The 57671-nt window shown below is 31.0% G+C and carries 52 protein-coding genes and 1 CRISPR repeat array (1 of these 53 running past the window's edge); of the genes, 12 read left to right on the top strand and 40 right to left on the bottom strand.

The annotated features are described in order from the left end of the window. The 5 genes from plsX to XO08_RS03075 all read left to right on the top strand — a co-directional run. Positions 1 to 74, top strand: the end of a protein-coding gene (gene plsX / locus XO08_RS03095; RefSeq protein WP_075665597.1) for a phosphate acyltransferase PlsX. 928 nt of this gene lie to the left of the window's left edge; 74 of the gene's 1002 nt are visible here — the last part of the coding sequence; its start codon lies beyond the left edge, outside the window; the stop codon is at positions 72 to 74. Further along, a complete protein-coding gene (gene glmS, locus XO08_RS03090; protein WP_075665596.1) occupies positions 43 to 1848 on the top strand; it encodes a glutamine--fructose-6-phosphate transaminase (isomerizing) in 1806 nt (601 codons plus the stop codon). The genes plsX and glmS overlap by 32 nt, the downstream gene beginning before the upstream one ends. A gap of 113 nt (positions 1849 to 1961) precedes the next feature. Beyond that, complete coding sequence (locus tag XO08_RS03085) at positions 1962 to 2699, top strand: basic amino acid ABC transporter substrate-binding protein (RefSeq protein WP_075665595.1); 738 nt, start codon at positions 1962 to 1964, stop codon at positions 2697 to 2699. 9 nt (positions 2700 to 2708) lie between these two features. After that, complete coding sequence (locus tag XO08_RS03080; protein ID WP_075665594.1) at positions 2709 to 3362, top strand: amino acid ABC transporter permease; 654 nt, start codon at positions 2709 to 2711, stop codon at positions 3360 to 3362. Beyond that, positions 3359 to 4084 (top strand): amino acid ABC transporter ATP-binding protein, encoded by a 726-nt coding sequence (locus XO08_RS03075; RefSeq protein ID WP_077198020.1) that lies wholly within the window; start codon positions 3359 to 3361, stop codon positions 4082 to 4084. The genes XO08_RS03080 and XO08_RS03075 overlap by 4 nt, the downstream gene beginning before the upstream one ends. Before the next feature lie 172 nt (positions 4085 to 4256). Beyond that, positions 4257 to 5099: a CRISPR direct-repeat array (repeat unit 30 nt; unit sequence GTTTCCATTCCTCATAGGTATGTTCTAAAC). A gap of 629 nt (positions 5100 to 5728) precedes the next feature. On the opposite strand, the gene flgG is transcribed toward XO08_RS03075, so the two are convergent. The 13 genes from flgG to XO08_RS03010 all read right to left on the bottom strand — a co-directional run bounded on the left by flgG (position 5729) and on the right by XO08_RS03010 (position 20508). After that, the gene (flgG, locus tag XO08_RS03070) at positions 5729 to 6514 is read right to left on the bottom strand and encodes a flagellar basal-body rod protein FlgG (RefSeq protein ID WP_075665592.1); all 786 of its coding nucleotides are present in this window, start codon (positions 6512 to 6514) and stop codon (positions 5729 to 5731) included. Between the two features lie 14 nt (positions 6515 to 6528). Beyond that, positions 6529 to 7230, bottom strand: coding sequence for a flagellar hook-basal body protein (locus XO08_RS03065; RefSeq protein WP_075665591.1), 702 nt, complete (start codon positions 7228 to 7230; stop codon positions 6529 to 6531). Between the two features lie 9 nt (positions 7231 to 7239). Further along, complete coding sequence (locus XO08_RS03060; protein WP_075665590.1) at positions 7240 to 8247, bottom strand: rod shape-determining protein; 1008 nt, start codon at positions 8245 to 8247, stop codon at positions 7240 to 7242. After that, positions 8234 to 9103, bottom strand: a complete 870-nt coding sequence (locus XO08_RS03055; RefSeq protein WP_075665589.1) for a DMT family transporter — start codon at positions 9101 to 9103, stop codon at positions 8234 to 8236. The genes XO08_RS03060 and XO08_RS03055 overlap by 14 nt, the downstream gene beginning before the upstream one ends. Then, positions 9100 to 9600 (bottom strand): TIGR00725 family protein, encoded by a 501-nt coding sequence (locus XO08_RS03050; RefSeq protein WP_075665588.1) that lies wholly within the window; start codon positions 9598 to 9600, stop codon positions 9100 to 9102. Before XO08_RS03050 ends, XO08_RS03055 begins: the two co-directional genes overlap by 4 nt. Positions 9601 to 9637: 37 nt before the next feature. Then, positions 9638 to 12364: an isoleucine--tRNA ligase gene (gene ileS / locus XO08_RS03045; RefSeq protein ID WP_075665587.1), complete on the bottom strand. Its 2727-nt coding sequence runs from the start codon at positions 12362 to 12364 to the stop codon at positions 9638 to 9640. An 84-nt stretch (positions 12365 to 12448) separates the two neighbouring features. Beyond that, complete coding sequence (locus tag XO08_RS03040) at positions 12449 to 12808, bottom strand: response regulator (protein ID WP_075665586.1); 360 nt, start codon at positions 12806 to 12808, stop codon at positions 12449 to 12451. A gap of 43 nt (positions 12809 to 12851) precedes the next feature. After that, positions 12852 to 15383 carry a type I pullulanase gene (pulA, locus tag XO08_RS03035; protein WP_075665585.1) on the bottom strand — a complete coding sequence of 844 codons (2532 nt, stop codon included), beginning with the start codon at positions 15381 to 15383 and terminating at the stop codon, positions 12852 to 12854. Between the two features lie 15 nt (positions 15384 to 15398). Then, positions 15399 to 17393, bottom strand: coding sequence for an alpha-amylase family glycosyl hydrolase (locus XO08_RS03030; protein WP_075665584.1), 1995 nt, complete (start codon positions 17391 to 17393; stop codon positions 15399 to 15401). A 57-nt stretch (positions 17394 to 17450) separates the two neighbouring features. Continuing rightward, positions 17451 to 18023 (bottom strand): TetR/AcrR family transcriptional regulator, encoded by a 573-nt coding sequence (locus XO08_RS03025; RefSeq protein ID WP_077287205.1) that lies wholly within the window; start codon positions 18021 to 18023, stop codon positions 17451 to 17453. Positions 18024 to 18034: 11 nt separating this feature from the next. Continuing rightward, a complete protein-coding gene (locus tag XO08_RS03020) occupies positions 18035 to 18829 on the bottom strand; it encodes an ABC transporter permease (protein ID WP_075665582.1) in 795 nt (264 codons plus the stop codon). Between the two features lie 11 nt (positions 18830 to 18840). Continuing rightward, positions 18841 to 19638 (bottom strand): ABC transporter permease subunit, encoded by a 798-nt coding sequence (locus XO08_RS03015; RefSeq protein ID WP_077287203.1) that lies wholly within the window; start codon positions 19636 to 19638, stop codon positions 18841 to 18843. 12 nt (positions 19639 to 19650) lie between these two features. Beyond that, positions 19651 to 20508 carry an ABC transporter ATP-binding protein gene (locus tag XO08_RS03010; protein ID WP_077287201.1) on the bottom strand — a complete coding sequence of 286 codons (858 nt, stop codon included), beginning with the start codon at positions 20506 to 20508 and terminating at the stop codon, positions 19651 to 19653. A 549-nt stretch (positions 20509 to 21057) separates the two neighbouring features. On the opposite strand from XO08_RS03010, the gene XO08_RS03005 reads away from it, so the two are divergent. Further along, positions 21058 to 22044 (top strand): LVIVD repeat-containing protein, encoded by a 987-nt coding sequence (locus tag XO08_RS03005; RefSeq protein WP_077287199.1) that lies wholly within the window; start codon positions 21058 to 21060, stop codon positions 22042 to 22044. 157 nt (positions 22045 to 22201) lie between these two features. Here the strand turns inward: XO08_RS03005 and XO08_RS03000 are convergent, their stop codons facing one another. Genes XO08_RS03000 through XO08_RS02985 form a run of 4 tightly spaced genes read right to left on the bottom strand, consistent with a single transcriptional unit; the run spans position 22202 to position 28401 of the window. Further along, complete coding sequence (locus XO08_RS03000) at positions 22202 to 24223, bottom strand: LPP20 family lipoprotein (protein ID WP_075665579.1); 2022 nt, start codon at positions 24221 to 24223, stop codon at positions 22202 to 22204. An 11-nt stretch (positions 24224 to 24234) separates the two neighbouring features. Beyond that, on the bottom strand, positions 24235 to 25419 hold the full coding sequence (locus tag XO08_RS02995) for a CsgG/HfaB family protein (protein WP_077287197.1): 1185 nt from the start codon (positions 25417 to 25419) through the stop codon (positions 24235 to 24237). A 34-nt stretch (positions 25420 to 25453) separates the two neighbouring features. Beyond that, the gene (locus tag XO08_RS02990; protein WP_075665577.1) at positions 25454 to 27217 is read right to left on the bottom strand and encodes a hypothetical protein; all 1764 of its coding nucleotides are present in this window, start codon (positions 27215 to 27217) and stop codon (positions 25454 to 25456) included. Beyond that, complete coding sequence (locus XO08_RS02985) at positions 27211 to 28401, bottom strand: hypothetical protein (protein WP_075665576.1); 1191 nt, start codon at positions 28399 to 28401, stop codon at positions 27211 to 27213. The genes XO08_RS02990 and XO08_RS02985 overlap by 7 nt, the downstream gene beginning before the upstream one ends. Positions 28402 to 28487: 86 nt before the next feature. Here XO08_RS02985 and XO08_RS02980 point away from each other — a divergent pair, with 86 nt between their 5' ends. Next, on the top strand, positions 28488 to 31706 hold the full coding sequence (locus XO08_RS02980; protein WP_075665575.1) for an O-antigen ligase family protein: 3219 nt from the start codon (positions 28488 to 28490) through the stop codon (positions 31704 to 31706). A gap of 198 nt (positions 31707 to 31904) precedes the next feature. Here the strand turns inward: XO08_RS02980 and XO08_RS02975 are convergent, their stop codons facing one another. The 17 genes from XO08_RS02975 to XO08_RS02895 form a co-directional block, all read right to left on the bottom strand. Then, positions 31905 to 32675 (bottom strand): DUF368 domain-containing protein, encoded by a 771-nt coding sequence (locus XO08_RS02975; RefSeq protein WP_075665574.1) that lies wholly within the window; start codon positions 32673 to 32675, stop codon positions 31905 to 31907. Between the two features lie 56 nt (positions 32676 to 32731). Beyond that, positions 32732 to 33184, bottom strand: a complete 453-nt coding sequence (locus XO08_RS02970) for a hypothetical protein (RefSeq protein ID WP_075665573.1) — start codon at positions 33182 to 33184, stop codon at positions 32732 to 32734. 13 nt (positions 33185 to 33197) lie between these two features. Further along, positions 33198 to 33587, bottom strand: a complete 390-nt coding sequence (locus tag XO08_RS02965; RefSeq protein ID WP_075665572.1) for a prepilin-type N-terminal cleavage/methylation domain-containing protein — start codon at positions 33585 to 33587, stop codon at positions 33198 to 33200. A gap of 12 nt (positions 33588 to 33599) precedes the next feature. Beyond that, entirely contained in the window at positions 33600 to 34340 is a 741-nt protein-coding gene (locus tag XO08_RS02960) for a hypothetical protein (RefSeq protein ID WP_077287196.1), read from the bottom strand. Beyond that, positions 34306 to 35070: an IS21-like element helper ATPase IstB gene (istB, locus tag XO08_RS02955; RefSeq protein WP_077287194.1), complete on the bottom strand. Its 765-nt coding sequence runs from the start codon at positions 35068 to 35070 to the stop codon at positions 34306 to 34308. The genes XO08_RS02960 and istB overlap by 35 nt, the downstream gene beginning before the upstream one ends. Further along, on the bottom strand, positions 35067 to 36281 hold the full coding sequence (istA, locus tag XO08_RS02950) for an IS21 family transposase (protein WP_077287225.1): 1215 nt from the start codon (positions 36279 to 36281) through the stop codon (positions 35067 to 35069). Before istA ends, istB begins: the two co-directional genes overlap by 4 nt. Before the next feature lie 86 nt (positions 36282 to 36367). Next, a complete protein-coding gene (locus tag XO08_RS02945; protein WP_077287192.1) occupies positions 36368 to 37408 on the bottom strand; it encodes a hypothetical protein in 1041 nt (346 codons plus the stop codon). 191 nt (positions 37409 to 37599) lie between these two features. Next, positions 37600 to 38940 carry an NCS2 family permease gene (locus XO08_RS02940; protein ID WP_075665570.1) on the bottom strand — a complete coding sequence of 447 codons (1341 nt, stop codon included), beginning with the start codon at positions 38938 to 38940 and terminating at the stop codon, positions 37600 to 37602. Positions 38941 to 38969: 29 nt separating this feature from the next. Further along, entirely contained in the window at positions 38970 to 39164 is a 195-nt protein-coding gene (locus XO08_RS02935) for a hypothetical protein (RefSeq protein ID WP_075665569.1), read from the bottom strand. A 3-nt stretch (positions 39165 to 39167) separates the two neighbouring features. Then, positions 39168 to 40301, bottom strand: coding sequence for a DegT/DnrJ/EryC1/StrS aminotransferase family protein (locus tag XO08_RS02930; protein WP_075665568.1), 1134 nt, complete (start codon positions 40299 to 40301; stop codon positions 39168 to 39170). Beyond that, positions 40298 to 40909, bottom strand: coding sequence for an endonuclease III (gene nth, locus XO08_RS02925; RefSeq protein ID WP_075665567.1), 612 nt, complete (start codon positions 40907 to 40909; stop codon positions 40298 to 40300). The genes XO08_RS02930 and nth overlap by 4 nt, the downstream gene beginning before the upstream one ends. Then, positions 40899 to 41777 carry a bifunctional riboflavin kinase/FAD synthetase gene (locus XO08_RS02920; RefSeq protein ID WP_232218214.1) on the bottom strand — a complete coding sequence of 293 codons (879 nt, stop codon included), beginning with the start codon at positions 41775 to 41777 and terminating at the stop codon, positions 40899 to 40901. The genes nth and XO08_RS02920 overlap by 11 nt, the downstream gene beginning before the upstream one ends. Before the next feature lie 45 nt (positions 41778 to 41822). Then, positions 41823 to 42317 carry a hypothetical protein gene (locus tag XO08_RS02915; RefSeq protein ID WP_075665565.1) on the bottom strand — a complete coding sequence of 165 codons (495 nt, stop codon included), beginning with the start codon at positions 42315 to 42317 and terminating at the stop codon, positions 41823 to 41825. Between the two features lie 168 nt (positions 42318 to 42485). Next, the gene (locus tag XO08_RS02910) at positions 42486 to 43274 is read right to left on the bottom strand and encodes a metal ABC transporter permease (protein WP_077287190.1); all 789 of its coding nucleotides are present in this window, start codon (positions 43272 to 43274) and stop codon (positions 42486 to 42488) included. Next, positions 43261 to 43983: a metal ABC transporter ATP-binding protein gene (locus XO08_RS02905; protein ID WP_075665563.1), complete on the bottom strand. Its 723-nt coding sequence runs from the start codon at positions 43981 to 43983 to the stop codon at positions 43261 to 43263. Before XO08_RS02905 ends, XO08_RS02910 begins: the two co-directional genes overlap by 14 nt. Further along, entirely contained in the window at positions 43976 to 44755 is a 780-nt protein-coding gene (locus tag XO08_RS02900; RefSeq protein WP_369799919.1) for a metal ABC transporter substrate-binding protein, read from the bottom strand. The genes XO08_RS02905 and XO08_RS02900 overlap by 8 nt, the downstream gene beginning before the upstream one ends. Positions 44756 to 44757: 2 nt before the next feature. Then, on the bottom strand, positions 44758 to 45123 hold the full coding sequence (locus XO08_RS02895) for a Fur family transcriptional regulator (RefSeq protein WP_075665561.1): 366 nt from the start codon (positions 45121 to 45123) through the stop codon (positions 44758 to 44760). Positions 45124 to 45257: 134 nt separating this feature from the next. On the opposite strand from XO08_RS02895, the gene XO08_RS02890 reads away from it, so the two are divergent. The 3 genes from XO08_RS02890 to XO08_RS02880 all read left to right on the top strand — a co-directional run bounded on the left by XO08_RS02890 (position 45258) and on the right by XO08_RS02880 (position 46491). Then, positions 45258 to 45656 carry a secondary thiamine-phosphate synthase enzyme YjbQ gene (locus XO08_RS02890; RefSeq protein WP_075665560.1) on the top strand — a complete coding sequence of 133 codons (399 nt, stop codon included), beginning with the start codon at positions 45258 to 45260 and terminating at the stop codon, positions 45654 to 45656. Positions 45657 to 45666: 10 nt separating this feature from the next. Further along, positions 45667 to 46140, top strand: coding sequence for a shikimate kinase (locus XO08_RS02885; RefSeq protein WP_075665559.1), 474 nt, complete (start codon positions 45667 to 45669; stop codon positions 46138 to 46140). A gap of 72 nt (positions 46141 to 46212) precedes the next feature. Beyond that, positions 46213 to 46491: an HU family DNA-binding protein gene (locus XO08_RS02880; protein WP_075665558.1), complete on the top strand. Its 279-nt coding sequence runs from the start codon at positions 46213 to 46215 to the stop codon at positions 46489 to 46491. Between the two features lie 32 nt (positions 46492 to 46523). Here the strand turns inward: XO08_RS02880 and XO08_RS02875 are convergent, their stop codons facing one another. The 5 genes from XO08_RS02875 to XO08_RS02855 all read right to left on the bottom strand — a co-directional run bounded on the left by XO08_RS02875 (position 46524) and on the right by XO08_RS02855 (position 54750). Continuing rightward, the gene (locus XO08_RS02875; protein ID WP_075665557.1) at positions 46524 to 47075 is read right to left on the bottom strand and encodes a hypothetical protein; all 552 of its coding nucleotides are present in this window, start codon (positions 47073 to 47075) and stop codon (positions 46524 to 46526) included. A 128-nt stretch (positions 47076 to 47203) separates the two neighbouring features. Further along, positions 47204 to 50071 (bottom strand): PD-(D/E)XK nuclease family protein, encoded by a 2868-nt coding sequence (locus tag XO08_RS02870; protein WP_075665556.1) that lies wholly within the window; start codon positions 50069 to 50071, stop codon positions 47204 to 47206. Next, a complete protein-coding gene (locus tag XO08_RS02865) occupies positions 50068 to 53082 on the bottom strand; it encodes an exodeoxyribonuclease V subunit beta (RefSeq protein ID WP_075665555.1) in 3015 nt (1004 codons plus the stop codon). Before XO08_RS02865 ends, XO08_RS02870 begins: the two co-directional genes overlap by 4 nt. After that, on the bottom strand, positions 53066 to 54049 hold the full coding sequence (galE, locus tag XO08_RS02860) for a UDP-glucose 4-epimerase GalE (protein ID WP_075665554.1): 984 nt from the start codon (positions 54047 to 54049) through the stop codon (positions 53066 to 53068). The genes XO08_RS02865 and galE overlap by 17 nt, the downstream gene beginning before the upstream one ends. Continuing rightward, positions 54046 to 54750 (bottom strand): pseudouridine synthase, encoded by a 705-nt coding sequence (locus XO08_RS02855; RefSeq protein WP_232218213.1) that lies wholly within the window; start codon positions 54748 to 54750, stop codon positions 54046 to 54048. Before XO08_RS02855 ends, galE begins: the two co-directional genes overlap by 4 nt. Positions 54751 to 54803: 53 nt before the next feature. On the opposite strand from XO08_RS02855, the gene XO08_RS02850 reads away from it, so the two are divergent. Together XO08_RS02850 and XO08_RS02845 are read left to right on the top strand one after the other, a co-directional pair. Next, positions 54804 to 55520, top strand: a complete 717-nt coding sequence (locus XO08_RS02850; RefSeq protein ID WP_075665552.1) for a DUF445 domain-containing protein — start codon at positions 54804 to 54806, stop codon at positions 55518 to 55520. Between the two features lie 21 nt (positions 55521 to 55541). Further along, positions 55542 to 57335, top strand: a complete 1794-nt coding sequence (locus XO08_RS02845; RefSeq protein ID WP_075665551.1) for a heme NO-binding domain-containing protein — start codon at positions 55542 to 55544, stop codon at positions 57333 to 57335. A gap of 26 nt (positions 57336 to 57361) precedes the next feature. Here XO08_RS02845 and XO08_RS02840 read toward each other — a convergent pair whose 3' ends face one another. Beyond that, positions 57362 to 57631 (bottom strand): hypothetical protein, encoded by a 270-nt coding sequence (locus XO08_RS02840; protein ID WP_088368848.1) that lies wholly within the window; start codon positions 57629 to 57631, stop codon positions 57362 to 57364. Positions 57632 to 57671: the final 40 nt, after the last annotated feature.

Raw genomic sequence — 57671 nt, 5'->3', positions numbered from 1 at the left:
TAGAAATTTCGTTGACCTCGAAAATTGAGGAGGCAATAAAAGATGTGTGGAATAGTAGGGATAGTGGGAACTGAATTTAATTTAAAAGAGCTTGTCGAAGATTTGCAAAAACTTGAATACAGAGGATATGACTCAGCAGGAGTTGCATTTTACGATAACGGAAAGATATCAATACAGAAATCCATAGGTAAAATTAAAAATTTAAAATCAAAGATACCTCAAAAGAAGACGTCAATTGGAATAGCACACACAAGATGGGCAACGCATGGGATTCCAAATGATATAAATGCACACCCGCATACGGATTGTACTGGTAAAATCGCCATAGTACATAATGGAATAATTGAAAATTACTATGAATTAAGAGAAATGTTAAAGTCAAAGGGTCATGTTTTTAAATCGGATACAGATACAGAGGTTATAGCACACTTAATTGAAGAACACTTTAAAGGAGATTTATATATAGCGGTTTTAGATGCTATAAAGCTTTTAAAGGGTGCATACGCGATTGTGGTTATGCATTCTGATTTTAGTAATATGCTTGTAGCTGCACGCAAAGGAAGTCCGCTTGTTTTGGGAAGAGGAAAAGATAAAGTTGTGCTTGCATCGGATGTTACACCTATTTTGCGGTATACAAAAGATGTAGTCTTTTTGGAAGATGGAGATGTGGTGCTTTTAAAGGATGGAGAATATAAAATAACTGATTTAGGTGGGAATGTAGTTTTGAGAAAAGTATACCATATAGATTGGGATGAAGCATCTGCTGAAAAAAGCGGGTACAAACATTTTATGTTAAAAGAAATAATGGAGGAACCAGAAGCAATAGAAAGTGCACTTGTGGGTAGGGTAACACTTGAAGGACCTGTTTTAAATGAATTAAAGGAATTCAACGTTGAAAGGGTTGAAAAAATAAAACTTGTGGCGTGTGGCACTAGTTATCATGCAGGTCTTGTATTTAAATATTTTTTTGAAAAGCATTCAAATATAGATGTAGAAGTGGATGTTGCGTCTGAATTTAGGTATAGGAATATACATGTAGATGATAATACATTTGTTATTGCTATATCCCAATCCGGAGAGACTGCAGACACGCTTGAATCGGTAAGGCTTGTTAAGAGAAAAGGTGCAAAAGTTATTTCAATTTCAAATGTAGTTGGCTCTACTATTACAAGGGAAAGTGATGTTACTGTATTTATGAATGCAGGTCCTGAAATCGGTGTGGCTGCTACGAAAACTTACGTTAATCAACTTATAGTGCTCTATATTTTAGGTATGCACCTGTTAAGAATAAAAGGAATTTGGAATGAAGAACTTCAAAGAGATTTTGAGTTTTTAAAGCAGGCACCTGAGATTTTTAGAAAAATTCTAAACAATATAGATCTTGAAGAAATTTCATCGTATTACAAAAATTATCATCACTTTATGTATATTGGACGCGGGATAAATTATCCAACAGCACTTGAAGGAGCGCTAAAGTTAAAAGAAATAAGTTATATAAATGCAACGGCGTATCCTGCCGGGGAGTTAAAACACGGACCAATAGCGTTGCTTGATCCAACTTTCCCGGTGTTTGCAATAGCACCAAAAGATAATTTGTTTGAAAAAACAAAGAGTAATATAGAAGAATCAAAGGCAAGAAATTCTAGAATAATTGCGATTACAAACGAGAGCAACAAAGAACTGGAAAAGATAGTAGATGATATTATATACGTTCCTGATAGTCCTGATGATATGTATCCACTCACGATTTCGCCGGTGATTCAATTGTTTGCATATTTAATTGCGGATATGAGGGGATATGATCCGGACAAACCTAGGAATTTAGCAAAAAGTGTTACAGTTGAGTAAGATAATAAATACGGAGTGAGTTATCACTCCGTATTTTTTTATCATATCATGTTATTTTTAGGTTAAATGTGTTAAAATTAAATTACCAAGTATTACAAAAAGGAGGGGGTAGTATGAGAAAGTTGGTCGCTGTTTTATTTATTGTTTTTATAGTTTCAGTGTTTTTTACAGCAAGTTTATCGAAGATAAAAGAAAGGGGAATTTTAATTGTTGGTACGGAACCTACCTTTCCACCATTTGAATTTGTGGATCAAAATAACAATATTGTAGGTTTTGATATTGACATTGCAAAAAAGATAGCAAGTGAGCTTGGAGTTAAACTTAAAATATTAAATCTTCCTTTTGATTCACTTATTCCTGCGATTATGTCTGATAAGATTGATTTAATAATTGCGGGTATGACGATAACAAATAAAAGGGCGAAAGTGATTGACTTTTCTATTCCATATTTTAACGCAAACCAATCGATAGTTGTAAGAAAAGGTGAGAATTTCTCTCCAAAATCACTTGAGGATTTGAAAGGAAAAAAGGTTGCTGTTCAATTGGGAACAACAGGTGATTTGGTGGTTTCCAAGATTAAAGGAATAAAAGTTACAAGATTTCAAAAATTTACAGATGCGTTTCTTGAACTTCAAAACAAACGTGTTGATGCAGTAGTTTTAGATGAGGCAGTGGCTAATGCGTATGTAAAGAAATTCCAAAAATTCTTGATTTCTTCTGTAATAGATACAGGAGAAAAATACGGTATTGGAGTAAAAAAAGGAAACAAAGAATTGTTAGATTTTGTCAACAGTGTTATTTCAAATATGTTTAAAAGTCCATATGATATTTTAGTTGAAAAGTGGTTCTAAAGGGGGAAAATAATGGAAGCAATAGAGGTTGTTTTAGAAAATTTACCATTTTTGCTTTTGGGAGCTTGGGATACCTTAAAACTCACTTTTTTTTCAGTTTTAATTGGATTGATTCTTGGAACATTTATTGGTATGGGTAGATTATCCAAATTGAAGGTAATTAATATACCATCAACTGTTTATGTTGAATTTTTAAGAGGGACACCTCTTTTAGTTCAAATATCTATAGTTTATTTTGGACTACCGCAACTTGGAATACAACTTGAAGCATATCCAGCAGCAATTGTAGCTTTGGGTTTAAACAGTGGCGCATACATTGCAGAGATAGTTAGAGCTGGTATACAATCTATACCAAAGGGGCAGTATGAAGCTGCAAGATCCCTTGGAATGTCCCATTTTCAAACTATGAGGTATATTATACTTCCTCAAGCTTTTAAAAACATTTTACCAGCCCTTGGGAATGAATTTATCACACTAACAAAAGATAGTTCGCTTGCATCTATAATTGGAGTTACCGAACTTATGAGGCGTGGTCAATTTGTGATAACACGAACCTTTCAAACATTTTCCATATACTTTGGTATAGCAATAATCTATTTTGTGATGACGTTTACAATATCTAGAATTGTAAGGGTTATAGAAAAAAGGATGGAGATAGCATGATTTTGGAAGTTAGAGATTTGCATAAAAGTTTTGGAGAGTTAAAGGTATTAAAGGGTGTGAATCTAAGGGTTGAAAAAGGAGAGACTATAGTAATAATTGGTCCAAGTGGCGGTGGAAAGAGTACTTTTTTGAGGTGTATAAATCATTTGGAAGATTATCAAAAGGGTGAGATAATTTTTCTTGGAAAAAAAATAGAAAAAGATAAGAGTATCAACGAAATAAGAACAAAAATTGGTATGGTTTTTCAGCACTTTAATTTATTTCCACATATGACTGTTTTGGAAAACTTGATCCTTGCACCTACAAAGGTTTTAAAGATGCCAAAAGAAAAGGCAGTAGAAAAGGCAAAGAGTTTGCTAGATAGGGTGGGTTTGAGTGAAAAGATAGAATATTATCCAGATAATTTGTCAGGTGGTCAAAAACAAAGGGTTGCCATTGCAAGGGCATTAATGATGGATCCCGTGCTTATGTTATTTGACGAGCCTACATCTGCTCTTGATCCAGAACTTGTAGGTGAAGTTTTAGAGGTAATGAAGGATCTTGCAAAATCTGGTATGACAATGATAGTGGTAACACACGAAATAGGATTTGCAAGAGAAGTAGCAGATAGGATAATCTTCATGGACAAAGGAGTTATAGCAGAGGAAGGAAAACCAGAAGAAATTTTTAAAGAACCAAAAAATCAGAGGACAAAAGAATTTTTAAGACATATATTAAAATAATTCGCAATTTTAGATTTACTTTTAAACAGCATGGCTTTGATATTCTACCAAAGTCATGCTGTTTTGTTTCTGTGCATTTTTTTAGAAAAAAATCGAAACATCATGGAATTTTGCTGTTTTTTGTGTATATTCTTTTCAAATTATGTGAAATGATATCTATCATTTCCCTTTGAATTCCATTCCTCATAGGTATGTTCTAAACAATTATAAGGGGCCATTTGTTGGTTTAAATACTTTTTGTTTCCATTCCTCATAGGTATGTTCTAAACGACATGTTAGTCGAAGATTATCTCACAAAAATCATAAATGGTTTCCATTCCTCATAGGTATGTTCTAAACGAATAACACACGAATACCCTATAACAACCGATATTTTAGAGTTTCCATTCCTCATAGGTATGTTCTAAACAAGAAGTTAGGGAGGGCAAAGAGGATGTTGAAAATACGTTTCCATTCCTCATAGGTATGTTCTAAACTCATTTGGATACGAGTATTTTGCGTGAAGCTGTTTTGTTTCCATTCCTCATAGGTATGTTCTAAACTGTGATTGAAATAGTTGACATCATAAAAGTTTTCCCCTTGTTTCCATTCCTCATAGGTATGTTCTAAACTGAAACAATTCAAGAAATGGTAAAAGATATAAGTTTCCATTCCTCATAGGTATGTTCTAAACTTTAATTCCAAAATCAAAAACAATGCTTGCGTTCTATTCTGGTTTCCATTCCTCATAGGTATGTTCTAAACTTTTAATGGTGTTATGTTGATTATTGATTTAAAGTTTCCATTCCTCATAGGTATGTTCTAAACGTTATAGTTCCCCGTCTTTTTTTTTAACTTAAAACCATTAAATGTTTCCATTCCTCATAGGTATGTTCTAAACCGGAAATATTGAAACGATATACAGAAGACGGGGAGTTATAGGTTTCCATTCCTCATAGGTATGTTCTAAACGAAATAGTTGATGTAGTAAAGATTTTCCCCTTCGGTTTCCATTCCTCATAGGTATGTTCTAAACCAATTAAAAAACCTCATAAATTATTATAAACCAAGATATTTTCATTTTGATTAACTGGAAGTTACCTAAAAGCAAACATGTTATTTTAAGCCACATACAAGCTTTTTGTTAACGGAAAAGGTCGTTGAAAATCTTATATATTTTTTATCTTAACCTAAACGTTACAATTGGTTACAATTAATATATTATTAAATAAGGTATTTTTGATGAGTTTGTGTAAATGGAAAACCTATTAGTTAATTTATTTTTATTTATTTATAATTAACAAATTAGATTAATTTTTATTTTGTTTTACATTACGTAATTTTATTTTTATTGTTTATAATAAACGATATTCTTTTTGTTTAAAAGCGATGTATATGTTATTAGATATTAAGTAATATAATCATAATATTATAATAATTAAATAATTTCTTGTTAAAATAAATAAAATATATAATTAACTATAGAAAATAAAATTTAATATCATTAAAAACAAAGAAAAATAACTTATGTTAAAAGATAAAAGTAAATAAGACGGTAAGATTTTCATCCTTTTTTGCAAAAAAATACCCCCTTATCGGTTTTATCACCGTGGGGGTACTTTTTATTGTTTCATTTTTTTAGTTTTATAGTTTTAGAAGTTATTTTTACCTCTTCATATTGCTTGCGGTTCTTAACATTTCATCTGCAGTTTGAACGGTTCTTGAATTTAATTCGTATGCCCTCATTGCACTTATCATATCTACCATTTCTTTTACTATATCAACATTTGATTTTTCCACATATCCTTGGAGAATTGTTCCAAATCCATCTTGTCCTGCTGTGCCCTCTACAGGTGCGCCACTTGCAGGAGTTTCAAGGTATAAATTATCACCTATAGCTTTTAGACCTGAAGGATTTATAAACCTTACTAATGTAATTGTTCCCAAATTTTGTAGAGTTCCGTCCTGAAGTTCAGCAGTAACAATACCATCTGGTGATATACTTAGTGCTACCGCATTTTGTGGGACAACAATATTAGGTGAGAGTAGATTACCATTGCTTGTAATTATTCTTCCATTACCATCTACTTTGAATTGTCCATCTCTTGTGTATGCTATTCTACCATCTTGGAGTTGTACTTGGAAAAAACCATCACCAGAAACTGCCAAGTCTAATGAGTTTCCTGTTCTCTCAAGATTTCCTTGTGTAAAGATTCGTGTTGTTGCGGATAATTTTGTTCCATGTCCTACATATATGCCGGTAGGATGTAACGAATTTTGAGCAGTTGCAGCGCCGGCGTTTTTAGAGTAATCATACAAGAGGTCTTGAAATTCTGTCTTTACCTTTTTGTAACCTGCAGTATCCACATTGGCGATATTATTTGAAAGAGTATCCAATTTAAATTGTTGAGCCCACATTCCCGTTGCTGCTGTGTAAAGACCATTAATCATTTCTTAAACACCTCCTATTTTAAACTTCCCGCAGAGTTAATAGATTTATTAAGCAGTTCATCGTGAACTGTAACGGCCTTTGATAGAGTTTCATAATGTCTTGTTGCTTCGATCATCTTAACCATTTCACGTACTATGTTTACATTTGATTTTTCTATATAACCTTGTAAAATCCTAAAATTCTTCTTTGCTTTTTCTTGTCCTTCGAAGAACGTATAACCTATCTTTTTAGGATTTTCCAAATCAACCACCAATATTTTTTCAATTAAATTATCATCTGCCTTAAGTTTTTGGCCATCTTTTCCTAAAACATAGGCTCCATCAGAGTTTACTAAAAAGCCTTCATCATTTACTTTAAAGTTTCCAGCACGCGTGTATAACCTTTTTCCATTATTTTCCAATACGAAGAAACCTTCGCCATCAATTGCAAAATCTAATGCATTTCCCGTATGCTCTATTACGCCTTGTGAAAGATTGGTTTTCACCTGATCCAGAATGAGTGCTTGTTCAAAATTACCTATTTTTTTTATTTCCACTTTCTTTTCTTGTGGCATAGGGTTGAAAGAGTACAAATTTTTATCAAAATATGCTTTAAATGCCAAAGAATCAGATTTATACCCAGCTGTTTCAGCGTTTGATATGTTGTTTGAAAGGGTATCAAGTTTTGTAATATCTGCTAGCATTCCCATGGATGCAAGATAAATTCCTTTGTACATATTTTCACCTCATTCGTATGTTACTGCCACCTCATTTAATAATTCTTCATCCTCTAGTAAAATTCCTGTACCTCTTGCAACACATGTTAATGGATCTTCTGCGATTTTACATGGTACACCTATTTCATCGTAAATGGCCTTATCAATACCCCTTAACAATGCCCCGCCGCCTGTTATAACAATACCTTTTTCCATTATATCTGCAGAAAGTTCTGGAGGTGTTTTTTCAAGTACCACTTTTATTCTGGATATTAAATTTTCAATTATTGGTTTTAAAATTTTATAAACGTCATTGGAGTTAAGTTTGTCTGTTCGAGGAAGTCCTGTTACCGCATCTCTTCCCTTAACATCCATTTCAAAATCTTCTACTTCTGGATGTGCTTTTCCTATTCTTTTTTTGATTTCTTCAGCTGTTGATTCACCGATTATTAGGCCAAGAATTTTTCTTACACTCTTTACGATTGAGTCATCCATGGAATCTCCTGCAAGTTTTACCGAATCACCCACAACGACTCCACCCAAGCTTATCACCGCAATATCCGTTGTTCCACCACCTATATCGACGATGATATTTCCTTCTGGTTTTGTAACGTCAATTCCCGCCCCAATTGCAGCTGCAAGTGGTTCAGATACAACATATACTTTTTTAGCACCAGCACTCATAGCTGCATCAAATACCGCTCTTTTTTCCACTGTTGTAGTTTTTGCTGGTATTCCAATAACCATATTTGGTTTTAGGAAAAATCCCTTTGTTACTTTCTTTATAAACATCTTAAGTACTTCTGAAATAATAGTATAGTCGGCTATAACCCCGTCTTTCATTGGCCTAATAGCAACGATACTTTCTTCAGGGGTTTTACCTATCATTTCTTTTGCCTCATCACCTATTGCAATGATTTTACCCGTTTTTTTGGAAATTGCCACCACAGAGGGTTGGTAAAGTACAATTCCCTTTCCTTTTTGATACACCAAAAAGTTTGCAGTTCCAAGGTCTATTCCTAAATCATTCTTTCCCATATTTTTCTCTCCTTTCTTCGAACTTTTCAAAAATATATACTCCTGTAACAACTAATATTATACCTGAAACTAGCAAAAATGTTGGCCATCTTTTAAAAAGAATATTTTCAAATATGGCAGTTACAATCGGAATGATATATACGGCATTTGTTGTTGTTCTATCTCCTAGTATTTCAATTGATTTGTTCCAGAGAATGTATCCCACAGCAGAGCAAAGTATACCAAGGTAAAGTAATCCAAAAACAACATTAATTGAAAAAATAATCTTTGGAGTAAAATATGCATATTCAACAAAGGTAAATGGTATTAAAGTAACTACACCCCAAAAAGTAATTTCAAAGACGGCAGTTATCGATGAATGATCGGAAAGTTTTACAATGTGGTGTGTATAAAATACCCAAGAAAGTGCAGCTCCAAATGCAAGCAAATCACCTATAGGGTTAACGTTAAGGTACAATCTACCATTTAAAATAACAAGTCCTACTCCAACGATTGCAATGGTGGAGCCAATATATTGAAATATATGTGTTTTTTTCTTGTGTACAATTTGGGTAAAAAGTATATACCAAATCGGTGCTGTAGAAACTATCATTGCGGCATTTGTGGGGGTGGTAAATTTTAGAGAAAAATTTTCTGCGACAAAATACATTGTAATTCCCCAAAATCCCGCAAGTATTTTATGAATGTTGAATAAATCTATTTTTCTCTTTTTAGGTACTATAAATAAAACCAGCAATGCTATTAAAAACCGCATAAATGCAGCAAAAAGTGGGCTTATTTCCTTTACCACCACACTTGTTGAAATAAAAGAAAGCCCCCAAAAGAGGACTACTAAGGTTAATGGAAGATATCTCACATTAAATCCTCCAATATTTTTAGTATTTCTTCTATACTACTTGCGATTTTGATTTCAACGATCTTTCTATTATCTAAATATTTACCTTCTATTAGTACTTTTTGGATTCTATCAGTCCATCCTCCGGTTTCATTAAACAAAATTAGTGGTTTTCCATATGCATATGCCCCTAGTATTTCTATTGCTGTACCTATTTCACCGCCAACGGAAATTACCGCGTCTGCATTTTTTAATAGTATAAAGGATCTCATTTGAAAATCAAGACCTGTTGTAATATCCAAAAAGTTATAGGCATTGCCCTTTTCTTCAAACGGTAAAATGCCTATACATGTTCCATTTTCACTTTTCACTCCCTTTGAAACTGCTTCCATTACTCCATCTCTTCCGCCAGTTAGGACGATGTATTTTTTTGAAAGGGCTTTTCCAAGCAAAAAACATATTTTTTCAAGTTTTTGGTCTATTTCTCCAGAGTAACCTATTACAGCGACTTTTTTCATATGCTCCTCCTTTCGAAAAAAGCGGGGAATTCCCCGCTTATTTTCTTTCACCTTTTAAAACAGCTGCACACCTTGGGCAGACATCTTTGTAAACTTCATCTTTTCCTACATCTTTGCTATATTTCCAACATCTTTGACATTTTTCACCTTGTGCCTTTTCAACTTTAACACTTGAAAATTCACCTTTGATATTTCCACTTCCCACTTTCACATCTGAAACGATAAAGAATTCTGCTAGATATTCTTCGTACTTTTCTATTATATTTTGTACATGTTCGTTTGCCCCTTCAAGTGTTACATTTGCATCTAGTGAGTGACCAATTATATTATTTTTTCTTGCTTCTTCTAATGCCTTTAAAACATCATCACGTACGAGTAATAACATTTTAAAGTCTTCCATAATTTCTTTGTCAATGAATTCTTCTTTTACTTCAGGCCAGAGTTCCAAGTGTACTGTTTCGTATTTTTTGAATGGACTTAATTGATACGCTTCTTCTGCGGTGAATACCAAAATAGGTGCGAGCATTTTAACCAATGCCTGTAGTATATAATACATTACAGTTTGTGCTGAGCGTCTGTATATAGAATCTTTTGCTTCAACGTATAACCTATCTTTTATAATATCAAGATAAGTTGCACTAAGTTCTACTGTACAATATTTATTTAACAAGCTATATACTTTTGAATATTCGAACTTTTCAAAGTGATCTGTTACTTGTGAAATTACTTCTTGTAATCTGCCAAGTGCCCATTTATCAAGTGGTAATAGCTTTTCAAATGGGAGTATGTGTTTTTCTTCAAAATCACTGAGATTACCAAGTAAGTATCTTATTGTGTTTCTTATTTTTTTGTACACTTCAACTTGTTGTTGAATGATATTTTTTCCAACTCTGATATTGTCAAAGAAGTCAATGCTTGATACCCATAGTCTTAGGATATCAGCACCATATTTGTCCACAATTTCTTTTGGATCTATAACGTTTCCCAGAGATTTACTCATTTTTCTTCCGTGTTCGTCTTTAATAAATCCATGGGTGACGACGGTCTTGTATGGAGCCATGTTTGTATGGGCTACAGACATGAAGATAGAGCTTTGAAACCATCCTCTATGTTGATCGTCCCCCTCAAGGTATAAGTCCACTGGGAATTTTTCACCATTTGACCGTATAACCGCTTCAAAAGAACAACCAGAATCTATCCATACATCTAATGTGTCGTAGGTCTTTTCAAAAGAAGTACTATTACATTTTGGACATTTTACATCTTTGGGTATTAGTTCTTCTTCTGAAAGTTCAAACCAAGCATCTGTGCCTTTTTCTTGTACTATTTTTATGAAGTTATCTATAACCTTTTCGTCTAAAAAGACTTCTCCGCAATTTTTACACTTTATTGCAGGTATTGGAGTTCCCCATACTCTTTGCCTTGAGATGGTCCAATCTGGTCTTTCTTTTACCATTGCCGTGATTCTATTTTCGCCCCATTTTGGATGCCACTCTACTTTTTTAATTTCGTCCAAGACCTTTTCCCTTAATCCGTTTTTATCAACTGAAATGAACCATTGTGGAGTTGCCCTGAAAATAACGGGATTTTTACATCTCCAACAATGTGGATAACTGTGTTCTATTTTGTGTGTCTTTATTAATGCACCACTTTTTTCGAGGTCTTCAATTATTACTTTATTAGCATCCCATATTTTTAAACCAGCGTATTTTCCAGCTTCTTTTGTAAATACTCCTTCTTCATTTACTGGTGAAAGTACGGGTAAGTTATATTTTAACCCTGTTAAATAGTCTTCTGCACCGTGCCCTGGTGCTGTGTGTACACATCCCGTACCATCTTCCAGTGTAACGTAATCTGCAAGCACTACAAGAGAGTCTCTATCGATAAAAGGATGTTTTGCCTTTTTGTATTCCAAGTCTTTTCCTTTGAATTTTTCTACAATTGTGTATTCTATTTCCGTTTCAGCGGCAAATTTGTTCAATAAACCTTCGGCAACTATCCAGTATTCGTTGTTTACTTTTATTTTTACATAATCATAATCTGGGTGTACTGCAATTGCAACATTCGCTGGAAGAGTCCATGGAGTTGTTGTCCATATGACTATATATGTGTCTTTTTCAAGTTCGAATTTTACGTATATAGATGGTGATGAATGATCATGGTATTCAACTTCTGCTTCTGCAAGTGCGGTTTTACAAGTTGGACACCAGTATACGGGTTTGTTTCCCCTATAAACATTTCCATTTTTTACAAGTGTTTTGAAAATGTTCAAAATGTGTACTTCGTATTTGGGATCAAGTGTAAGGTATGGATTATCCCAATCACCACGTACTCCCAACCTTTTAAATTGTTCCCTTTGGATATCTACAAAGTTTAGTGCAAATTCTTTACATTTTTTTCTGATTTCAACTGGTGACATTTCCTTTATCTTTTCACCCATTTCTACTGACACCCTATGTTCAATGGGAAGACCATGGGTATCCCAACCGGGTACGTATGGTGCATAATATCCACGCATGGTTTTGTACCTGATAACTATGTCTTTTAGGATTTTGTTTGTAGCCGTTCCAATGTGTATGTTTCCATTTGCATATGGAGGGCCATCGTGTAGTACAAATTTTGGTTTACCCTCTCTTGACTGCAATACCAATTTGTAGTCATCCATTTCTTCCCATTTTTTCAACATTTCGGGTTCTTTTTTTACAAGGTTGGCCCTCATAGAAAACTGAGTTGAAGGCAAGTTCAACGTTTCTTTGTAATCCATCTTCTACACCTCCATATATTTTAACTTGTATTATTAACAAAAAAGGTGGCCCTCCCGCCACCTTTTATTGGGGGAGGGCTTATCTTACATATTAATTATTTTTGCAATAGTATCTTTTAATTCCGTTAAATCAGAAGATTTAACTACGTATGCATCTGCTGCCCATGAAGCAAGATCGCTTTTATAATGGGAATAGGCGGTCAAAATAATGATTTTTGCGTCCTTTTTCATCTCACGAATTTTTCCAGCAACCTCAAGCCCATTCATGCCGGGCATTTCAATATCCACTGTTACAAGGTCGTACTCTTTTGATCTAAATTTTTCCAATGCTTCTTGTCCGTTTCTTGCTTCATCTACTTCGTATCCACTTTCTTCGAGCTCTTCTGTTATTAAAAGTCTCATATTATCTTCGTCTTCTACAACTAATATTCTTTTTTTAGACATACTATCACCCCTCAGAGAAATACTACATTAAATTATATCACAATTATTCATTCTTGTACAAAACATAGGCGGAAATTCCTTCTAATACTAGTTTACCAGAAACTGTCTTTATTACTTTAGTGCCTGCTGTTTCGCCGTTTACAACTAAATTCCAATTACCTTCTGGTAAATCATATTCTATAGAATTTACATTACCGTTGTATATAACCAAAATGTCTTTCCATGTGTCATTTCTTGCGTTGTCGTGGATTATAAAGGAAACAACCCTTCTTTTTCTACTGGATAGAATTTTTAGATGTTTTTTAATTTCTTCTGCTGTTGTCATTCTAAACGCAGGGTGTTGTTTTCTAAGGTTAATAAGTCCCTTGTAGTATTCAAAGACATCCAAATATTCATATTTTCTTTGGTAGTCAAGGCCATTTATAGAAATAGGTGCATTATATGAATTTTCGTTGAATTTCTTTGTTCTAGCAAAATCTTGACCTGCGTGTATGAATGGTATTCCTTGAGATGTTAGGAGTATAGCACCTGCAAGTTTTTGAGAATTTTTGAGCATTTCATCTGTCCATTTGTATTTTTTGTCGTATTTTGCGGCAAGTGCATTTTTATCCCAAAGTGTATGGTTATCGTGACATGCAACATAATTAATAGTTTCTTCTGGATCACTTGCGAAGCTTTTGATTCTTGAGTCATAATGGATACTACCCACAACCCCTCTTTTTACGCGTGTTTCTTTTCCTATTGCCCCCATTAAAAATCCTTTAACCTTTTCGTTGAAAACAGAACCTCTTAGAGCGTCCCTAAACTCGTCGTTGAATGCTGCAATATGTGTGTTTGCTACATCTGATTTACCAAACCTTATTGGTGCACCCCAGCCGCCCCAAGGTTCACCGTACAGTATAATTGTTGGGTCAATTGCATGAATTTTTTTCTCAAGTGACAACATTGTTTTTTTATCCATTAGTCCCATTTGATCAAATCTAAATCCATCAACGTGGTATTCGTTTATCCAATAAAGTAGTGTATCAATAATGTATTTTCTCATCATAGGTCTTTCAGTTGCAATAACATTTCCACAACCGCTTTCGTTTAGGTAGGCTCCGGTTTTATCTAATCTGTAGAAGTAATAAGGAACAGTTTGATCAAATGCGGAAAGTTGGCCAATTCCAAATGTATGTGGAAAGACCATATCAAGTATTACCCTTATACCTTTTTCGTGTAATTTTTGAACCATCTTTTTGACCTCAAAGATTCGTGTGTATGGGTTTTTTGGATCTGTTGAATATCTTCCTTCTGGAACTGTAAAAAGGTAAGGATCATATCCCCAATTATAACTTTTTTCGAAATCCTTGTTTTCTTCATCTCCTGTGTAAAAATCAAACATTGGAAGAATGTGAACGTGTGTAACTCCAAGTTCTACAAGGTGTGATAATCCCGTTGTAACTCCACCGGGACCTGTTGTGTTTTCCTCAACCAATCCCAAGTAAGTAGCTTTATTTTTCACACCTGAATTATCAAGTCCTGTCATATCTGCAATATGTATTTCATAAATTATGGCATCTTCGAGTGCTTCCATGTAAGGTCTTGTATCATTTTTCCAGTCTTTTGGATTTGTTTTAGAAAGGTCTACCACGGCGCTTTTTAAGCTATTTTTATAAACGGCCTTGGAGTAGTAGTCCACAGTTTCTCTAACTTTACCGTAACTTTCAAATCTGTATTTGTAAAAGATACCATCTAAGTCACCGTCAACTTTTGCTTCCCAAACACCATTTCCAACGTACGTCATATTAACAACTTTGTATGGCTTTTTGTCTTCTCCATTTTTGTATAGTAAAACTTGTGCCGTTTTTGAAACGGGGGACCATGTTCTAAAGAGTGTACTGTCTTTTGAGTAGATATAACCTAGTTTTCCATCGAAGTATAAATTATCTAAGATATCTAACATGTAAACAGTAGACGGTGAGAAGCCCTCTATTAACAATTTAACATCTTTTCTAAAATCATCTTCTGTAAGTGGTGTTTCTAAAACTATTTTTATATAGTTTGTCTTAGAGAGGTCCGTTGGATCTGCCTTTTCAATTTTAGATACCTTTTTTTCCTTGCCATCGACCGTTACCTTAACTCCTTTAAATGTTTTTGTGTCAATCGCATTTGTCAAATATGCTTCTATGATGTTTGAAGCTTTTGCAGCTGCAAAAAATACTCTTGGTTTTGTATCTGGCTTTTTTGTGTATATTTCTTCAACTCCTTGCAAAATCCACACCTCCGCTTTTCCATCTTTAATGTCTATAAATCTATCTTTGGCTACATCTTTTGCTTGCCATTCGTTAAGTCGTACGATAATTCCAACTTGTTCAAGGTCCATATCAAGCACTATCTTGGCAACCACACCAAAGTCATCTTTTTCCGTGAATGCGTATGATTTTCCATCCATGGCAACGGGTTTCATAGGCCATATCCATAAATTCCATCCGTTGTAGTTATCATCAAAGCGGTGATAATGGACAACAATGGTTGTTGAGGAAATAGCAATCAATGAAAGTAAAACAAACAGAAAGACAAACACTTTTTTCATAGAAAACTCCCTCCTTTATTCGTTGACTATTATAAGTGCAAAACCGCCAGATTCTAGGTTTAATTTAACAACTTTTTCCGGTGGATAAAAGCTTTCATCTCTATTCCAAATTTTTATGTTTTTAACATCTAGATTTTTTCCGACGGTGTTTTCTAGATAGATTTCAACATTTCTTTCCCAGGAAAGGTCTAAATTTCCAACTATGATTATTCCTTTGTCCCCTATCCAATAGGAGTAATTTGCCAAAAACCCATCTTGATAGTTAAAGTACACGTATTTGAATTCTCCGTTTAAGACGAAATTATCGTATTTTTTTCTAATGAAAAGTAACTTTCTTAAAAACTCAAATGTTTCTTTATCGTATTTGCTCCAATGTAATGCATAGTGATCAAAAAACGCAAGTTTTGAGTAAAATTCATCATCTGGTGGTAACAAAGTTTTACCCCAGATGGTGTTATCAAGCCCAAGGTTCATTGGTTGTATTTCACCAATTTCTTGACCTGAATTAATATACGGGATACCATTTGGCGAAAAATAAAGTAAAAACGGAGATAAATATTTTAATTTGTTGCCAAATTCCCTTGCCATTATTCTCGGGGTATCAGGCGTTTCGACGGAAGCTATAAATGGTATAACAAGTTTTTTTGCCTTTTCTTCTATAAATTTGTATATTTCATCTTTTCTTGGAGCAACATACCAAGAATTTCCTAAAATTACATCATATCCATCTGCCTTTGATTTTTTGTCGTTTTCTATTTCAAGTTCTTCTGCGATAAATACAAAATATGGATCTATTTTCTTTGCTTTAGAAATTATCATCTCTTGCAATTTTGCAGGAAGAGCGTGTCCCATATCTATTCTTGCACCATCTATTCCAAATTTTTGTTGGTAGGTGGGAATAATATTTGAAATATATTCCCAAAGCTCTTTGTTTGGTACATTTCCTGGGAATTTACTAGATTTTATAACATCGAATAAAATGTATGGTTTTTGATCTTTTGAAATGTAATCTTTTGCATCCGCTGGATTGTCAAGATAAAGTCTTAAAAATGTAACGTCATCCCAAGTGGGCTGTGGGTCGTTAATCCAATCTGAAAAACCAGGAGGAGTTACAACTCCAAATTCTTTGATTATATTCACAAGGATATTGCCATCCATGTTTTTTACTTTTTCCCATTTTTTTGGATCAAGTTTATCCGGTGAATCTACAAATTTTTTTAAGTGTTTTCTCACTTCTTTGTTTCTGTACAACAATTGTATATCTTCTTTATCTGGTATTTTAAAGGGAAGTTCTTCAACTTTTGGTGGTTTGTATTCGGATAAGTCATCTATCTTAATCCAATAAAACCAATCTGGATGCTCTTTTATTAAGTCGGAATCCCTTGAAGCTGTTCTTGGAATAAAGTCCAGTACTACCCTTATACCCAAAATATGTGCAGCCTCTACTAAAGCTTTAAATTCATCTTCCACTGTGAAATCTTCAAGCAAAGGATCATGGTAACCTTCATCAAGTTTTAATGGGTTTTTTACAGCATATGGAGAACCAATACTTCCTTTTTTGAATAAATTACTGTTTTTACTAATTGGAAGCATGTATAGTGTATTAACATTAAAGTTTTTCAAATACATAAGAAAAGCGATCATTTTTAAAAATGTTCCCGCTTCTTTATATCCAAGAATGTCTACTTCTTCAAAATTCCCGAAACCTTTGTGATTAAAGGCAGTTGTCATTCTTGGAAGTGTTCCGTACATTATTGCCTTTTTTTCCCAGTTTTTTTCTTTTGTGTGGAAAGATATGGGTTTTGCATAATCTAAATTTTCCCTTTGTTGATTGATATATGAAACCACTTTGTAGAAAAACTCAAAGGGATCAACAAAAATGTTTTCCCCTTTTTCTTCAAAAATGTTACCATATAAGTATTCATATCCTTTAATCCAAAGTTTTGGAATGGCATAGTTTTTGTGACCTGTTATCTTTGATTTTAAATATTTTTCAAGATTTTTTAGCATATACACACCTCCATAGAAACGGTTCCAATGTTAACAAAAAAATTATACCACAAATACTTAATATTTTGATATTCCGTATTTTATAATTTTTATAACATTTTCAAATTCTGATAACATTTTATCAGGTATATAGCTTGTATTGTTGTACCTTCTTGAAAACGTGTCAAAAAAATCTAAAACTATTGAAAAGGTAAATTCTCTATCAAGTCCTTCTTTTAATTCTACTTTTTCAAATTTTTCTCTTAAAACAGGCATGTATTTTGTGTAATTTTCTCTTAGAATAGTTTGAATTTTCTCTTCCAAGCTTTTTGGAAGATTTTTTGTGGTTTCAAGAAAACCAAGTATATATTTTTGTTTGTTTATAATTTCTATCTTCTTCTTACTCCATTTTAATATAAGGTTAAAAAAATCTAGATTTGGATTTTTTTTAAGGAAAAGATCTAATTCTTTCTCAAAAAGACTAATAATGCTTTTAAAACAAATCAAGTATAAATTTTCTTTGCTTTTGAAGTGATAAAAAATTGCTCCTTTTGAAACATGGGCGTTTGTAGAAATGGTATTAGTAGAAGCTGCAAAAAATCCCTTTTTTGCGAATTCTTTTATTGCAACATCTATGATTTTGTTTTTCATAAATCACCACCTTATATCTTTATATCTTCTTTTCTGAATATAACTTCTCCAATTATTAACATTACAAAACTTATAAGTATTAAACAAATAGAATTTTTAACGAAAACAGTATTTGTCTTTAAAGTATCGCCAATAGAAATATATTTAAATATACTAAAATATCTTATGTTTTCCATTTTTTCCATGGTAGTTCCCACAAGATCAGTTATATACATTATAACAAATAATCCAATTGAAAGGGAAATTGAAAACGTGGATTTTTGAAATAAGACAGAAAAAAGTAGTGTTAAAAATCCAAAAAATGTTTCCACAACGTATAGGTATAGTGCAAATCCCAACAATATACGTGCGTTATACTCAAAGTTTACGTAAACGTTGAATAAATACAAAACGCTTAACCCAAATGCAAGCGCAAAGGTGCTGTAGAACAAAAAAAGCACGAATGTTTTATACCAATATACTCTTTTTCTGCTTATAGGTTTGATGAGTAAATATTCGATAGTCTTGTACTCAAATTCTTGTGAAAAGATACTTGACGCTAGTAATACAGAAAATATTGCGGCGAATATCTGAGCCATCATCATAACTTTTGCACCAAAAAAACCTTCTGGAGTTATAAAGCTTTCCGAAATATTAAATGCTTTTAACATAAATTTTGGAAGTGAGTTTACAAATTTTAATATTTCTTCAGAATCGTTCATTACAGTATCTATAAATGGTGCAACCATATATGAAAACATAAACAAAATGGCAAACCAAATAAAAAAGACCTTTAAGTTATGTTTTAAATCTTTTAAAAAAAGCATTTTTTCACCCCTTATATCAAAATATCTTGTGTTTCAAAAGATTTTTTTGATACTAATATCAAAGCAAAAGATATTAAAATTATAAAAAATAAAGCAATATAGTTTATTGTATGTTGATTTACTAACTGTATTGTGGATAGGTGATAAAACATACTAATTTTTCTCAAAAATGCAAAATTTTTTACACCTTTGGTTACTGTATCCAAAAAATAAAACAAAAACAAAATGGCTATCGAAAGGGAATTTACAACCTTTCTTTTTTTTATGAAAATAGAAAGAAGAATTGCAATTGAAGAAAAGAAAATTGCAATTGATAAAAGGTATAGAGCAAACCCAAACATAACTTTTACACTGAATTTTTCAACAAAGGTTTTAAAGAATATAACTTCAAATGTAAAAAAAGCAAAAAATAAAAGTATGTTGTAAATGAATATGGCCAAGGTTTTTTCAAAGAAAATCTTTTTTCTTTTTAAAGGTTTTAGTAAAATATATTCTATTGTTTTTTCGTCAAATTCACTTGCAAGTATCTTACTGGAAAGTAAAATTGAGAATGTTCCAAATAAAATGAACATAAATACCATACTTTCTGTCCCAAAAAGTCCCTCAGGTTTTGACAGAATTTCCATATCTATGTTAAAGGTCTTTAATAGATTTTTTGGGAGTTTTTCAATGAATTTTAGAGCAGAACTGTTTTGTTGCAAGAAAATATTTGTAACGGAAGCATACAAAAAGACGAACAGAGAGATTATAACACACCATAGAATAAAAGTTCTTAAATTGAATTTTAACTCTTTTTTTGTAATATGCATTTTTATCACCACCTATATATACATCTTTAAAAATATGTCTTCAAGTGCTTGACTTTTAATCTCTATATCTTTAAATTCACACTTTAAAATGTTGCCTAAAAAATCTTTAAGTTGATTTTGTTTTATCTCAAAAACGTAATTTGTTCCCTCTTTTTGATAAGGATAGTTTTCCAAGAATTCACAAAAATTCAAACCATATACAAATACTTGTTTTAAAGAAATATCCCTCAATTTTGAAATCTCACCACTTATTATCACCTTTCCTTCTTTTATCATTGAAAATTTGTCACATAATTTTTCTATTTCAGATAATATGTGAGAGGAAAATAGTATTGCAGCTCCTCTTTTTTTGTGTTCTTCAAGTAATGCGTAGAATTTTTGTTGCACTAATGGATCAAGTCCACTTGTAGGTTCATCTAATATCAAATACTTGGGGTTGTGAACGAGAGCTTGTAATATTGCTACCTTCTTTTTGTTTCCAAGGGAAAGTTCTTTAAATTTTTTATTCAAATCTATTTCCAGTGTGTTGATTATATATTTTTCATATTCCAAATCTATATTTTTATAAAAAGAACGGTTGAACTTCAAGAAATCTTTTATTTTCATATCACCGTAGAAATTGACCTCTCCAGGTATGTAACCTATATCCTTTTTTACTTGATCTATTTCCATTGGCATCTTTTTATTGGAAATTAATGCCTCCCCACCATCAGGTGTCAAAAAACCAGTTAATATACGTATTGTAGTTGTTTTCCCCGCACCATTTGGACCTATCAGTCCCAAAATTTCTCCTTCTTTTATTTCAAAGCTAACATCTTCTATACCTATACGTTTTCCATAGCGCTTTTTCAGGTTCTTTACTACAATCATATATATGCCCCCTTTTTTAGAGTTATCTGACCACATGGTCAGTATAGATTATATCATACGTTTAACGTAAATGCAAATGAAAAAATTCTATTTAAATTGGAAAGTAAAGGATTAAATCCCTAGCGTGGGTGGTGGTGCTTCTTTTTTGTGGAAAGATATGGGTTTTGCGTAATCTAAATTTTCGCTTTATTGATTGATGTATGAGACTACTTTGTAGAAAAATTCAAAGAGATCAAAATGTTTTCCCTTTTTTCTTCAAAAATGTCACCGTATAGGTATTCATATCTTTTAATCCAAAGTTTTGAAATGGTGTAATTTTTGTGACCTGTTACCTTTAATACTATCTTAGACTGCGACTGACCATTTGAAATTAAGAAAATATTTGAATCAGTAAGGTTTTCATTAAAATATACGATCTGAATTTACCGCTTATTTTATCTTATTGATTAATGATTACAAAGGTATAATGTTATAATTTATTAGTAGAAAGTTTGAAATTTTTCGTATGCTTAAAATGACAAGAAATTTTCTAAGAAAGAGGTGTGTAGTATGTTACGAGGAAAAAAGCTTGGAATAATATTACTTCTAATAATATTTTTGGCATTTTTGGAAGGTTGTTTAACAAATGCAAATCAGCAAATTGAAAGTTCTGCAAAATATATTTATGCGGCTGGATATAGTAAAGGAATATTTGTGTTAGATGTAACAGATCCAGTAAATCCAAAGAAAGTAGGATGTTTAGATACGAAAGGAAGTGCAATTGGAATATACATCTCAGGAGAATATGCATACGTTGCAGACTATGAAAATGGTTTAGTGATAGTAGACATAAGTGATCCAACAAATCCAAAGAAAGTGGGGCATTTAGATACGTATGATCTTGCAAGAGAAGTATACGTTTTAGGAGAATATGCATATATTGCAGATTATGAAAATGGTTTAGTGATAGTAGATATAAGCGATCCAGCAAATCCAAAGAAAGTGGGATATTTATATATGAATGGCTTGGCATTTGGAGTATACATATCAGGAAAATATGCATATGTTGCAGATGGTCCTAATGGTTTAGTAATAGTAGATATAAGTGAACCAACAAATCCAAAGAAAATAGGACATTTAGATATGGAAGGTTATGCAATTGAAGTATACATATCAGGAAAATATGCATACGTTGCAGATGGTTCTAATGGTTTAGTGATAGTGAACATAAGTGATCCAGCAAATCCAAAGGAGGTAGGATGTTTAGATACGAAAGGGAGTGCAAATGGAGTGTACGTTTCAGGAGAATATGCATACGTTGCAGACTATGAAAATGGTTTAGTGATAGTAGACATAAGCGAACCAACAAATCCAAAGAAAGTGGGACATTTATATATAGATGGTTCTGCAATTGGGGTATACATATCAGGAGAATATGCATATGTTGCGGATAAGTATAATGGTTTGATGATAGTGAACATAAGTGATCCAGCAAATCCAATTTTAGCAGCAGATATGATGTTGTTTAGTGTTTGGGATATATCTATGCAAAAGTGATGCGGTGTGAAAAAGGGAAATCTTTCCTTTTTCTAAATTTCCTATAGGATTCAATTTTACAAATTATCAGAGATAAAAAAAGCATGGCTTTGGTGGGATTCCAAAGCCATGTTGTTTAGAAAAGTTATAAATTGATTTTTATCCTAATTTATGGTGTTTATTTTACGTTGAATACTACTTCTTTATCTTTTATTTCCAAAACGTTAATGTTTAAATTTGGAATGTTTTTTACTTTTTTGATTATTAATTCTAAATTTTTGGATGTTTCAATTACAAACACTCCTTTTTTTGGTGTTCTTTCAATCAAGTTTACTTTTTTAAACATCTCATTTAAATAATCTTTTAGAACTAATACATAGGTAGAACGTGAAACATTAAATATTAGTTTTACTTTATTTTCCGCCAAATCTTCTTCTTTTCTTAAGTTACCTACTAGATTATTCATGAAATTTACAAATTTTTCTTTATTTAACACTTTGGAAAGAGCAGATTGTTTTGTTGCACCTGCTCCTGTATCTTCAAAGGTAAGACTTTTTATTATTTGCCCAGAGAATGTATCTATTAATTGGACATTGAGTAGTAATCTTACAGACCACAGTTCATAGTCTTGTAAGTATTTTTCACCATAACTTACTTTAACATTTATAACGTATTTGGCTGCGGATAAGAGTGCAAGTTTTGATAAAAGGTTTGGATCTTTGTAACCTACTAAGTTTTTGGAATATTCTTTGGAAACAAGTTTTATACCGGAGTTGATTAGCCTTTGTTCAATGTATGGTTCTATATAGCCATATTGATCGTTATTTACCACTAAGACAGCATATCCAAGGGGTTTGTTATTTATTATCTTTTTTACTAAATCCTTGAATTTATCTTTTTCAAAGCTTACGCTGAGTACCACATGATATATCCCATTTTTTGTATCTTCGTTGACTATTTCATATTGTAGAACACCAATTAGAGAATCGATTAATTCAGCGTCTACGGGTAAACTCAAAAGTAAATTTACATCATTTGCAAATAACATTCCCATTGCTTTCTTTACAGCTAGTATCAATGCTTTTTCTATTGCTTTTTCACGTGTGTTGCCTGCACCTTCGGCAGAAATTCTCAGTAATTTACCTGTTTCTTGTGAAGAAATACCAGTTCCCTGGGTTGTTCCAGGTGCGTATTTTTTGGAAATTACGCCCCCAAGTGAGATTTCCACTTCTATGTTTTTATTCTTCACTACACCGCTTAATATTGCTTTACCATTTTTTAGTGAAATATTTTTTGGAAAATCTCCATTTTTAGATGTTACTTTTAAAACAATATCATCTATATTTGGAGTTAACTTTACGGTTAAATCTATTCTCATTCCCACAGACACTTTATCAGGACCTTCTATTTTCAATACAACATCTTTTAAAAAAGGTTGTGCTTTTTCCCTTAAAGAAATTAATTTGTTTTCGGGAAAGTCTTTTGAAAATTCCTTTATCTTATCTATACCCTCAAGCAATTTAAGTGCTTCATTAGTGTTCTTTATTTCCTTTTGTGATAATTGTCTGTATAGTTCGTTAACCTTTTCCCATTCAATCTTTATTTCAGATACGATTTGGGTTAAGCTAGAAAACATATTTGCAGGTATTTGTGTTTTGTTTTGTGATAAGAGTATTTCGTATTCTTTTACTATCCTTTGAGCACTGTATATCATCTTGTCTTTTAAAAGTGATTGGCCAAGTTTTATTGCAAAATATACTTTGTAAGTATTTAGTGCTGTGTCTTTATCCAGTAATCCTAGAACTTTTGTGTAGTATTTTCCGTTTTCATACCTTTTATCTACTAATGTAAAGTCTACGTTTACAAGTTCAATACTCACGTTTGTTTGTATAACACTTTCTAATTTTGTTTCAATTTGTTCTTTTACTTTTTCATCATCTGTTATTTGAACGAGATTTTCGTACAGCGTTGAATTGCTTTTTACTTCAACAAATATTTGCTCGGAAATCTTTCTTAGAGCTTCTTTTCTAGCTATTTCTTCAGACTTTCCCTCTGAATCTGAGATGCCTTCTCCAAAAGCGCCGATAAACCCATATGGAATGGAAAAATCATTATTTGTGGTAGTTTTACTCTCAGTGTTGTTGCAAGAAAAGAGAAAAAATGCCAAAATGAGTAGCATTATATACGTAATTTTTTTCATATTTTTCCTCCTTAGAATGACATAAAGTATCCAAGACTAATTTGTGTAAACGATGTTTTATCTATTCCAAATAGTTGTTCATAAATATATTTTACAAGGTCTCCTGGGAATAACATAGTATATCCGACGTTTACCAATACACCATTTTTTGGTTCAAATTCATACTTTAGTTGTATTCCACCGCTAACTCCAAATACGTTTAAGAAAGAATCACTACTTTCACTGTTTGTATCATATATTCCAAGAATTTGTAATCCTCCAAATCCAGAAAAACTAACTTGTCCCATTTCAAAAAGTTCTATTATTCCACCGACAGTTGAATAACCAGGCACATATCCAAGTTCAGAAGATAAAATAATGCCAATATCCGCAAATATATTTTTGCTATATCCAAAGATTCCTAAGGATATTTTTCCAGCGTACATTCCAATCGAAAAACTTCCAAAAGTATTGGAAATAGGATATTCTAAGGCAGGATCATATACTGATGGGTTACCGCCGTACTTTATTTTTGCAATGACGAGATTTTCATTTCTATCCACGCCTATAACTTTAGCGTATACCACATCTCCTTCTGAGGTTTCGATTTTGAATATAAATCCCTTTTTGACGATATTTGGATCTAGACCTGCAAGGTATACTTTCCCGTTTTCCACGCGTTTTACATATGCTTCTACTTTAAAAAATTCCCTTAAGGTAATCCAAATATCTTCAGATATCAATTCTAATAGGCTGTTTATAGCCTTTTGGGATGTTTCTTCTTCAACGTAAGTACTTTTATCAAAGGTTTTTGCAGCTAGAAGTTCTCCTGTGCTTAAATTGTAAAGTTTTAAGGAAAGACGTAGGCTTGCGGTGTAGCCGTTTTTTTCGTATTGTGCGGAAAGTTCCGTTAATGTGAGCAAAACAGCGTATTTTGCTCCCAAAATCTTTCCCGCTTCAAAGGTTTGTTCTACTATTCCCAGATCTGCAAGGTTTCGTTCTTTTACTATCATATCTAAATCATTTCTTGAAAAAACCCTAAATCTTCCAAGGGATAATGCTTTTTCTTCAAGTAGTGATATTAAGTAATCTGCTTCATCCATATTCCAACCATTTCCTACTTTTGCAGGTAAGATTACCAAACCCGTTTTTTCACTTATAGTAATACCAAAAGCTATTCCAAAAAAGAGTAAAAATAAGAATACAATTTTTTTCATTTTTTCACCCCCTTATTTAAATTATATCATAAATTTAGAATGAAGATTCATAACCAAATATTAACTTTTTGCTTAATAAATTTATCCCTAACGATATACCACTACCAATTGGTAAGAACTTAGACTTTCTTTTAAAAGAGGTGATTGATATTTCTGGGGAAATGTAGTATTCGGTTTCTTTTAGAAATAATTTTACTGAAAAGTCAAAAGAATAGATTCTTTTGGAAATTCCTATATAATAGACTTGTGGTGAGAAACCAAATAAAATTGAATAATTTTCAGAGCCGTATAAGTCTAAAAAGTTTATTTTTGCACCTACCATTGGAATATCATTGTATTCAAAAGTTATTGAAAAGCTTAAATTAGAAGGATAGTAGAAACTTTCCATGGCAAGTGAATACTTCCTTATTGGTTCAATTGAGCGGAATATATTACCATTTGAATTATTTTGTCCTACCTCTTTTATTCTTATATATCCTTGTGTTAGGTGATTGTTGAAAATTCTAAAAACTTGCCCTTTTTTTATTCCAATGTTTTCTCCGTCGTAGAGAAAGACAGTTAACCCCTTTACATCTTTTACCACACTTGATAAGTAGAAGACTTCTTTTAATTTTTTATTAATGGCTTTTGAGATATCTTTGAAAAGGTTGTTTATTTTTTCAATCTTTTCATTTCGTATTACCAATCTTTTTGAGTAGAATGTTTGTGGAATATTAACAGAAGCTTTAAAGGTTTTAGCGAAAATTATTTTTGCATTTTTTGTATCTATGATATTTAGTAAAATAGATAGATGGTAGTTGATATATTCAACATTTTTTACAAAAAACAGATCATAGAAATTACTTGCAAGTTTAAAACGCTCTTTTCTCCAAGGAAAGTTTAATATCTTAACGTAATTACCTTCTTTTTTATCTAGAATGTAGCTGTTATCATCTCCTTCTTTGTAGTATCTTCCCAATTCTACTTTTTCACCACTTATTAGGTATCTTCCTGACATTTCATTGGGAAAAAAGTCGACTAAGTCTTTTTTCGTTATTCTTTTTTGAAAATTTATGGTTTTAATGTTGATTATATATTTTGGTACACGAAAGTCAAACGATATTTCTCCAAATAGGTCTTTTATTGCTACGTCTTTTAATATTTCTCTTATGTAATCTCTATCGTAGATGTTGTACCTTTTATCTTGTTGTAGCTTTTCCATAATAAATGCCTTTAGTTTGTTTTGAGTATTTGAAAAATTTACAACTACATCGTATTTGTCACTGTAAAAGTTGTTTTTGTTTTTTTTCAAATTTAAGAGTTTTTTTTCTACTTCATCGAATTTTTTTACTTTAAACACAAAAGGTGTAAAAGATTTTATATAAAAAGAATCTATTTCGGTTAAATAACCTGAAACATAGTACTTTTCTTCTTTTTTATTTATTATTTCTTTTCTGTAAAAATCACTTATTATGTATTTTTGATGTTCGTCTCTTGCCCAAGGAAAGTTGGTTGCATAAACATAAATGCCATTTTTGTCAACTACAAACTTATCATCTTGAAGGTTATATCTTTTTTTATCATTTGTGTAATAGTAGTTTCCATTGTAGGTTATGTAATGCCCTTTTTCATCTTTGATATAATTTATAACTTTCTTTAAAGTAATTTCTTTTTCAACGGAGAATATTTCTATTACTACAAGATTATTGCTTTCAAAAAGCTCTTTTTTTATGTTAAAGTTATAATCGGATTTTATTATTACTGTTTGAAAAGAAAGAATTGGAAGCAATAAGATAAGAAATATTGCTTTTTTTACCACGATATTCCACCTCCTATCGTGTAATTTTCTTTGTTAAATTTGATGAAAAAGTCCAAAAATTGATATCTCAAAAGTATTCCAGGGGCATTTATGGAGTATGTTAAAAATACTCCAAACTTTTCAAAATCGAAGATTCTAAATCCCATATCATATCTAGAAATTTTAAAATCCGATGTTTTGATATCTAAAAATGCGATTTTTTCGTTGTGAATATTTTTTTGGACAAGACCAAAAGAAAAGAGAAGACCTTCTGTGGAATAATAAATTCCAAGTTCAAATGGTAAAGAAACCATTTTGGAAGATTCTTTTGCCAAGTCTTTTGGGATTATCTTTTCTCCTTTTTTTAAATAAATAACTTCTGCTTCTGAAAAATTTTTTTCCACATTTCTTACAATTACCTGTGCTTTTTCATCTACACTAAATACCGTGTTTAATTTAACTCCGTCATTTTTTCCAACGTCTAAAACTACTCTATTATCCTTTAATGTAACTACATTTGCTTTAATATTGTATTTTAGTTTATTCAATAGATTATATGCAATTGTTTCTGCAATTTGATCTATAAAAAAGCTATTTTCTTTTTTTATAGGACTTTGGATTGATTCGTTCCATTCATACCACGATTTTTTAATTTTTTTGTTTATTTCTATTTCCCCATCTTTTCCGGCGAAGTTGTAATATATTTTACCTTTTACGATAAAATATTCCAAGATGTGGTAGAATTTTGTGAAAAATGATGTTGCAGAGTATAGATTTCCATCATATCCTTTTACAAAAATCCCATCTTTTCCGCCATTTGCATCGTACCATTTTCCAACGTATACTTTTATGTATTTTCCATTTACATTTATGTAGTTTCCAGATGCATTATTTTCCAGAAAAAATTTTTCTTTACTTTGAATAGTTACACTAAAATTTTTTAAATACAAATTCAAAACTAAAGGAGATTGTACGTTTTCACTGAGGATAATATTTTCACCAGAAAGTAGATCCTGAAGTTTTACTTCAAACCCCAATTTTTTTAAGGCATCTTTTAGTAGTATTTCAAATTTATTTTCACCGAAGATACCTTGTACATTTGCATAGAAAATCTCAGAGTATTCCGGTGCGTGTACGTTAATTATTATTAACGGCTTTGAAAAAATAATTATTGGGATGAAAAAAAGTATGATAAGTTTTTTCACATAATCCCTCCTTGTTTTAATAATTATAACAGAATTTGGTGGTATAATTCTCAATAGAGTGAGAAAATATATAAGGAGGGATTGTTTTGATTTTTAAAGATTTGTTGCTTCAAATTACTATTGTGCTAGTAGCGTTATTTGCAAGTCCAAAATATACTTACGAATTTAGTGTTCCAAAGTATGCTATTTTAACACTTTCAATTTCCATATTATTTACATATCTTGCAGTCAAATGGATAAAAGAAAAGAAAATTTCATTTTACATTTCAACTGCGCACGTAATTTGGTTTTTCTTTGCAATTGTATCTATAATTTCAAGTTTTAACGTTTTAAGGTATAATCCCTTTTACTTTAGACAATCTTTTGATATAGGACTTTATGTGCTTTTTAACGTATTAGTTGCTTTTTATATAAGTAGTGAGTATAAGGAGAAAAATAGAATAAACTCACTTCTTTTTGTTTTTATGATAACGGGATTTATAATCTCTATTGATGCACTTTTAAATTTTTATACGGGATATGACTTTTTCCTTGGAAGGGTGGGTGCACCTTTTACAAGGGCTTCAATTAAAGCAAGTGTTGGGAATGTTATTTTTGCGGCAAACTACATAGATATGCTTCTTCCTATTGCACTTTATTTCTTACTTGCATATAATATGAATTTAACAAAGTTTTGGCAGATTTTAGTTTTAAAGATTTTTGCTTTAATTAGTTTTTTAACGGGATTTGTCGCGGTAATAGTTTCGCAGACTAGATCAGAATATCTTGCGATAATTATCATGAGTGTTATGTATGTAGTGTTTTACTTTATTTGGAAAAAAGGAAAAAAGTGTGACTCTGATAGAAATGTAAAGAAGTTAACCAATGTGTTGTTTGCAATATTGATAGTTGCTTCTATATTTTTAGTAGTTATATACAACACGGAAAATCCACTTACCGGTCAAGGAAAGGTAAATATGACAAAGAGATTTGAAGCTATGAGTTCTGTTTCGAGTAAAGATGAAAGGTTTTTGTCATGGTTTACCTCACTTGAATTGTGGAAGGATCACAAAATATTTGGGAGTGGTATAGGAACATACCAGTTACTTTCTCTTTCAAAGATGGGAGAATATTTGAAAAAACACCCAGAATTGTACTATGGATGGAATAATTTTAAAAGAGCACACAACGATTATTTTCAAGTACTTGGTGAAACTGGTACCGTTGGATTTGTTTTAATAGTTTTACTATTAGTTATACTTGTGTATTACTTTTTTACAATTCCAAAAAAAATAGATGAGAGGGATGATCTACTACTTTTTCTTTCATTATCCATTTCCATAGTGGGATTTGCCATTCAAAGTTTCTTTAGTTTTCCAGGACATCTTTTGCCAAACGCACTTGCCGCAACGGTATTTGCAAGTTTAGCGATTGGTCCATACTTTACGAAGAGGAAATTAAAAGAAGTAACAGGAGGTAAGGCAATATTAATATCAATACTTGCTTTGACTGTATCTTATTCTTCAACCTATTTGAGGTGGAATCATTTTATATCAGAAGTTTATTTTAAAGATGGAAATGCGGCATACCTTACTTTTGCAAAAATTATCGAAGAATATCCAAAAGCTTCTGAATATATATCCAGTCTTGAATCAAAACTGGACGCATTGGAAAAACAACAAGGTGAGTTTTCTTATCTAAATAAAAAAGTATGGGAGCAACAAAAGATAAGAGAATACAAAAATAAAAATATACCGTTTAATGAATTTGAAATAGAAAACCAAAGGATTGCACAGATAGAAAATATAAGGAAACAGTTAAAAGCTCAGCTTGAAAAAATAAAGATGCAAAAAGCTAGTATGCCGGCATTAGCTAAGCAATATTATACCCAAGCAAAGGAAAAATTGCTAAAAAGTGTAAAGATAAATCACACGTATGGCAAGTCGTATTTTTACCTTGCAACACTAGCGGTACAGGAATTTGAAATAGAAAATTTAAAGAAAAACTTGGACCATAACTACAAGGAGATATTTAATCAAGAATTTAGTGATTTCCAAAAGGTTGTGAAAGTCAAACATAAATGGCTTTCTGTTCTTATACCTTATATTGAAAAAAACAAAGATATTTTAGATAAATTTGATTTTGCAACCACACAAGCACTTATAGATTCCATAAGTTTGTATGAAACTTCACTTCTTTGTTTTAACGAAAGAAATACGTATAAAGCACTTGCGATGAGATTTCACAGTTTACATATAATGATGAGAAAGTTGCTTTCTTTAATAGATGAAAAGCAATATAAAGAAGAAGTTAAAAAACTAGTTGTACTTACATTTGATAAGTACGTAGAATATGCCAAAAAGACGATAATTAATATGCCAGGTGGTTGGAATAGATTTCCCGATTGGAAAAATCCAAATATTACAAAGGCTTCGCGCGGAGAAGATATATATAGATTTTTTACGGGAATGATATTTAAACTTCAACCCCCCACCGTTAAACCTGTAAGTGATTTTATTTATTGGCTTGCAAATATGGAAATAAAGGCTGTAAAGTATATGAACTTAAAAGGTGTCTGGGGGGTACCAAATGGTGTAATTGACTTCTTGCACGCATCTGCCTTTGAATATTACAAAAGTGGAATGATGCAAGAGGCCATATACTTACTTGAGAAACTTAAAGATGTGTATAAATCTTCATATGGTATGGCAGAGAAACAACTTTCAAAGTACAAAAAATCACTTGACAATCAGATAAATTACTTGAAAGAAAAATACGGTAAAAAAATAGAGGATATCTTGACAGAAAACTCTATCCCAAATAGTGCAATAAAAGTGATCAAAGATGAATTTGAAAGAGCTTTAGATAACGCAAATAGAGATTTTCAAAATTACAACTATCTTTCAGTTGAAACAAATTATATGAAAAAGGTTGTGTTAAGGAATCCTTCAAGTTGGTATGATGTTCCTAAAAACAGTGTATGGGGTGCAATAATTGTAAAACACTTAAATGAATTCCTTTCAGAATTACAAAAGATGGGTGTAAGTACAAATATTATATTAAGCATCAGAGAAAAGATCCAAAATCTTATTAACAATCCTACATATGTAAGCGTATATGAATCCTATGCAAGGTTTATAGCACATTATGCTTTAATAGAAAACGATTTGAAATTTAATGCAGAAAAATTGCTTGATACATATTCTAAGATGACAGATAATATGTGGGAAAATGTTATAGATGATTGGAGTAATGTTTTGTTTGATGCAACACCTTTAAAAACAAAAGAAGAAATTTTTGAGTACCTTAAAAGTATTTCAAAATGATAAGGTGAAATGAGGTTGAATTATCTGAAAATGCAACACTAACACAGATAAGGTTATGATGGAGCAACTGTTACTATAACAGGCATGAAATTTTGTATTACAATTCCAGATGAGGAAATTAAGATTCAAAAAAATTAAGGGAAAAGATTTGAAAATTGATTTTGAATTATAAAAATAAGTCCTTCCAAACGGAAGGACTTATTCTTTTAAAATTGCTTCTAGATATTTTGAGATAAGAATACCCAATACAAAGTATACATATGAAAACCATTTTGTAGTGACTGGGAAGATCAAAAATGTACCTGCTAAGGTCAAGCCTATTAAAAAGGAAATAACTTTTTCTCTGAATTTTTCCATTAAAATTTCTAAGAGTTTAACGATTAGTATCAATCCAAATAAAACGCCAAGACCAAAGGGTATCAAAATTTTAAACTCCAAACTTGAAATAGCATCTATGACTTGTTTGTATATTCCCAATATTAATAACATGGAAGAGCCACTAATGCCTGGGAGAACCATGGTGGCTGCACCTATTATGCCACTAACAAACAAGTAAAACAAATTTGTATTTGATTTTTCTACAGATTGAGTGAAAGATAATATAAAATACGTGATAACAAATGAGAAGGTAATTATTGAAAAATTTGAGATTTTTTTTATCTTTATTTCTTTTAAAAGGTAAAAAAGTCCACCTATAATGAGGCCAGAGAAAAGACCATAAGAATATTCTGGATATTTTTCAAAAACTTTTGAAAGAATTTTAGAAAGTAGCAAGATGGATATTGCTATACCAAAGATAAGAAATGCAACGGTTTTTAAAGAATTTTTTTTAATTTTAAAGGACAATAAATCTGAAAATGCTTTTAATATTATATCGTATCTTCCTGAAATTGCCGCAATAGTACCACCACTAATTCCAGGGAGTAAATTTGCAATACCCATTAAAATACCAAGCAAAAAATCTCTCATATCTAATCCTCCATGAGTTTTTCTTTAATTATACATATTTTTTTGTTAGTTGTAAACTACGTGGAGATATCAGAGGTTAGTATAAACTTGCTTTTGTGTTTTCCAAATGAAAATTCCACTGTGGGAAGATTTTCTCTAACGCTAAATTTTACGGAAATTACCCCAGGGATTGAAACTATTTTGTAGTATTTTTTTCCATCAAATAATTTAATAACTTTTTCCGTATTGTTACTTTCTAATATGTATTTATATTCTTTTCCCTTTCCATCAGGCGTGGAAACGATAAATGAAATTTCATTTTCTAAAACTTTTACTCCATATGATACATTTGCATTTTTAAAAAAATGTTGTAAAGTGTAAAAAGAATATATTGTACATTGTTCTAAACTGCAATTTTTAAATGTAACTTCTAAATTTTTTGTCAAAAGTAAAAAAAGAGATAAAACAGTTGCAAATAATATTACAAAGATAAGAAGAAAAGAGATTATTCCGGAAATTGAAAAGCTCATATTCTCCCCCCCTTTATGGTCTTCCTTGGAATATTAGAAATTCTTCTGTCTTGTTTGCGGTTTTTAGTATCGTTACTTTTAATATCCTTGCAATAACAATATTTGAACTTTTATATACTTTTTCTACCTTAATCCTTGAGAGTTTTGGATATATGTTTGGATCTTGTGTCCCGTAAAATTTTTTGTTTAGTATATTTGGCAGAGATTCTATGCTTTTATCTTTTACGCCACGTATTAGTATTTCATTGACTACAAATTGTTTGAAATTTGAAAGTTTGTTTTGAAATTTTAATTTTCCATTTTGAAATGAAGAAAAAGAAACCAGGGAGAATACCCCTGTTGATATTAAAGCTATAAGCAATAATGAAACAAGTGTTTCGGTTAGGCTAAACCCTTTTTTCAAAAAAACCCCCTCCTATCCCCTATTTATAACATTCTCCAAATAAAGTATCATGATACTCTGTTTCTTTGATGGAGTGGCATTTGTTCCAATTCTTCCAAGCAAAGCCCTTGAGTCATGGACGTAAAACTTGTAATAACCAGGAACATATTGCCCAACAAGTCCCACTGGTCCCCTTTTTCTTTGCATAATACTTCCGAAAATAAAGAGTTGCTTGTTTTTTTGACCATTTTGATAGTCTTCTACCCTAAAAGAGCCGTTGAAAGAATATATATTTGCAAATATTTTGTGGTTGTTTATTCTTGAAAAATCTTTATTTGATCTTATAATTACATCGTTTTTTGCAACTAAATCCAAAGAGGAATCTTCGTTATTTAACACGAAATTTTTAATTTCCTCTGTTTTTTCTAATGATATTTCTTTATTCAAATCAAAAGAAACATTTAATAGGGTTTTATACGGTACTATACGTGTGTTGATGTAGATATTACTTTTAGAGAATATGGTTAAGTTTCCATCATAGGTAAATAACCTTTTTTGTAGGGGGTTATTATCCGTCAGTTCTATATCGTAATCAGAAGTTATAACCCCATTAAACTTTACGTTATTTGATTTACCGTTGTATCTTATTCTTGCTTTTGGAAGTTCTCCTACTTCCCAGGTGTAAAAGTCAACATAAAAATGTATAAAAAAGGGAAAATAAAAATGTACAAAAAAAGGATTATTGTTGTTTAGAAGAATTAGAGAAAAATTCAAGTTTTTCCTTTAATCTATAAGATTTTCCTTTAATTAAGATTACGTGGGAATGGTGTAATAGTCTATCTAATATTGCTTGAGCTAATACAGGAGAACCAAATATCTCGCTCCATTCTGAGAACGGAGTATTGGTTGTTATTATTGTTGAATGTTTTTCATATCTTTTTGAGATTAGTTGGAAGAAAATATTTGCTCCATCTTTATCTATTGGTAAATATCCTATTTCATCTATTATTAATACTTTGTATTTTGCAAAGTGTTTTAGTCTTACTTCTAATCTATTTTCTTTTAGGGCTTTTTTCAACTGAGCTATTAATTCTTGGAAATGTATAAAATATGTTGAATATCTATGTTTTGCACATTCTATTCCTAAGGAAACTGCAAGATGCGTTTTACCAACTCCTGGAGTACCTACAAATAATATATTTTCATTATTTTCTACAAATCTTAAGCTTTTTAAATCTAAAATTTGTTGTTTATTTATTCCGGGTTGAAAAGAAAAGTCAAAATCTTCTGTTCCTTTCAAGAAATGGAAATTAGCAACTTTTACTACTGAAGCAATAGCTCTTTTTTCTTTTGCTTTTAATTCCAATTCACTTAGTTCATATAATGCTTCTACTATGCTTTTTTCTCCGCTATTTATTAAGTTTATATATTTATCCAGATTATTTTTCATATTTATTAGATTCAATTCTTCCAGATTGTTTTGTAATTTTATATAAACATTCATACATTTCCCTCCCGCAAGAATTTATCCAGATTATTTAAATTATTCTCACATACTTCTTTTAATTTACTGCTGTCTTTTATATGCTTTCTCATTAATGCCATATAGTGATTACTAAGATAATTAATTTTTTGGTCTGTTATTTCATGGACTGCTATTAACTCTGTGGTATAATACACGTACAGGTAGTTTTCATTAATTTTTAGATTAACTGTTTTTCCTATGTATTCTATTGGAACGGAGTATTTATTCCCTTTGTAGTATATCAATGAATCTTTTTGGACTTTAACCTTAACAGAGTGGTCTACATATGATTCAACGATATGTCTTCTTGGCAAGTGGGATAAATACTCTTTTTCTTTTTGAAACAACAATAATGGCGGAACATTTGTTGCTTGGCTTATTTGTGTGTTGACTTTTCTATTTATTCTTCTGATTATATCTTTTAGTTCTTCCTCACTTTCAAAAGCGTAATCATATGCTAATAACCAATTTAAAAATTTATTTGCTGACTCTACTTTCCCTTTGGTATACGAGTGTCTTGGTTTACACACTTTAATTTTAAATCCAAAATCTCTCGCAAAAGCTTTCATCTTGTTGTTTATTTTTCTACCACTTTCAGTGATGTCAACAACAGATTTCATATTGTCAAATAATATCTCTTGAGGAACACCACCTGTAGTTTTAAATGCATTGATTAAACATTCAAAAATATCTTGTTGTGTCTTGCTTTGTCTGTATTCAAAGTAACAGTATCTTGAATATCCCAATTTGTAATTAAATACATTTACCACAAATTCTTCTCCATCCTTTGAATGTAACCTCATATTTTCTTTCCAATCTACTTGAGCTTGAATACCAGGTAAAGTTTCAAATCTTGGATGCCCTTTAGTTTTTTTCTCTGGTCTCAACCCCTTCCTTTTTACATATTTCCTAAAGTTTGAATATGTCCCTACCACTCCCCCTTCTTCATCTCTTAACCTTTCATATGCTGCTCTAATCGTGATCCCCTTAATTGACATTAACATCGATATCTTTTCAAAATATTTATCTAACTTGCTAGATTTGTTCCTTTTTTTAGGCTTCCCCCGATATCCTTCCCAATATTTCTTTACTGTCCTTCTGTCTATCCCGTATATCCTGGCTAATTCAGAAAAATTCGGTCTCAAATCCATCCCCCTTAACATTTCCAAATGTTGTTTGACTTTTTCCATTTTTGGTATCCCTCCTTCCATTGGAAGGATACCATTTATGTACATTTTTGTGCATTTTTATTTTCCTCTTTTTGGCCATTTGTATTTTACCATTTACACCAGGATAGTTCATAACTTTTACCATTAGTATATATAGTTAATATATTTTCACCATTTACAACCTTTGAGGTAATAATTGCATTATTTGGCAATTTAATTCCACACTCTGTAGATGTATTTAAAAAATCTTCTAAAGGGAGTACAAGTTTTGATGTAGCACTAGAATAATCTTTATAAATATTTGTAAAACCTATATCAGAATCTACAAATTTTACAGGTGGATTTCCTTTTAATTTTAATAAATCGTAAACCATGTCTGGATTGTGTTGTGAATCATATGTAGTTGATGTATTGTTGCTTTCATTATAGTATTTGATCCCAGGAACTTCTAATGTTCCAAGTACGGTAAATTTTTGATCGGTTCCTGAATATTGGTACACGTTGATATAGTCATTACTCTTTAATGGACCGTATATTATCTCATTGCTTGTAAAGTAAATTAACGGTTCTTCTTGAGAATAGTAAATATACTTGTTTAACTTTTCGGAGGTAAATATGGCAATTTTGTTAAATTCAGTGTTTTCTTTTTTTATTCTAACGTAAAGTAGGTATTTTCCACTATTTTTGATTTTATATACAGCAGAAAATACCGAAAGATTAGGAAAGCTTTCTATATATTTTTTAAATTCTTTGTAATAATCTTTGAGGGAAAGCTTTTCAAATGATGAAGTGCTTAATTTTTTGTTATTTGAGAATATAATTGTTGCCTTTTTTGTGTCTACTTTTTTTTCTATAAATTGCTTTGTTTGAGTAGGCCACTTTACATTTTTTATATAGGAGACTTCTTGTGAATAGTCTTTAAATGAAAATATATCTTCTCTTAAATTACTTGAGTTATCTACCCCCATCTTAACAGTTGCAATGGAAAATTCTAAAAGATTATTTGCGATAAATTCGACGTTTTCTTCTTTTATTTTTCTAAAATACATATTTTCTGTGTTTTTAAGTATGCTAAATGTAGCAGCAGAAAATATTGTAAAAACTACAAGTAACATTAAAAGAATGATACTAATTGACCCTTTTCTCAAAAAAAATCCCCCCACAGTATAAAAAAACATCCTAATTTATATATAACAAAAAAATAAGATGATTGTCAAAAATATTGCAATGAAAATATTAGTATATATTAAAAAAGTCTATATACACATAAATTATCTTTTTGTTTAATTTATTTGTAACATTTGAAGTTTTAAAAAAAGGGGAGCTACCTCCCCTTTTTTTATCCTCTAAGGAAGATTAAATATAGGATGAATAAAAATGCAAGGAGCCAGTTTAGGATATGGACATCTTTTGTTTTGCCGCTAAATGTCTTTACAATTGGATATACAATTAATCCCAATGCAATTCCATTTGCAATAGAGTAGGTAAGTGGCATTACAATCATTGTAATGAAGGCGGGAATAGCCTCTGTTATGTCATCCCAATTGATTAATTTTAAACCTTTTAGCATTAATGCTCCGACAAAGATTAGTGCAGGTGCCGTTGCTGCGGCAGGAATTGTTAATCCAAGAGGTGCAAAAAAGAGCATTAAAAGCATTAAAATAGCCACTGTAACAGCTGTAAGTCCTGTTCTCCCACCTTCTGCTATACCCGTACTACTTTCGATATATGTTGTAACAGTCGAAGTTCCAAACAATGCACCTACTGTGGTACCAATGGCATCTGCTAAATAGGCTTTGTTTGCTCTTGGAAATTCTCCTTTTTTTATAAAACCAGCACTTTCAGCAAGTCCCGTTAAAGTTCCAAGTGTGTCAAAAAAGTCTACAAAGAAGAAGGTGAATACTACAATCCAGAAAGTTCCAGAAGCAAGATCTGTCCAAGAGAATTTTTCAAATAGTTTTAGAAATGTTGGGGATATATCAGGTATTTTTCCCACGATCCCTTGGAATTTTGTAACTCCAAATATGGGGATTGCCCCAATAAATGTGGAAGCCAAAATTCCTATTAATATTGAACCGGGCACTTTTAGTGCAAATAAAATAGAAATAATGAAAAACCCTATAATAGTAACTAATGCGGTATGTGATGTTATATCACCTAATGTTACAAAGGTTGCGGGATCTGAAACAACGATACCTGCACTTTTAAGACCGATAAATGCGATGAACAATCCAATACCTGCACTTGTTGCTATTTTAACAGAATTTGGAATTGCCTTAACTACAAAGCCTCTAACACCGCTTATTGTGAGTAGTATGAATAGAATACCTTCAATAAATACCGCGGCAAGTGCAACACGCCAGTCAATACCGAGCTTTCCACAAACTGTAAATGCAAAATACGCATTTAGTCCCATACCAGGTGCAAGTGCAAATGGATAATTTGCCCAAAGTCCCATTATTAACGTTGCAGTTGCAGCACCTAAAATGGTTGCAACCATAAATGCACCGAAGAATTGAGCATATAGCGGATTGTCTGGGCTTAATCCGGGGATCACGTTGATTAAGATGTTTGGGTTGATGAAAATAATATATGCCATGGTAAGAAAGGTAGTGATACCAGCAACTATCTCGGTTTTTACACTTGAACCACTTTCCCTAATTTTGAAAAATTTTTCCATACTTTCTCCTCCCCCTTGAGATATGAGTGTTACTTTATGTTTATTTTTGTTTTTCTTGTAAATTCAATTAAAACCCCATCCACAACGATATTGTCGATATCCATGTGTTCAACGAAATCAACTATCATTTCTTCTAGTTCTTTTTTCTCCCTATTTAATTCTTTTATAGTTTCCTTTACTTTTAGATACCTCTTTAAAAGTTCTTCAAGTGTCTGATTTTCCATATTCTACCTCCTTAAAGCTTTTTCTATTTCATCTACAATTATTTCTACTTCTTCAAAGGACAATTCAGGAAAAATTGGTAAAGCAAGCGTTGTTTTTGATAGTTTTTCTGAAACGGGTAAACTTCCTTCTTTGTAACCTAGATATTTGAAACAATTTTGAAGGTGCAAAGGAACAGGGTAATAAATGCTAGTTCCAATTCCTTTACTTGCAAGATGTCTTTTTACCTTTTCTCTTTTTTCATTTGAACCAAATTCAACCACATACTGATGAAAAACGTGAACCTTTAATTTTCCGCTTGTTTTGGGGTATTTTAAGTCTAATTTGCGCTTTTCAAATTCTTTTGCGTATTTTTTGGAAATTTCTATCCTTTTTTCAGTCCACTTTTTTATGTATTTAAATTTTACGTTTAAAATAGCCGCTTGTAATTCATCGAGTCTGGAGTTATAGCCTATTTCATCATGAAAGTATTTCTTTTTTGTACCGTGAACTCTGAGAGATTTAGCATTTTGATAGATATTTTCATCATTTGTAACTATTAATCCCCCATCACCATATGCTCCCAAATTTTTTGTGGGGAAAAATGAAAAGATGGAAGCATCTCCTATACTTCCACTTTTTTTTACGGTATTGTTAATGATACCTTCAGAACCTATAGATTGTGCACAATCTTCCAATATTTTTATACCGTATTTTTCTTTTAGAAAGTTTAAATCCTCCAAATTAACAGTTCTTCCAAAAAGGTGTACGGGTATTATGCCGAATACTTTTTCTTTTTTTAGTACATTTTCAACTTGGTTTAAATCTATGTTGTAAGTTTCTTTATCTACATCAACAAATATGGGAATTCCCTTATTTCTCACGATAGATGAGGCGGTTGCAAAAAACGTGTAAGGTGTGGTGATAACTTTATCTTCTTCTTGGATTTCCATTGCTCTAAGTGCTATAACCAAGGCGTCGCTTCCATTTGCAACACCTACCCCGTATTTAACACCTATGAAATTAGCTATAGTCTTTTCTAGTTTTTCTACTTCTGGACCTAAAATGACTCTTCCGCTTGATAGAACGTTGTCAATGGCGTTTATTATTTCTTCTTTTATTTCCTTGTATTGTCTTGTGAGATCAAATAGTGGTATCACTTTTTCCCCTCCCATTTACAATACTTATAAATTGGACAAATATTACATTTTGGTGCTCTAGGTAGACATACATTTTTCCCAAATTCCACCATCGAACCGTTAATAGGCCCCCAAAGATTTTTGGGAAGGATTTTCATAAGTTCAAATTCTGTTTCTTCAGGAGTCTTAGTCTTTACCCAGCCAAGTCTGTTTGAAATCCTATGGACGTGTGTATCTACCGCAAGGGCAGGTTTTGAAAAAGAAACGTACAATACTATGTTTGCAGTTTTTCTTCCAACGCCAGGCAAAGAAATTAAATCGTTTAGATTATCTGGAACTTTGCCTGAGAATTTTTCTACAATTATTTTTGAAATTTCTATTATTCTTTTAGCCTTTTGTCGGTAGAGTCCTGCGGGTTTAATTAGTTCATAAAGGGCTTCTTCTTTAGCTTTTGAAAGTTCTTCCACTGTCTTGTATTTTTTAAATAAATTTTTAGCTGCTATTTCCGTGTTTTCATCTTTGCTTCTTTGGCTTAAAACGGTTGTAATTAAAACTTTAAATGGATCTTTTTCACTGTGAATTCTTGGATATTCTTCGATAATTTTTTTTGCAATTTTTTCAATATTCATATTCTCTCTCCAATATCTTTCTTGCTATTTTTTTGTCTTCGTGCATTTGTTTTATCAATTCATCAATTGAGGAAAAATTTTTTTCTTCTCGTAAAAAATCAAGTAATTCTACTCTAATTTCTTTTCCGTATAGATTACCTTCAAAATCTAAAATGTAAACTTCGTATTTTACATTTTTAGTTTTCTCAATAGTGGGTCTTAGTCCTATGTTAATGAGCCCGTAGTATCTTTTTGGTGTATAAACTCTACATAGGTAAACACCAAATTTAGGGATAATAAGTTCTTTACCCCTTCTAATATTTGCGGTGGGAAATCCAAGTTTTTTTCCAAGTTGCTTGTCTTTATAAATCCTACCATAGATGGGATATGCCCTTCCAAGTAGTTTGTTTGCTTTTTTTACTTTTCCTTCTTTGATCAACTTTCTAATTAATGTACTACTAACCCTTTTTCCGTCTACTATTAAATCATCCACTATTTTTAATTTAATTCCTTCTTCTTTTGAAAGTTTTTCAAGTAGTTTAATATCTCCTTTTGCATTTCTGCCAAATCTAAAATCTTTTCCAACCACTATGCCAGTTGTGTTTTTTGATAGAAATTCAAAAAAATCTTTTGCTTCAATATTTTTTATTTCCTCCAGATTTAATGTAAATACATCTCCATATAGTTCAAGTAATGTTATTCTATCTTCAAGTGGTATCAAAAGTCCATCAAATTTACCAGTATAATATTCCATAGGAAATACTATAGTGTATATTTCAGGTTTAGATTGAAAAGTCTCTGCCATTTTTTTTAAAGTGTTTAAAATTTTTACATGTCCAATGTGTACTCCATCAAAAACTCCGATAGTCAATACTCTCAAACAAATCACCTCAGAAAAATTATACCATATAAAAAGGCTCTGTTTCCAGAGCCTTTAAAATGCAAATCCACTTGCTATGTAATACATTTTTCCAAATTTCATTCCCAAGGAATTATCTTCTAATTTTTTTACTCTTCCAATAACACCTGCTTCTAGTTTGAAAATGGAAAGTTTTAATCCCAAACCTACTTTTAAATTTAAGAAGTCAAATTGCTTCATCGAGATTGCCTTAATAAGTGGTATGTCAGTGGAAAGCCTCATATATAGATTTTTTGAAAAGTTTGGGGTAAGTTGAAGTCCAATTCCCAAAAAACTTTTTACATAGTTAAGATCAATATTATCTTTTAGATAAAAGCTACCATCTTCGTTATATGTACCAAATGGTAACATAAAATACAAAATACCAAAGTCTGCCCTTGCAAACAACTCGATTTGAGATGCGGGATATTCTGGAAAATCAATTTTCGGTAATGTAAGTCCTTCAACACCTATGAAAAATGGAAATGCCGAAATCGAAAAAAGCAACAAAACTATTAAAAAATATTTCATGTGTTCACCTCCCGTTAAAGTTGAAGTAACTTTTATAATATAATACCATATGAGAATACGAAAAAACAAGATGATTGTTATGTTATGAATTTAGATTACAGGTTCAATTATAATTTTTATTTTTTGGAGATGAGGTAACTTTTGCAAATTCAAAAAATTAGGAAACTATTAAAAAATCAACGAAAGTACAACAAATGATATAAATGACACAAGCACAATTGATGGACCTGGTGCAATATCAAAAAGATAAGCAAAATAAAATCCTACAAATGAAACTGAAGTGTTAAATAGTATGGATATAACAAACAATCTTTTGTATGATTTTGCAAGTTTTTTTGCAACAATCCCTGGGATTATAATTAACGCACCTAAAAGAATAACTCCGGATATTTTAACGATACTTACCACTACAACTGAAATTAAGCTCAACAATAATGCCCTTAAGAATTGTGTTTTTACACCGTAGAATCTGGCCATTTTTTCATCTGCAAGAAAGTATAGTATTCCCTCTTTATAAAAGAAAAAAAATAGTGATTCTAAGATAACTACAAATATCAAAAAGTACACATCTTTCATGTTTACAAGCAGAATATCACCGAACAGATAACTTGTTATATTTTGAGTATAAGTTGAACTTTTTGAAAGAATAATTACGCCAATAGACATAAAAACTGGAAGTAACATACCAATTGCACTATTTTCGTGTATTTGTTTTTTATTTGTGAAATAACTTATAAGTAGAGAAAAGATAATAGCAGTAATTATTGAAATTAACCTATAATCTAATCCAAAAAGAAGTGCAACTGCCAACCCTGCGAAAGCCGCATGAGCGGTTCCATCACCTATAAATTCCATTCTTTTAAAAACAATAGTAGGAGACATAATAGAAGAGGAAATAGCTGCTAAAATAGTTGCTATTAATGCCGTTCTTAAAAATTCAAGTTCAAATATCTCCATTTTCATGCTCCCTTTCGTAATGATTTTTTGCACGAAGCCATAGATCAAAGTCCGGGAATAATATTTTTAATTCGTCTGGTTTGATTTTTTCGGTAGGCCCATGGCAATGTAATGTTTTATTTAAACACATTACAGAGGTACACTTTTCAAAAACCATACCTATATCGTGTGAAATCATCAAAATTGTTAAGTTTTTTTTCTCTTTAACTTTATACAAAAGTTCGTAGAACCTAGCTTTTCCCATTTGATCAACACCTGCTTCTGGTTCGTCTAAGATCAAAATATCAGGGTTGTATAAAAGTGCTCGTGCAAGTGAAAGTCTTTGAAGTTCTCCACCTGACATTGTTCCAACAAGTTGTCTTTCTTTTCCAGCTAGTCCTACGTTTTTTAGAAGGGTTGATATTTGTTCTTTACTTACCTTTTTCTTATACGCTCCCATTTTTGCAAATTGTAAAGCATTAATAGGTACTTCTCTGTTAATAGTTTGAACTTGGGGAAGATAACCAATTTTTCCATTTACCGATATCTGTCCCGTGTAGCTTTTGATTTCTCCTACGATTATCTTTATAAGGGTGGATTTACCCGCACCATTGGGGCCTATAATCCCTACAAATTCGCCTTTTTTTATCTTAAAATTGATATTTTTTAGGATTTCCTTTTCACCAATTTTATAATTTAAATTTTCAACTGAAATGGCGATATTATTCATTTTCCAACGCCTTCCTTATAATTTCAAGGTTTTTGTAATATAAATCCACAAAATTTTTTGCATCTATTCCCAATGGATCAAGAACATAGTATTTTTTCTTTAATTCTTTTGAGATTACTTTAATTTTACTTTCAGGTTGTTGTTTTTCAGTGAATAATGCGATAAGTTTTCTCCCCTTTATGGTATTTATAATCTTCTTAAGACCAATGGATACGTTGTGTCCCTCTTCTAACCATTTTATTTTTATTCCAAATTCCTTGAAAAAGTAATAAAAGCTTGGATGATTTACAAGTACCAATCCGTCAGTTTTTAATACTTCCCATGCATCTTTTATAAATATATCTATTTTCTCCAATAATTTTTTTTCATTTTCCATTATTTTGTTATCTTTATACATTTTGTAAAATTCTTCAGAAAGTGAAGGTATGATATAGAACTTCACAAAGTATGGATCAAGCCAAAAATGAGGATTTTTATGTTCTATAAATACTTCTGGAATGTAGTTTTTTACGTATAAAACATTATCGTATTTTTCTAAATTTGGTTCTAAATTTCCATTTGCAATTATTAAATTTGCTTTTGCTAGTAATTTTACATCACTTACTTTTAGGGAATAAACGTGTGGATTTACGTTTGGGGGTAATAATAGCTTTACATCGTCTACACCTTTTAAAAGTTCACTTACCAACAAATAATATGGATTTATAGTAACTACTACATATGAGAACATAACAGAGGAAAATAGCAAGAAAAGTAAAAAAAACTTCTTCACAATCATTCCTCCTCTCTACATTTTTTGCAAATTCCTTTAAAATAAAACACGTGATCTAGTATTTGATAGTCAAATTGTTTTTCGATTTTCATTTTTATTTCTTTTGCCGTACATTCGTTAAAAACTTCAATGTTTCCACATTTAATACAATATAGAAAATGAATATGTCTTTCTTTTGGGAAAAAGTACTTTGTGGAATTTTCAAATGATACAGATGAGATAATATTCTTTTTCTCAAGGTAATTAAGCGCCCTGTAAATAGTCGATAGATTCGGTTTAAAGCCATTTATTTTGTAAATCTCTTCTGCACACAGTGGTTTTTTACTATTTTTAAGTATATCCCAAATGGCTTTTCTCCACTTTGTCAATTTTCACACCCCTATTTTTGCAAATGCAAATTATTTGCAAAAAATATTATAGTAAAATATTGAAAAAAAGTCAAGGAAAATTGCATATTTACTAATTTTTGTGTTATAATATTCGAGAAAAAGGGGGAGTAAAAATGCTTTATTCTTTTGAGGTTATGACAAGATCTAGAAATTCTTTGATTGATATCACAGAAAAAGTGAACAAAGTGGTAAAAGATTCTGGTGTAAAATCTGGAATTTGTGTAGTGTTTATCCCACACACTACTGCAGGTATTACCATTAATGAAAATGCAGATCCATCTGTAAAAGGTGATATAGAGAGGACTTTGAGCAAAATAGTACCACCAAATTGGGAATACACACACTTAGAGGGTAATTCAGATTCTCATGTGAAGTCTACACTTGTTTCCCCTAGTATTACTTTGATTATAGAAAGTGGTAAAATTTTACTAGGAACTTGGCAGGGAATATATTTTTGCGAATTTGATGGTCCAAGGAGAAGAAAGGTATTTTTGAAAATAATTACCGATTAGGGGGGATATTTTGCCGTTGTACATAATCGGACTTCCTGGGAGTGGAAAGTCGGCTGTGGGTAAAATTTTAAAGGAAGATTTTGGTTACGATATAATCGATTTTGATGAAATTTTAAACCTTGAAACGGGAAAGAGATTTAATGCAATACTTCTTTCCAATGGGTTTGTTACTTTAGAAAACCTTGAAAGAAAATTTTTAAAAAGGTTTAAAAGGTTTGATGAAAAGATAATAGTTACCCTTGGTTTGATAGCGGAAAAGGATCGCTACAAGGGAAAGGTAGTATACATAAAGGTCCCCAAAGAAAAATTTATTAGAAGGATAAAGATGGTCTCTGAGAAATTTCAAAATTTAGACGATTTGTATGAAAAATTTCATTTTACATTCTCAAAGGATGCGGATCTTGTTATTTCTTCTGAAAACAAGACAAAATTTGATATTGCAAAAATCATAGATGATTTCTATAGAAAAAGTTTTAGAAAATAATTTGCATTCTGATGTAAAAAAATGATATATTATATACGTATTTTAACTATCACATGTGAGGAGGGAAAAGTTATGAGTAAAAAGGAACTTGTAAACAAGGTAGCAGAAAAGATGCCAGAATTAAAGAAAAAAGATATCAAAGCAGTTATTGATGCGGTTTTTGAAACTATAACTGAGGCTTTGTCAAATGGAGAAAAAGTTCAGCTTATTGGTTTTGGAACGTTTGAGGTAAGAGAAGCAGAGGAAAGGACAGGAGTTAATCCAAGAACAAGAGAAAAAATAACAATCCCTGCAAGAAAGGTCCCAAAATTCAAACCTGGTAAGGAATTAAAGGAGAAAGTAAACAAATAAGTAATTCCCCCCGAAAAACTGGGGGGGATTTTTTAGAAAGTTGAAACCATTTTAGAAACTATATGTGAAACTTTTCTGTGATATCTGTAGCTTACACTATTTCCTTTTATTATGTTTCTTTTAAAAAGATTAATGATTCTAAATTCTGATTCCTCAGGTGGGAGTGTGTAGTTGATAATGTCATTTCCAAGTCTGTGAAAGTGTTTTAGTGCTGATTCTGTCCACCCCATAGCATCTGGTAGTATAAAATAATAAAAGGTTTTTCTTCTATTTTTTACGTAAAAGTCTGTTTTTAATACTACCTCGTATTCTTTATTGTTTATCAAAAAAATCTTTGAAAATTCTTTTGGGATAGGATTTATAAAATTGAAAAATTTTGTTTTGCAAATTGTTTCTTTGAAAATTTGAAATAAATTTTCAAATTCTTCATCCAGGATGTGCTTTGTAAGTTCTTCATCTTTTGTTTCAAGGAAAAGTTTTGCCGCTCTGTAAAAATTGTCGTATTTTTCCCTATAATTTAAAGGTTCTTTTCTTGTTCCCGCTAGACATATAGCAATATCTTCGGCAAATATCCTTTTTTTCATATTTTTCACCCCCACAACGTACATTTACAATCGGATTATAACAATAACTTTAAAATAAATCAACAATTTAACCATTACTTAATAATATGGCAATATAAATGAAATTTTGTTGTGTTGGAGCATTTTGTTTACTTTTCTACTAATTTTACGTTGTTGTAGATTTCGAAATTTTTGCAAATTTCGTAAAAATGGCAAGAAACGGCATAAGATTTGCAAAATCTTTTTTTACTTTGTATTTTAAATCCCATATCTTTTAAATACATCATAAATGGTTTTACGTTGTTTTGCTCGACGAATATAGGGGTTATATCTCCACTTGTTAGCTTTTCCAGTATACTATCAAGCCAAGATAAGTAAATATCGTAGTCTATTTCTTTTTCTGATTTATAATAGTTATAGTAAATTTTTTCTTTAATTCTTTTAATTTTATAACTTTTTCTATCTTCTATTCCCAAAAATAACAGCGTAGTTTCAAAATCTTTGTTTATATTACTTTTGAAGATATAGTCGTACAAGAGAAGTTGACCCATATCACTATTTTTTGAATTTTTTTTGTAGTCTATAATTGTATAAGAATCTTTATCTTTATCTATTCTATCAATACGTGCTTCTGCCAAAATATTTCCCCTTAATTTAGTCATGTATGTTTTTTCAAGTTGGTATATATTTTTAGATTCCACGTTTTCATGTAAATGCATTAAAAATTCGTTTAGTTTTTTTGTATAATTTTCTATGTTTATCGACTTTGGTATGGAATATTGAAAGAATTCTTCTATAAATACTTCATCGTATACTTCTTCGACTAGTTTTTTTAATTCAAAAACAACTTCTTCAAAATATCTTTTTAGAACCCTGTGGTAAAAAATACCTATGTATAGATTGGATTTGTCACTATCTATGTTTCTTACATTGGCTTTTTCCGATAAAAAGAGTTTGAACGGACAATTAACATATGTTGAGATTAAACTGTGACTTACTTTTTTTACGTTTAAACTACTTTTCCATTCTACGTTTAATTTTAACTTTCTTTCTTCGTTAAATGCTTTATACAAATTTTTATCAAATTCTGAGTATATTTTGCTGGCTTGTGGAATTATGTAAAAACTTGTTTCAATATCTTTTACTTCTCCAAATTCAGTTGCGTATGTAGAAGGTAAAATGGGTTCTCCTGATAGGGTTGAATGAGGAAATGATATATGATTATTTTCCGAAAAGATCAACGAAAGTATTACGTTTCTTCTTTCTATCTCCTCATTAAATGATCTTAATTTGTTTGGATCAGATAAAACGTTTAAGATAAGTGGATTAATATCAAAATTTGGATAAAATGCGTCAGTGAAATTAACAAAAAATTTGAATTTTTTCCGTACAAATCTTGCTTGGGTTATATCAAATATGTCTATTGCATTTTCTTTTCTTTCGGAGAATCTGTATTTTTCAACGTTTATAATACTTGTTAGTATTTTATAGAAAGTTCTCCAAGAGTTTATTTTTAAATTATAACTTTTTAGGTTATTTAGTACTTCTATGAATTTTATAAGTGCATTTTTTTCTTCTTTTATTTCAAAGAGGTATTTATCGTTTGTAAATATATCAAACTTTTCTATTGAAAATTTTATGAATTCAATAAACCATGTGATGAAGTCATTAGTTATACCGTTTTTGACCTCTTCCAATAAATTGAGCAAATTCTCCAGAATTTCTATAAAGACTTTGTATTCTTCTATCTTTTCCATTCTGTCTTGGTATGTATCATCATCTTTTATTTCTTCAAGTTGTTTTATATGCGCAGATATTTCTTGTATTTTTTCTTTTGAAAATTTTTCATCTAACATACGGAATTCTCTAAAGAATTTTTCTATCTTTTCTATTGTGAGTTGTCTTGTATCTATATATGGAGATTCTATTAATGCTAGAAGATCTTCTGTTTCAAAGTTGTAATAAATGGTTTTTATTGGTTGGAGTAAGATTTTTACAATTTTACTCTCCGAGAGTTTTGATTGTAAATTAACGTTGTTTGGTATACCAATTTCCGTTAATTTTTCAGAGAATTGTTTTGCAATTGAAAAATTTGGTACGACAATTGCTATCTCATTTGGTGATTTACCATTTATTAAGAGTTCCTTTATTTTTCCAGTTATTTCGTAGATTTCCACAATAGAGTTTTTGTAGGAAGTTACTTTTGTTTTATCTTTTAATTTGAGTGTATGTGGAATTGTCTCTTCTATTTTGAAGCCTTCGCTTTTCAAAAAATTGTATATGTCGTTGAGTTGATTAAAGGCCCTATCGTTTATTTGTTCCCAAACGTAAAAATAGACATTTTCAAAGTTTTTAAACATCTTTTTAAAAACGTCTTTTAAGATGGGTGGAATATCGAAAAAGCCACTTAAAACAAGATTTTTCTTTTTTTCTTCAAAGTATTCTTCAACGTACCATTTGTATGTGGTTATCTGATCAAAGATATTTCCAGATTTTTGCATAATAAGGCTTGTATCATTTAGTAGATTTAAGATTAGTTTTGAAATTTTTTCGTTTTTTTCAAGTAATTGATTTATTTCATAGTAATACGGTGTGAGAAAATCTCCGCTTGAAACTTTGATTTCCCATGCTTTTTCAAAAAGTTCAAGTATGTAATTTAAAATGCCTTTTGATCTTGAAACTGTCCTTAAAAATTCCAAATATTCATCGTCTTTTTCATTTTTAATATACTCTTCTATTTGAGAAGCTATAAATGCTTTAAAAAAATCCCTGTCGAAAAATACCGTGTCCATATTGTTTAGTTTTAAAGTTTCAACAACATATTGATTTATTACCCTAAAAGCATCTCGGTTTATTGTCTTTCCAAGTTTTTCTGAAAATTTATCAGATATTTGCCTTACATAGTATCCCGTGGGTCCGATAAATAAAAAAGAAAATGGGTCATAGTATTTTTCCATTTCATTTGCCATATATTCAAAGTGATTTTCATCTAATTTTGTAATTATAGCTCTTTTCATTTTTCCACCTTCTCAAAATTATCTATAGCTTTTTTTATCATCTCTTCAAATCCTTCTTTATACGATATTTTTAGCATATCTCCTGTTTTAGTGGAGATAATGTATGCTTCTTTTACATTTCCAAAATCTTTTAAGAGATACATATAAAAATTTACTTGGAATATGTATTTTTCATCGTCTAAATTTTTTGTGTTTTTAAAATCAAGAATGTATATGAAATTGTCTTTAAAGATTACTTTATCTGGTATACCAAAGAGCATGTATTTTCTGTTTTTATGGAAAAAAGGCTTTACTATTCTCCACTCTGGCAAGATTTTTGAATTTTCAAAAAGATGTCCTATTTTATGTGAAAGTTTCACCTTTATTTCTCCAGTTTCTTCAAGGTATCTCAGTTGTGAGAGTGTATTTGCGTTTGAGAGTTTTCTGTGAATTTGCGATCCTTTAAAAGTTTGTTCGTTTAAATCCAATGTTATCTCTTCTTTTGCCTCGTTTTCATTTCCTAGATATCCGTATAATGTAGTGGGTGAGATGTACGATTTATACGATAGATGGGAAAAATCTTTTAAATTTTCTTGTGGAATATCTTCTTTTTCCTTTGTGTGCTTTTTTTGTTCTGTTGGAATTTCTACATTATTAATTTCTACGTATTCAAAACTTTTAATTTCCTTTTTTAATTCTTCTATTTCGTCATCTGATAATTTTAGATATTTTGCAACGTTTTCTTTGTTTTCGTTAAAGATTATTGGGATAAACATTTCAGAAGCCCTCGTTATTGCAACATATATTTTTCTTAATACTTCTGTTTCATCGTATACCTCATCAAGGTAAAATTCCTTTATCAATTCCAGTGTGTTTTTATCTAGGTTATCCATTATTTTGGTCAACATAAAATAATTTTTATCTTTCTTGTTGTAGAATTTTAAATCTTTGGAATTTTTTGTGTTTAAATTAGCGAAAAGATCGCCTAATAAGACAATTTTAAATTCGAGACCTTTAGATGCGTGAATGGTCATTAATTTGACACTTTCTGATGTTTCATCTTCTGTAGAAGCTTCTGCTTCGTTTGTATCACCTATTTTTTGAATTAGCTTTATTAACTCAGAAAAAGAATCTGCAAGTTGATCAAAGTTTTCCGCTTCCAAGATAAGTTTTTTGACGTTTAAGATAGCGGATTCTTTATCTTTAAAATAGACTAATTTTTCAAAATAATTTAGGTCTTTAATTAATCCCTTTAAAATTTCTGTTGGTCTTATGTAGTATTTTAAATGTGCGTATTTTTCAAGTACTTCTAGTGTATGACTTTTATGTATTCTCTTTGCCGCTTCAAATAATGTTTCATTTTCTTTTTTTTCGCTTACAATTTTCTCGTAGTCTTTAAACTTTCCTAGTACAAGTGGTGAGAAGAAAAATCTTGTAAAATAATAGTTGTTATTTGGATTTTGTACAGCAAATAGTGCGTTTAAAATTGTTTGAATTTCTAGTTGTTTGTAGAAACTTTTTCCGCCTACTATGTGTAATGGAATATTGTACGCTTCAAATACTTCTTTGTAGATGCCTTCTGCATTTGACAGTCTGGATCTTAATATAGCAAAATCACCGTATGTGATCTTTTTGTCTATACATTTATTTTTTACATTAATGGTTAATTCTTTTCCAACGAGTTTTTTTATTATGTACGCTGTAACTAGCGCTTCTTTTTTTTCTTTTTTTTCTTTTTTTTCTAGTGATACAATAACGTATTTTATCCTTCCGTTTTCTTTGTTATTTAATGAAGGAACTTTTCCTTTGCAAAAAATAGTGGGGTTTGACGTGTCTTTTTCATCATCAAACCATAGTTTTTTGTATATATTTGGTTCAAGTACTTTAAATGTTTCGTACTTATCTATGTTATTTGTTTTTTGGACTATATGTTTGTTGAAAATTTTGTGTTTTGATATGAAATTGAAGTATTTTACAAGTTCGCTGTTTGATCTATAGTTGTCTTTTAGTGCCAAGATTTTTTCACCATTTTCTTCAAATTCATTTTGAGTTTTTAAAAATACGGAGACGTCTGAATTTCTAAATCTGTATATTGATTGCTTTCTATCCCCTACGTAAAAGAGATAATTTTCTTTTGTGTGTAATTTATCGAATAGTTCTTTTTGTAGGTAGTTTGTATCTTGAAATTCATCGATAATTATATATTTAAACCTTTTTTGGTATTTTTTTCTTATGTTTTTATCTTCTAAAATGTCTAGTGTTTTTTCTAAAATACCTTTAAAGTCGTATTCAAAATTATCAACTGTAAAAGCTTCATATATTTCTTTTGAAATCAGAAGCATGTCTTTAAAGGCTTTTAAGGCTAGTGATTCTTCTTTTGCAGTTTCAAATAGCTTTTCTAGAATAGTTGCATTTTTCATCTCTGTTCTCCAATTTGAAAGTGTATATTTTAGCAAATTTTCTACTTCGTCTATGTTTTGATATATTTCAAAAAGTTTTTTTATGCTATTTTTGTTTTTTTTCAGACTTTGTAGTATAATCTCGATTTGTTTTTTTCTTAACTTTGAAATGTTTAGGTTTATGTCTGTTTTATCATAGTCGTACAGTTGAAAGACAAATTTTAAAGTCAAATATACAGATCTTTCTATTAATTTATTCATTTTTAAATCACTGATTATGGTAAAATTTGGATCTATTTTTGCGTTTACATTTTCCTCTCTTAATATCCGTTGACAAAAGCTATCTATTGTGGAAATTATTGCACGTGGCAGATAGTTTTTTATTTTCTTCCAATATGGAGAATTTTTCTCTTTTACAAGTTGAAAGATTCTTTCTTTCATTTCTGAAGCCGCTTTTTTTGTGAATGTGGCAACAACTATTTCATCGACTATTTCTGGATAATTTATTTTTTCGTATTCGTTTAGTATTTCCACGTAGTAGTGGGTAATAGTATAAGTTTTTCCCGTACCTGCTGATGCGGAAATAAAGTAATTTCTGTTTATATTGCTTTTAATCTCATCGAGTACGCCCATTATATCTCTCCTTGTGCCAAGTCCAAGCTGTTTTAATGATATCATCTAGTGAATATTTTGGTTCCCATGAGAGTATTTTTTTTGCTTTTTGGTTGTCTGCAATCAAGTATGCAGGATCTCCCGGCCTTCTTTCTACTTCCTCTACTTTGAAATCTATATTTGTTATCTCTTTTACCTTCTCTATGACTTCTCTTACAGAATAACCATTACCACTTCCCAAGTTAAAACAATCGGTTTTGTTTTCTTTTAAAAGATATTCAAGTCCTTTTATGTGTGCATTTGCAAGGTCATTGACATGTACAAAATCTCTGATACATGTTCCATCTTTTGTTTCATAGTCTGTTCCGAAGATCTTTATACTTTCTCTTTTTCCAAGTGCTGCATCTAATATTAGCGGTATAAGGTGTGTTTCTGGGTTGTGTGCTTCACCTATTTCCCCTGATTCATCTGCTCCTGCTGCGTTAAAATATCTAAATCTTATACTTTTTAGGTTATACGCTTTATCAAAATCGTCCAAAATTTCCTCTACCATATATTTACTCTTTCCGTACGGATTAATGGGATTTTTGGGGGCATCTTCTTTTATGGGAATTTTCTCTGGCATGCCGTAGACTGCTGCTGTGGATGAAAAAATAAATTTATTAACGTTGTGTTTTAACATTGAATTTAAAAGAACAAGTGTATTTGAAACGTTGTTTTCATAGTATTTATATGGGTTTATTACAGACTCTCCAACTTCTATATATGCACAAAAATGCATAACTGCAGCGATGTTGTAATGTTCAAAGATAATATCCAAAAGTTTTTTATCTGATATATCACCTGGTATGAACTTTCCGTATTTTGCAAATTCTCTATGTCCGTTTGATAGGTTGTCAAGTACTATTACGTTATATCCCCTTTCATTTAGCATCTTACAAACGTGTGAACCTATATATCCTGCTCCTCCTGCAACCAAAATATTCATGCTTTCCTCTCCTTTAGTTTTAATAGTTTTTTTAAAAGCTTTCCCTTTATTTCTTTTATATCACCTGGGTTTGGAACAAAGGAGATATCAATTGGTCCATGTGAGATTCTTTTTAACTCTAACACTTCGTGGTTTATGTTTTTGAATAATCTTTTTACTTCATGTTTTTTTCCCTTTATCATTTCTACTTTAACCGTGGAATAATTAAATCCCACGTCTAATATTTCAAAGTATTCCAATCTTAAAAATTCGCCGTTGTCCCATATTCCTTTTTTTAAAGTTAAAAGTTCTTTGAACTTTATTTTTCCATTTACTTTTACAATATAAACTTTTTTTACCCTGTATTTTGCACTAGTTAGAATATTTATTAACTCTCCATCATTAGTTAAAATTAAAACACCAGTTGCATCTTTGTCTAAGCGTCCTGCCACTTTTAGTGGTTTGTCTTTGAAAAATTCCTTTATTGTTTTCTTTTCCTTTGGATCGTAGAGGGTAGTAACGTATCCCTTTGGTTTGTGTAAAGCGTAATATTCAAAGTTGTTTGACGTTAATTTTTGATTGTCTAAAGATACAACATCACTATTTTTAACTTCGTACCATGGTTCTTTAACCACTTTGTTATTGACTTTTATCCTTCCAGAAAATATAATTATATCTGCCTTTCTTCGAGCGTATCCACAAAGTTGAAGGTACTTTTGCAACTTAATTTTTTCACCCCTTTCCAATATATTTTATCATTATAAGGAGGGATTTTATGTTTTTTGATTTGCCTTTTTTGATACTTTTAACTATTTTTGTATTGACAAAATTTATTTTCCATTCTCCACTTGGAATTCTTGCAACAGGTGCATTGGTAGGATATATTACAAATATGCTTGCAATTTGGATGCTTTTTAACCCTAAAAGAAAAATTTTGGGAATTCAAGGGGTAATTCCAAGGAAAAAGTATGAGATTGCCCAAAATCTTTCAAGGGTGATAGAAGACGAATTTATTAATACTGAATCTCTTAAGAATTTCATGAAAAGAAATTTAGATCAATTGAATTTCAAAGATGACATTATGCGTTTTATTGTTGGAAATTTTTCAAAACTTTTGAATGAAGATACAAAAAATGCTATTTTGCGATATTTATCTTCAAAAATAAGTATACCTTTAATACCTGTTGATAGGATTGTTTCTTCTGTTTTAGACAATGTTTTTAAGGATATAAAAGTAGATCTTGAAAGTAAAGGAAGTATATACAAAATGATTGAAAAGAATTTAACGGATGGAGAATATGATATAATAAAAGTGTTGGAAAAAGTCTTCGAAAGAATACCCTTTAAAGATATTGTAAGGGAAAAGATAGAAAATTACACAGTCGATGAGATGGAAACTGTAATTTTGAGGATAGCAAAGAGAGAGTTGCGGTATATAGAACTTTTAGGTATTCCACTTGGGATTTTAATAAGTGTTATACAAATGATTTAATGATTTAAGAGAGGTGATTGTATGAAGAGTTTTGTTATGAACATTTGGATAAATACTTGGAAAAGACTATACGGTGAAAGTCTTGTAGATTCTCTTATTAATGAATTCAACGTAGATTTAGACATACTCCAAAGTCCAATTAATGATGTAGATGATGAAATGGTAATTAGATTTTCAAGAAAACTTGCAGAAAAGACTGGGAAAACATTTGAGAAAGTTTGGGAAGAAACAGGATATGAAAATATTAAAAGCTTTCATAAGTATTATCCAGGGTATTTTAAAAAAGATGGTATTCTTTCATTTTTGAGCACTATGGATATGGTCCATAGGGCACTTACAAGGAGAATTAAGGGGGCAAAGCCTCCAAGGATTATATACAAATATATAGACGAAAAAACTGCGATTGTAAGGTATCAATCAAATAGGGATTTTAGAAGTTACTTTTTAGGGTTAGTGAGGGGAGCTTCTGACTTTTTCAAAGATCCCATAACTATGGAAGTGCTGGATCAAGGTACAAATAATAGCACTTCTTTTGTGGAAATAAGAATAAAGGCTTCAAAACCATACGGAAAGTTGATAAAATTAAAGTCGTTTAGATTGGTATCATTTGGTATTTTGAAAAATATATTAAAGAGTAATGTTATTTTCCTTCCGTTAATTGTATTTATTGTTTCGTTACTGTCTTCAAGCTTTTTATCACCGGTTGTTTCTTCGATAATAGTGGCGCTTTCCACATTTGCTTTGTCTTTGCCTATTGTTTTAGATTTAAAGAAGGGATTTAGTGCACTAAAATTTGAAGATCTTTCCTCTGTTACATATGTTTCTGGTGAAGAAAACTTTGAGAAAATAACACATGAGTTAAACAAGGCAAATGAAAAAATCAAAGAGTTGTTGATATCATTCCAAGGTGATACCGAAGAATTGTTGAGTTTTTCCAGCAAGACAATGTCATCAATTGAAGTTGTTGAAGAACAGATTGATACGATGAAGGAATTATCTTCACAAGTTGCGGATACCGCCGTTCAAATAAGTAATGATGCAGAAAGGATTTCAGATGCAGTAACATCAAATGTGGATACTATTTCACAAACGATAAGTGTTCAAAATGAAATAGTGCAAAATTTAAACGAGGCGGTTGAAAATATTATATCTGCGGCAAAGAGTGTTGAAAATGTATCATTTAACATAGAAAATGTAAGTGATGATTTTGAAAAAATAGCAAATGAAAGTAAAGAACTTAGAAAACAAGCAGATGAAATAAAAGAAATTGCCGATACTGTTATGAGCATAGCAGAACAAACAAATTTACTTGCACTTAACGCTGCAATTGAAGCAGCAAGAAGCGGGGAAGCTGGAAGAGGATTTGCAGTAGTTGCCGATGAAATAAGGAAACTAGCAGAAGAAAGTAAAGAATCTGCAAATAAAATATCTGATTTCCTAACAAAGATTTCAAGCGGTATAGAGAATTTGAGTGTTGGAGTTGTTTCTGGATATGAAAATTTAAAAGCACAGACAAAGGCACTTTCGGAAAGTTCTAAAAAAAGTAAGGAATCTAGTCAGGTGATATCGGATATTACCGGACATTTAAATTCTTTGATTGAATCGTTAAATACAGAAGCAAGTAAATTGGAAGATATAACAAATAGTATTCAAAATCTGTTGGCAATCTCAGAGGAAAGTAGTGCAACAGCAGAAGAAATAAGTGCATCTATTCAAAGATTTTTGACGGAATTAAGGACAGTCTTTGATAACGTAAGCAAAACTATTAGTTTGCTAGAATTGATACAAGAAAATATAGAGAAGATAGATATATAAAAAGGCTCCCATTGGGAGCCTTTTTTTTAGTCAAATTTTAGTCTCATTAAATCTGATTTTACACCGGGTATTTGGTTTAACTTTTCCTTTAATTCATCGTGTTTTGATTCATCATCTACTAGTTCTAGAATGATTAGCCCAGAATTTGAACAGTATTGAGGTACTCCTTCGTGAAGTCCTAGTCTAGTTTTGATGTAACATCCATATTCTGTTAATAGTTCTTGCACTTTAGTTGCAGATTTTTCCCTGTTATCGATTAAAATGGCCATGACCGTTCTGACTGTTATATCCATAATGCCCCCCCTTTTTTAGTTAAGTTTAGAAATATTTTCGATT

It is taken from the genome of Thermosipho sp. 1074, assembly GCF_001999655.1.
In the GTDB taxonomy this organism is placed as follows: domain Bacteria; phylum Thermotogota; class Thermotogae; order Thermotogales; family Fervidobacteriaceae; genus Thermosipho; species Thermosipho affectus.
This window is presented reverse-complemented; position numbering and strand designations above follow the sequence as displayed.

Excerpts from the sequence above, each read along its gene's own strand:
- XO08_RS03060 (WP_075665590.1), bottom strand. The coding sequence starts at position 8,247 with ATGGGAAAGAATGATTTAGGAATAGACCTTGGAACTGCAAACTTTTTG.
- XO08_RS02870 (WP_075665556.1), bottom strand. The coding sequence starts at position 50,071 with ATGAAAAGAGCTATAATTACAAAATTAGATGAAAATCACTTTGAATAT.
- XO08_RS02970 (WP_075665573.1), bottom strand. The coding sequence starts at position 33,184 with ATGAGCTTTTCAATTTCCGGAATAATCTCTTTTCTTCTTATCTTTGTA.
- XO08_RS02940 (WP_075665570.1), bottom strand. The coding sequence starts at position 38,940 with ATGGAAAAATTTTTCAAAATTAGGGAAAGTGGTTCAAGTGTAAAAACC.
- XO08_RS02890 (WP_075665560.1), top strand. The coding sequence starts at position 45,258 with ATGCTTTATTCTTTTGAGGTTATGACAAGATCTAGAAATTCTTTGATT.
- nth (WP_075665567.1), bottom strand. The coding sequence starts at position 40,909 with ATGAATATTGAAAAAATTGCAAAAAAAATTATCGAAGAATATCCAAGA.
- XO08_RS02915 (WP_075665565.1), bottom strand. The coding sequence starts at position 42,317 with ATGAAATATTTTTTAATAGTTTTGTTGCTTTTTTCGATTTCGGCATTT.
- XO08_RS02850 (WP_075665552.1), top strand. The coding sequence starts at position 54,804 with ATGTTTTTTGATTTGCCTTTTTTGATACTTTTAACTATTTTTGTATTG.
- galE (WP_075665554.1), bottom strand. The coding sequence starts at position 54,049 with ATGAATATTTTGGTTGCAGGAGGAGCAGGATATATAGGTTCACACGTT.
- pulA (WP_075665585.1), bottom strand. The coding sequence starts at position 15,383 with ATGAAAAAAGTGTTTGTCTTTCTGTTTGTTTTACTTTCATTGATTGCT.
- XO08_RS03065 (WP_075665591.1), bottom strand. The coding sequence starts at position 7,230 with ATGTACAAAGGAATTTATCTTGCATCCATGGGAATGCTAGCAGATATT.
- flgG (WP_075665592.1), bottom strand. The coding sequence starts at position 6,514 with ATGATTAATGGTCTTTACACAGCAGCAACGGGAATGTGGGCTCAACAA.
- XO08_RS03000 (WP_075665579.1), bottom strand. The coding sequence starts at position 24,223 with ATGAAAAAAATTACGTATATAATGCTACTCATTTTGGCATTTTTTCTC.
- XO08_RS02910 (WP_077287190.1), bottom strand. The coding sequence starts at position 43,274 with ATGGAGATATTTGAACTTGAATTTTTAAGAACGGCATTAATAGCAACT.
- XO08_RS03040 (WP_075665586.1), bottom strand. The coding sequence starts at position 12,808 with ATGTCTAAAAAAAGAATATTAGTTGTAGAAGACGAAGATAATATGAGA.
- XO08_RS02995 (WP_077287197.1), bottom strand. The coding sequence starts at position 25,419 with ATGAAAAAAATTGTATTCTTATTTTTACTCTTTTTTGGAATAGCTTTT.
- XO08_RS02935 (WP_075665569.1), bottom strand. The coding sequence starts at position 39,164 with ATGGAAAATCAGACACTTGAAGAACTTTTAAAGAGGTATCTAAAAGTA.
- XO08_RS02905 (WP_075665563.1), bottom strand. The coding sequence starts at position 43,983 with ATGAATAATATCGCCATTTCAGTTGAAAATTTAAATTATAAAATTGGT.
- XO08_RS03025 (WP_077287205.1), bottom strand. The coding sequence starts at position 18,023 with ATGAAAAACAAAATCATAGATGTTGCAATAAAAGAATTCGCAAAAAAG.
- XO08_RS02875 (WP_075665557.1), bottom strand. The coding sequence starts at position 47,075 with ATGAAAAAAAGGATATTTGCCGAAGATATTGCTATATGTCTAGCGGGA.
- XO08_RS03005 (WP_077287199.1), top strand. The coding sequence starts at position 21,058 with ATGTTACGAGGAAAAAAGCTTGGAATAATATTACTTCTAATAATATTT.
- XO08_RS03030 (WP_075665584.1), bottom strand. The coding sequence starts at position 17,393 with ATGCTAAAAAATCTTGAAAAATATTTAAAATCAAAGATAACAGGTCAC.
- XO08_RS03010 (WP_077287201.1), bottom strand. The coding sequence starts at position 20,508 with ATGATTGTAGTAAAGAACCTGAAAAAGCGCTATGGAAAACGTATAGGT.
- XO08_RS03020 (WP_075665582.1), bottom strand. The coding sequence starts at position 18,829 with ATGCTTTTTTTAAAAGATTTAAAACATAACTTAAAGGTCTTTTTTATT.
- istB (WP_077287194.1), bottom strand. The coding sequence starts at position 35,070 with ATGAATGTTTATATAAAATTACAAAACAATCTGGAAGAATTGAATCTA.
- XO08_RS03085 (WP_075665595.1), top strand. The coding sequence starts at position 1,962 with ATGAGAAAGTTGGTCGCTGTTTTATTTATTGTTTTTATAGTTTCAGTG.
- istA (WP_077287225.1), bottom strand. The coding sequence starts at position 36,281 with ATGGAAAAAGTCAAACAACATTTGGAAATGTTAAGGGGGATGGATTTG.
- glmS (WP_075665596.1), top strand. The coding sequence starts at position 43 with ATGTGTGGAATAGTAGGGATAGTGGGAACTGAATTTAATTTAAAAGAG.
- XO08_RS02880 (WP_075665558.1), top strand. The coding sequence starts at position 46,213 with ATGAGTAAAAAGGAACTTGTAAACAAGGTAGCAGAAAAGATGCCAGAA.
- XO08_RS02975 (WP_075665574.1), bottom strand. The coding sequence starts at position 32,675 with ATGAGAGATTTTTTGCTTGGTATTTTAATGGGTATTGCAAATTTACTC.
- ileS (WP_075665587.1), bottom strand. The coding sequence starts at position 12,364 with ATGGATTACAAAGAAACGTTGAACTTGCCTTCAACTCAGTTTTCTATG.
- XO08_RS03015 (WP_077287203.1), bottom strand. The coding sequence starts at position 19,638 with ATGCATATTACAAAAAAAGAGTTAAAATTCAATTTAAGAACTTTTATT.
- XO08_RS02845 (WP_075665551.1), top strand. The coding sequence starts at position 55,542 with ATGAAGAGTTTTGTTATGAACATTTGGATAAATACTTGGAAAAGACTA.
- XO08_RS03050 (WP_075665588.1), bottom strand. The coding sequence starts at position 9,600 with ATGAAAAAAGTCGCTGTAATAGGTTACTCTGGAGAAATAGACCAAAAA.
- XO08_RS02865 (WP_075665555.1), bottom strand. The coding sequence starts at position 53,082 with ATGGGCGTACTCGATGAGATTAAAAGCAATATAAACAGAAATTACTTT.
- XO08_RS03075 (WP_077198020.1), top strand. The coding sequence starts at position 3,359 with ATGATTTTGGAAGTTAGAGATTTGCATAAAAGTTTTGGAGAGTTAAAG.